Here is a 43,935-nt window from a genome sequence, read left to right as displayed (position 1 = left end):
AGAGCTACGCCGACGTGAAAGACCGAGTCGAATTCAGACTCTGAAACAGATCAAAAGCCCCTCACCCGCTCCTAACCACTCAACAGGATGAGCGTTAGCTCGGCTGCAGCTTTTGATCTGCTGGCCCCTTCGGCAGGCTGAGTGGAGGGATTTATCCGGGGGTGGGAGCGCAGCGACCGTTTGGCGAAGCCAAACACATCGAGAGGAGGTGCAGCGAAGCAAACCGTAGGCGATGCCCCCGGATAGATCCCGGAACGAAGGAACCCCGAGCCCTAGCGAGGGGCCGAACGCCGGGGCCCAGCCTTTTGGTTACTTTTTGGCGTCTGAAAAAGTGACCCGCTGTAAGAGCGGAACCGCCAGCAGCAACACCCGCAACAACGGATATTCACCCAAAACCCCAAGAGCATGGTCGGCCCAAAGGCCGCCAAGTCAATGCGCCGTAACCCGCTGCCGAGAAGCCGAAGCACTAGGCGACAAAGCCAAAGCCAACTGCGTCCGATTATGCATATGCGTCAACCGCAACACCTGCGAAACATAAAGCTTCACCGTGTTCTCGGTAATCCCCAACTCACAGGCAATCTGATAATTGGTCTGCCCCTTGCCCACCAATCGCGCCACATCCAATTGCCGCGGCGACAACTGATTGAAAATCTCTGGCATCTCCTGCGACTCAGCCTCAGCAGGCTCACCACCCAACACATCGCGAACCACCGCCGAAGGACTACGCCGCACCTTGTCCAGGTCCTGATAAAGGTCATCAATCGACTCAGACAGAAACTGCAACTTCTGGTTCAAATGCCCCAATTGCAGATTCTTCTGCCGCTCTTGCAGTGCCGCCTCCTGACGCCGCACCCCGTCGAGCAATTCATCCAGATCAATCGGCTTCTGATAATAATCGGCAATCCCCGCACGCAACGCCTTGATCACATCCTGCTTCTCGGCACGCCCAGTGAGCATGATCGCCTCGAATGCCCGATGCTTGCCCGCCAGCCGCTGCAATGCCTGAATCAACTGAATGCCATCCATGTCCGGCATGTGCAGATCACTCAGCACCAGACCGATTTCCGCGTCCTCACTGAAACGCTCGATCGCCTGCAGACTGGATTCGCACGGCACACAGCGATAACCGTTGCTTTCAAGAAACTCGCACAGCTCCTCCACGATCAACGGCTGATCGTCGACCACGAGGACTTTTACCGCAGACGTAAGCTTGTTCACGTGCTACTCCATGTCCCAGGCCAAAGCTGACCATTCCTGTACTGCCAGCCTTTGGCTGTATAACCAGTTCATTTGAAAGTAGACGTACTTTCGGACTATGTACATAGAACTAGTGGCGTTTAGCGACTAATGAAACCAAAGCATGACGAACACTGCGCCCACCAACACGAACGGTGCAAATGGCAACTTTTTTGACATATCTGGCGCCAGATATCGCAGACGTTCTCTAAGCCCTTGACTCATATGGAGCCAGACTCTTGGCGCAAGCAGCAGCCAGATCACGCTCGCGATTCCCGCTCCAATAAACACGCCGAGAATGAACAGACCGTCCGTCGCAAGCCCCAGAGCTGTCATTAATTTCACATCGCCGGCGCCCATACGGCCGATGAAAAAACCGGGCAATGTCAGCGCCAGCGCGATCAGGCAGGCCCAACCGCCCTGCCCCGCCTCAGCGCCCAGCCAAGTGTTGCCGGTCCACAACAGATAAATCAGCGCCAGTGCCGCCGCACCGAGGGTCAGCCCATTGGCAATGCGTCGCTGGCTGGCGTCTTGCGCCGCGCATAGCCCCAGCCAGATCAGGAGAAGAAAACTGTGCATCCGGTAAAAACCGTCCATTTTTGCGGAATGATTCTATGCTGATACTACGCAGTGACAGTCAGGGTAGACGCACTCATGAAAAACGGCTTTCGCAAGTCGCAAAAAGGTGCGGTGGCGATCGAGTTCGCCTTGGTGTTCATCATCTTTTTTGCCGTGTTTTATGGCCTGGTCAGTTACAGCCTGCCCATGGTGATGATGCAATCGTTCAACCAGGCCACGTCCGAAGCGGTGCGCCGCAGTGTCGCGGTCGATCCCAACACGCCCAACTATTCCACGGTCGTGCTCAATACCGCGAACGCCACGCTGACCCAGCAATTGTCCTGGATTCCGCCGGTCTTCAATCTGGTGATCGGCGTTGATACCAGCACCCAATACAGCGCATCAGGCCTGCTGACGGTGCGAGTGGATTATCCGGTCAGCAAGTTGAATCAGGTCATGCCGTTTCTGGTGCTTCCGGTCGTTGGTACAGTGCCCAATCTGCCTGCCTACCTGACCGCCACGTCGAGCCTGCAATTTTGACGTCGGGAGACAAACTGTTCGGGCGCTTGCTCAAACGCACACCGCCCGCCGCCCATGAGCTGCCCGACCCACTCGGCTCACCCGCAACAGGCCTGCACCTGTATCTGAACGATGCCGGTGGCGTGCTGCAAATGGCCGGGCCGCTGCGGCATCTGCTGGCGCAGTTCAAACCGCAGGGTCAGCCCTTGCCACTCAGCACTTATCTGCTGCCCCACAGCACGCTGGCCATCGAAGGTCGGCCGAGGGAGTGGCAGGGACTTTTGCTTGATCTCGACTTCTTCGGTCTGGGCGAGCAAACCGTACACTTGCGTGGCTGGGTTCAGCCACTGGGCGACGGCTGGCTGATGCAGTTGATCGATATTGCGGACTTGCTGCTCGAACGCCAACAAGCGCGCCAGCGCGATGCCTGCCAATTGCTGGCCGGGCAGATCAGCGAACAGTTGCGCGCGTGCAGCCAGGCGCGTTTGCCGGCGATCGTCAGCGAACAATTGCAAATGATCGCCCAGCGCTGGCACATCCCCTGTGTGGCGCTGGCCTTGCTCGATGATGAGCAACAGGGCTGGCAAATCTATCGCCAGTATCGCGCCCACACTGCGCCGGATTTGTGGCACGACCTACAACGTCTGGGCACACCGCTGGACAGCCTGAACGGGGCCGCGCCGCAGCGTGTCGGCGCGCATCAGGGGCTGGATGAACACTCACGAGTGCAGGTTCTGTTTGGCAGTGCCGAAGGTTTCGCAGTGCCGTATAGCGATGAACGGGGTGTGGTCGCCTGGCTGCTCTGCGGGTTTTATCCCGTGGACAGCGCCGCGCCGTACCTGACCGAGCGTGACTGGATGGCACTGCTCGGCGCGCTGGCCGGGCCACTGCTCGGACGCCTGCGTGAACAGCAGCATCACCTGCAACTGGAACGCATCGAATCGCTGCAAACCCTGCTCGGTAGCGGCTGGTGGGAGATCCTCGCCGGCCACAACGACATTCAACTGGCGCCCGCGCTGGCCGTCGCCCTGAATGTGAGCCCTGGCGAATTAGCGCTGGAAGACTGGCTGAGGCAAATCCACCCCGCCGACCGTGACGAGTTGCGCAGCCGTTTGCAGGCCCTGCAACAACACGGTGAAGCCCTGACGCTGTCGGTGCGTCTGCGCGACGGCAACAGCGAGCAGACGCCCACCTGGTATCGCGTGCAAGGCCAACTGATTGGCAGCGGCGAGCACCGCCGGCTGGTCGGGTTCATGCTCGACATCAGCGACATCCAGAACCAGCAACAACGGGCTGCCGCCGCACATGCACGGCTGGACAACCTGATCGCCAGTTCGCCGGCGGTGATTTACGTCCAGCAGTACCACGAAGGCGCGCTGATCCCGGCGTTCTTCAGTGCCAGCCTGCAACCCTTGCTCGGCTGGAGCCTTGACGATTGTGGCGACGGCGCACTGATCGAGATGATTCACCCTGACGATCGCGACCTGTATTTCGCCCGCAGCCGTCAGCTGTTACGCGAAGGTTCAGTGCGCGCGCGTTATCGGCTGCGCGACCATCACGGCGAATACCACTGGCTGCTTGATGAAGCCAAACTGCTGCGCAATGACCTCGGCCTGCCAGTGGAAGCCGTCGGTTTGTGGCTGGACGTCACCGAGGCGACCCAGGCAGCCGAACAGGTGAAAACGAGTGAAGAGCGCTATCGGATTCTGGTGGAGGACTCGCCGGCAATGATCTGTCGCTATCGCCCGGATCTGATTCTGACCTTTGGCAACCGGCCGCTGGCGAAGTATCTGGAATGCACGCCGGAGGAACTGCCGGGGGTCGATCTGGGCAGCTGGATGTCTGAGGAACAACGTACTGCGTTCGTCCAGCGCCTCGCTGCACTGACCGTGGAGCAACCGGTAAGCACCGCGGAAATCAGCCTGCAACTGCCCGGCAGAGAACATGCCTGGTGGGTGTGGTCCGATCGCGGGGTGTTCGATGAGCACGGCCAGTTGCTCGAAGTGCAAGCGGTGGGCCGCGACAACACTGAGGTGCGCCGCTCGCAGCAGCAACTCACGCAAAGCGCGAAAATGGCCACCCTTGGCGAAATGGCCACCGGCCTCGCCCATGAAATCAATCAGCCGCTGAACGTGATGCGCATGGCCATCGTCAACGTGCTCAAGCGCCTGGACAACGGCGATGTGCAGGTCGATTACCTGACCGACAAGCTCAAGCGCATCGATGCGCAGGTCCAGCGTGCGGCGAAAGTAGTCGATCACATGCGCGTATTCGGCCGCCGTTCGGAGATTGAGCAGCAACTGTTCAACCCCGCCTCGGCCATTGAAGGCACGCTGTCGCTGCTGGCCGAAGGCATGCGCGGCAAAGGCGTGGACTTGCGCATCAGCGAGACCGGGTTCGAGGTGCAAGTGCGTGGCTACGTCGATCAGCTTGAGCAGGTGTTGATCAATCTGATGGTCAACGCGCGGGATGCGTTGCTGAGCAAACGCGAGGCGGACTCGTCCTTCAAGCCGTGGATTGCGATCTATGCCGAACGCGATGAACAGAGCGTGCGGCTGTGGGTCGAGGATAACGGTGGCGGCATCGATCCGCGTTTGCTGGAGCGGATCTTCGAGCCGTTTTTCACCACCAAGCCGATCGGGGTCGGCACCGGGCTGGGGCTGTCCGTGAGCTACGGCATCATCGACAACATGGGCGGCGAGTTGAGCGTGCGCAACTCGCCGCAGGGCGCACGGTTCTGCATTGAGTTGCCGGTTGCCGTGGACGCCTAGATCACCAGATAGGCCTTGCCGGTCTGGCCGCAGGTCATGTTGGCGCCGACGTCGACATCCATCAGGTTGATGCCCAGACCTTTAAGCAGGTTGTTCAGCAGCGGATCGAGCAACGGACTGACCAGGCTGGTCACCACCGGCAGCAATTTGCTGGTGACATCGCTGATCAACGAGGCGACGCCGGTAACGATGGCCCCCAATGGATTGCTGCCCTGCGGTTTGTAGACGATCAGGTTGATCCCCGCGAGGGTGTTCGACAGGCTGCCGACGATGTTGTTGGTCGGCACAGCGGGTAGCACGCTCGGGGGCAATTTGAGGTTGGCCGGGGTGGCGAACGGTGTGCCGCTGGAAAACACCAGATCCTGAGTGTTTTGCGCAACGCTGGTGTCGAGTTTGATCGCAATGCCGCCTGCACCGTATTGCACATGGGTGTCAGGGTCGCAACTGCCGATGCCGAGAATCTTGTGGCAGGTGACGATGCCGAGATCGACCAGCGGCAACGGCGTGACCGTGGGTTCGGCGGAAGAGGAGAATGCGTTGGTCGCGTCGATCTTGCCCAATTTGAGGTCGGCGATGGAGGTGATGGTGTGCGCCGTCAGGCTTTTGCTGCCTGTGCTCCCGGTCGGGCAACTGTAATCGGTGACATAACTCTTGGCGCCACCGGCATCCAGCGCGATGTCGATTTGCGGCGACGGCAGCAGTTTCGGATCAAGCTGCTCGCACCCAGCCCCCAACAAACAGCCAACCGAGTTGAGTGTGTCGACCAGATTCAGACTGAGCAGCGCATTGAGGGTCGGGGTCAATGTACCGACCAGCCCCAGCACGGCATTGGTCAGGCCGGTCACCCCTGACAACACCGGCAGACTCACCGACAACATCGTACGCACCTGCGCCGTACGCACATAAATCCGGTCCGGCCCGGTCGGGTTGATCTTGGCTCGCGCCGGGTCGCCAATGGCAGAAAACTGCGGCGGCTCGATCACTTTCACCCGCACCGTGACATTCGCCAGCCCCAGCACGCTGACTGGCAACGTCGCCGCCACCGCACTTTTGCTGTTGGCCAGTTGCACCACGCCCTGAATCAGTTGCAGCAGTTGCAGATTGGCGTCCAGCCCGGCCGCCGTGGTGCCGGTCTGCAGTTGCAGGATATCGCCGAGTTTGACCGGCGCCGCGTTGATTGCCGCGACCTGCAATTGGCCCAGCGCAGTGATCACCTGGGCGGTCGCACCATTGAGTTGCACCACCGTCGCGGCGGCCTGAATCAGTTGCGTCACCGTGGCCTGGGTATTGAGCAACTGCGTGTAGTTGCCGGCCGCGACGTTGAGATTGATCGCCAGCTGATCAAGGTATTTCAGTAAGTTGATGTCGGTGTTCAGCAGGCCATCCCAGCCTAGCGCAGTGAGATTGACGTTACCGCCGAGCAGCCCGGAAAACAGCGGATTGAGGATGTTCGACTGGGCGGTATCGATGCTCGTCAGCGTGCTGCGAATATTCAGTTGGGCGACCGTTGGCTGCGGTTTGGCGGCAACCGCCGAGGCGTTCAGCGTAGTATTGAGACTGACCGGTGTGCCGCTGAACAAGGCCTGTACACCGCCGGCGAAACTGGTGATCACCGTGCGACTGGCGACAACTTTGACCGCAGCCATTTGCGTGGCATCCACGGCGAATGTGCGCAAACCGCTGGCGGCGGTCACCAGGGTGCCGCACGTGGTGGCGAGAGTGTTGCTGGCGTCGACAACATAGCCGTTACGCACGGCGCTTTGCCCGGCGTAACTGGCGGCGCTCAGGCCCGGCAGGCAATCGCCGCCACGACTGACGGCTTCGAGGGCGGCGTTGTCCACCACCCGCTGCAATTTGCGTTGTTCCATGTACAAGCGGCCGGTGTCGACCACCAACAACAGCATCACCACCGCCAGACTCAGGGTGGCCGCCGCCATCAAGCCAATCGCCCCGCGCTGCCGGGCCGGGCTGTTGAATCGCGAACGAGGCGACATGGCGCACTCCTTTGCCGCAAGCTCCATTGGTGCAAGTGAGTGTAGACGCGCAATCCCCGGCAGGAGCTGCCGCAGGCTGCGATCTTTTGATCTTGGCCTCTAAAAAGCAAAATCAAAAGATCGCAGCCTTCGGCAGCTCCTACAGGGGGGCGTCGCAGGGCAAAAAACGGGAGCTCAAGAGCTCCCGTTTTTCCTGAACAGATTCAGCGCGGTGGATAGTTGGCCAGAATCCGCCCGACCGTCTCGCGAATGGCGTTACTGCGATCCTGCGGATTCGGCCGGCTGGCGAGCATCTGCTCATCGCTGCCGCGCCACACCAGTTTGCCGTCCTTGCCGTCGAGCAGGTCGATCTGGAGGGTCGCGACCTTGTAGGTGATGTTGCGCGTTTCGTTGTACATCGGTGCGCCCCAGTAACCATTCCATGGGCCACCCCAACCACCGCCGTAATTGGTCGTCACTTGTTGCTGACGATCTTCGACAATCAGATAGGTCTGCACACTCAAATCACCCTTGGCCCCCGCCGCTGCCGGGCGCAAACCGCGCTGGTCGAGTTGATCGGCGACGGCCTGGCGGATGCGCTGCTCGGTCAGGTCGCTTTTGATTCGTGGATCATCGGGGCGATATTGCAGGGCGGGGTCTTTCCAGCTCCAGCTGCGATAGGCGGCAAAGTCGCGGCTGGCATCGAAGTCGTGGTTGACCTGGTTGGCGGCGCAGGCGCTGAGCAGCGCGGCCATGGCCAGTAAAGCGAGACGGCGGAACATGGTTTTTCTCCGGTTGAAGACATGAACCTGCGGCAGCTTCCCCGTTGGCAGAAAGCTAACTCGGAGGATACGCCGACATGGCCTTTTCCACAGCTTCGCGGATGGAATCGGTGCGATCGATTTCGCTGCCCTTGTTCGCGGTTTCGGCACTGGCACTCCAGACCGGTTGCCCGCTGCCGGCGTCGAACAGATTGACCTGCACTACCACGACCTGCTCCGAATACGTGCGCACGATCGGCACCGTGTTGTACATGCCGTAACCGCGGCCGTAGCGATCATAGCCGCCGTATCCGCCGCCGTAATAACCGTAGTCGTCCTGGACCTGCCGCAAACGCGTTTCCAGCCGCAGATCGGCGCTGACCAACAGGTCGGCCGGGCGGTTGTCGTGCAACGGTCGCAAACCGCGCTGATCGAGGGCATTGCTCACCGCTTCGGCCACTTGCGCCGAGTCCGCCCACGCCGTACCCGGCGGCAACTGCCCGTTGAGCCAGGCCCAACTGCGATAGCGTCCGTAGTCACGCGGTGGCGCCGGGTAAGCGCTACGGTCGAAGGTGGTGGCGGCTTGCGCTGGCGCCGGCGGCAGGGGCCGCGACTGCGCCACGTAGGGGTTGCTGCCCTGGCAGGCAGCCAACCCCAGACAGATCAGCAATAACCCGGATTGAGCTTTCATGTCGCGCTCCGATCAGATCGGCCGGCAGATCCAGTGCAAGTAGCGCCCAAGCCCGGCGAAGCTTGGGTGACGGCGGTGAGCGAGCTCCATCTCGAGCAAATCCGCAAGTTCGGCGCGTGCCTGGAACTCCACCGGCATGTAGTCGTGGAAAACCCGGATCCCGCTCTGGCTTTCGACCTGCCACAGCCCTTCGAGTTGCGTAGCCAATTCCCGTGGATCGAGGGGCTGTTGCGGGGTCAGGCTCTGCTTTTCCCCGGCCAGGCTGTTCTTGCGCATCTTCTTGAAATGGCCCTTGAGCAGGTTGCGGTAGATCAGCGCGTCGCGGTTGTAGAACGCCAGCGACAACCAGCCGTCGGGCTTGGTGAGTTGATGCAGCACCGGCAGGATCGCGTGGGGTTCGGCGAGCCATTCGAGTACAGCGTGGCAGATCACCAGATCGTACGGTTCAGTGAGTTGGCCGGGCAGTTCCTGCCACGGCGCCTGAATGAACGTTGCCGTTTGCCCGGCGTCGGCGAAGCGCTGGCGCGCGCCGTCGAGCATCGGCGCGGCCGGCTCGGTGAAGGTCACGTCGTGGCCGCGCTCGGCCAGCCACAGCGACATGTGGCCAAGGCCGCCACCGATGTCGAGAACGCGCAACGGACGATCCGGCAGCGCCTCGATAAGGTCGGCCTGCAACACCGCGAGGCGAATCGCGCCTTTGGCACCGCCGTAGATTTTTTCGGCGAAGCGCGTCGCCAACTGATCGAAATGCCGGTCGCTCATCAGCTGAACCGCCGTTCGCTGTCGGCGAGCTTGGCGCGCACCACTTCATTCATGTCCAGCCCCAACTCGCTGCACAGCAGCAACAAGTACAGGACGATATCGCCGACTTCCTGCCCGGCATGGGCGAGCTTCTCCGCCGGCAACTGGCGCGACTGGTCTTCCGTCAGCCACTGGAAGATTTCCACCAGTTCGGACATCTCGACACTGGCCGCCATGGCGAGGTTTTTCGGGCTGTGAAATTGCCGCCAGTCATTGCGGTCGCGAATGGCGTGCAGGCGTTCGGTCAGTTCAACAAGGTTCATCGGGCTCTCCTGAAGGCGTATAGCTTCGGGGGGATACCCACCAAAGGCAAGCGGCGCAGGTGATCTAATGTGGGAGCGAGCCTGCTCGCGAAAGCGGTGTGTCATTCAGCCCATCAGTTATCTGATCCACCGTATTCGCGAGCAGGCTCGCTCCCACACAGAATGGGTGCAAACCTTCTATCATGCAGGGAACTCGGCCACCCGCGTTGTGGCCCAAGGCTCAGCTCTTTCATCAGGATGCACACATGCAGGTAGAAAGCTTTTTCGAATGGCTAGGGCAGGCGCTCGGTTCGGTCATCCGTTTTATCGTCGATGGCCTCAGTGGCTTGTTCAACATTTTGAGCAATGCCGGTGGCAACTTCGTCGACGGGCTGGCCAAAACCCTGGGCATGGACACCTCGATCATCAGCATCATCGCCCTGATTGTCGGGTTGATGCTGTTGTGGTCGGCGATTCGCGCGTTCATGAATGCGTCGATCATTGCCGGGATCATCTGGTTGTTGCTGGGGTTGTGGTTGTTGAGCTGGATTATTCATTGACCGCTTGAAGAGCCCCTCACCCTAGCCCTCTCCCGGAGGGAGAGGGGACTGACCGCGGTGTTTTCTAGAAGTACACCGACTTGCGATACCGCGCCGAACACAGGTTTGAAAACGACAGCGATCAGCTCCCTCTCCCTCCGGGAGAGGGCTGGGCGGGCGGCGTTCCGATGAGGGTAGCTTCTACCGCTACAATACCGCTCCCAAGGAGCCCGCATGTCCACTCTGATCGCCGACTGGCGCGACCGCCCGACGCACCGCAAGGTCTGGTCACTCGCCGCGCCCATGATTCTGTCCAATATATCCGTGCCGCTGGTGGCGCTGGTCGACAGCACCGTCATCGGCCACTTGCCCCACGCCCATCAATTGGGCGCGGTGGCGGTCGGCGCCAGCCTGTACACCTTTCTCGCCTGGGCCATGGGTTTTCTGCGCATGGGCACCACCGGGTTTGCTGCACAGGCGGCCGGCCGCAGCGACGGTGCAGCGCTGCGTCAGATTCTGTTGCAGGGCTTGCTGCTGGCGATGGGGCTCGCCCTCGTTCTCGGCACGTTGGGTGTGCCGTTGAGCGGGATCGCATTGCACTTCATGCAACCGTCGGCGGAGCTGGATCAGCTCACCCGGGACTTCTTCCACACGCGACTGTTCGGCCTGCCAGCGGCGCTGGCCAGTTATGCGCTGGTCGGCTGGTTCCTCGGCACACAAAACGCGCGAGCGCCGCTGGCGATTCTGCTGAGCACCAACCTGATCAACATCGTCCTCAATCTGTGGTTCGTCATTGGCCTGGACTGGGGCGTGGTCGGTTCGGCGCGGGCCTCGGTGATCGCCGAATGGAGCGGCGCTCTGCTCGGTCTGCTGCTGACCCGCAAGGCGTTGCGCGCGTACCCGGGGCACATTGTCTGGGCAGCACTGAGCATCTGGCAGAGTTGGCGTCCGTTGCTGGCGGTCAACCGCGATATCTTCATCCGCAGCCTGGCGCTGCAATCGGTGTTTTTCCTGATCACCGTGCAAGGCGCGCGATTGGGCGATTCGACGGTAGCCGCCAACGCGCTGCTACTCAATGGCTTGCTGCTCACCGCGCATGCGCTGGACGGTCTGGCCCATGCCGTCGAAGCCTTGTGCGGACACGCCATCGGCGCCCGTAATCGTCTGGCCCTGCGTCGTTCGCTGGTGGTCGCGGGCGGCTGGTCACTGATCGCCAGCCTCGGCTTTGCCCTGTTGTTTCTGCTGGCCGGGCACCTGTTCATCGAGATGCAGACCGACATCCAGAGCGTGCGCGACACCGCGTTCGTCTATCTGCCCTACCTCGCCGTGTTGCCGCTGATTGCGGTCTGGAGCTATCTGCTCGACGGTTTGTTCATCGGCGCCACCCGCGCGCGGGAAATGCGCAACGGCATGCTGATCACCGTGGTGCTGTTATTGCCGTTCGCCTGGGCGCTGCAGGGTCTGGGCAATCACGGGTTGTGGATAACTTTTCTGCTGTTCATGGTGGTGCGCAGCCTGACCCTGGGTGCGCAAGCCTGGTGGCTCAAGCGCAACGGTGGCTGGTTCACTGGCGGCGTTCACTGAGTCGGCGTGTGCGCGATAAACCCGACCACTTGGTCGAGCACTGGCGCCAGTTGCCGCAATGGCCGCGACAGTGTGGCAACCAGGGTTATGTGGCTGGGCCGCGCGTAATACAAGTCCTGTGTCGGCACACCGGCCTCACGCAGCTTGCTCGCAAGGCCTCCCGTGTTGCGCGTCGGGTTGACCAGATCATCCCGGCTGGCCGCAATCAACAGCGCAGGCGGTGCGCCGCGACTGACATGGTTGATTGGCTGCGATTGCGGCGGCGAGTCCGGCCAGAAGAACACCGGGCGTACCTCGGGATTCTTGATCGGCAGAAAATCATAGGGGCCGGCCAGACCGATCCAGCCCTGTACATCCGTGGGCGACATGCCCACCGCCGCCAACCATTGGCTGTCCAGCGCGAGCATCGCCGCGTTGTATCCGCCAGAGCTGTGGCCCATCAGATACAAACGCTGCGGGTTGCCGGAAAACGCGTGGATATGCGCTTTGGTCCACGCCACCGCACGCGCGCCGTCTTGCAGGAACAGCGGATAGCGCACCTGTGGATACAAGCGGTAATCCGCCACCACCGTGACAATCCCCTTGGACGCCAGCGCTTCGCCGACAAAACGGTAGTCGACGCGTGAACCGCTGTTCCAGCTGCCGCCATAGAAAAACACCACCACCGGCGCACCGGGCATCGGCTGATGCGGCACATACACGTCGAGCTTCTGCCGAGGGTCGTCGCCATAGGCGATGCCCACGGTCTTGTCGTACGTGCTGTCCGGAGTCAGCGCATTGAGCACCTGCACCGGCGAACAACCGCTCAGCACCAGCAGCAATACGATGCCCGCCCCTTGCCGGAAGAAACCTGCCATACGCGCCGAACCTCGCCTCAGGATTGATCGCCGCGCCACTGGCGCCGCACGTGGTCAAGCCGCTGCTGCTGGGTGAGCCCCACCGGTGGTGGCACCAGAACGGCTCGCGGATGCAGCAAGCGTAGCCATAACCAGCCATCGAGCACGGTGCGGTCGCTGAATCCCAGCGCCAGGCCTTGTTGGACATGGGAGGCCATCGTCGCGTAATCGGTTCCCAGCGATTGGCACCAGCGCCAGATATGCTGCTCCAGCAGGCAGGTTTGCAGGCGTTCGCGCTGGCGCCGCGTCAGGCTTTGTTCAATGCTCAGCGGCTCGACGGCGAGCCCCGGATTGCGCAACTGCTGCCAGCCCAGACTGCCAATGGCCCGGTCGGCCCAAGTGCCACCGAACCAGCGCAACTGACGGATCGGCCCAAGCCAGCGGCTCAGCTCAGCAGCATCGCAGGCATCGAAAAAATAGCTCGCGGTCTGCCGGTTGTAATAGCTGAGCAAAGCCCGATGATTCAATCCGAACGACACCGTCAGCATGCGCTGCAAGTGACTCAGCAGTCGTTGCGCCGAAACCTCACTGCCCAGCAACAGCCCGCGCCAGGTATTCGGATCGCTGTGACACAACGCAGCCAATGCCGGGCAGTCACGCAGCTCGATCAACACCGGGCCGTGCTCGCTGACCGGTTCGAACTCCGTGCCTTCGAACAGGCTGAAGCACTGCACATCGGCAAAAGCCCGGTGCAGGGTCAACAAGGCCTGCGGTGCATCCGGGCCATCGAGCAACAGCCACTGCGCCGTGGGCTCAAGCGCCGCGCCATTCATGTTGCGCCGCTCTGTTCAAGCGCGGTGACCAGTCGACAACTGCACACCGATTGAGCGCAATGGTTGAAACTGCCGCCACCGGGGATCAGGCACAACAGCAGCAACGGTTCACCGCACGTCAGCAGTTGCTGCAAGCCGTCACTGACCAGGCTGTCTGGCAGAGGCAACGGCAGGGCATCATCGGTGTCGGTAACGGCGGATGGCGGCTGCAGCACACCGCTGATCATCGGCTGATCCGGATCCCCCTCGAAGAAACTCACCACCACCTCGACACCCTCACTCAGCGCCGCCATGGACACCTGTGCCAGGGACGGCGCAAGCGGTAGCCAACAATGACTCGGAGCAGCCCCTTCGCCCTGATAGAGCCAGTCGAATTGCACCGCCACCGGGCGCATCCGATCAGGCTGCGGCTCATCGACCGCCACCACCCAGGCCCGTTGCAGGCTGTGCATGCGCAGGCGCGAGGGTGCTGCACACGGCAACTGCAGCGCAGCGAAAAGGCGATTGACGTACGAAGGTTCATGGGAGAGATCGGCACGATGTTCAATGCGTGTCAGCAACCATGGCCGATTGCATGCGGCGAAGGGATGACCGGCCAATCGCAGCCAGTGACCGCTGCGCAACGCGACCAGATCACTCTGGCCTTGAGCCCGTTGCACTCCCGACAAACCGGGTTCAATTGCACTTTGCAATTGCCATTGCCGTAACGCGGGAGAGGCATCTTGCCCGTCCTCCCCGCACTGATAGCGTGCGGCACCGGCCACGGGCAACTGCGCCGGATCATCGGCGAACACCAGGCAGTGCCGGTCGCGGTCGTGTTCGAAGTAATAGTGAATCCGCGCCTGCGCGCACAAGCGCTGGAGCAGTTGCAGATCGGACTCGCGGTATTGCGTGCAGAACGTCCGGGCCGGGTATTCAGCGGACAGATCGAAGCGGCGCTGGGCACCGACAATGCCATGCTCCCTGAGCACTTGCTCAATGATCTGCGGCACCGAACGGCCACTGAAGATGCGCTGGCTGAAGCGCAGCGCGAGGCAATCGAGTTTCGGCCGCAGACGGATCCGGCTCAGTCTCGAACCCTCTACGTGTTCATGCTGGACAAGGCTCTGCAATTGGCCGTGCACGCCCTCCCCCGACGGCCCGAAACAGAGGAACGCCGAACGGTATAGCAGGCCGGCGAGATCCAGGTGCGGATCGTCGATCAGCACATCGATCTCGAACGCAAAGGATTCGCTGAGGGCTTCGCTACCGGTAAAGGCCAGGACTTCGAAGGGGTCGGACAGGCCCGCTACATCGAGACGAAAGGACGACTCGTTGACTGGATCGAACATGGGCGGATCTCTACAGGAGGGGCGGCCGGGGATTCTCGCCGAGAGCCATGGCCGAGTAGAGAGCTGAAGTACAACTTAGGAAATGACCTACGCGAAAAGCAGACCGGATGACTTTGCTGGCCGGGAATGCCAAGCATTTCGCGAAGATTTTGGGAGATATCCCACCGGATCATCCGAATTTTCCGCAACGCTCAGGAAAAATTCAGACAACCCGGCAAGATCGCCACCTGGCCTCAGGAAGACAGGTAGGAGGAGCGGGTCAGGCCCAGACGCAAGGCATCGAGAAATTGCGTGCGCTCGCTGGCACTGATGCGGGCACTGGCGCACTTGTCGCGGTAGTGAGTCATCAGTTCTTCCGGCGACAAGTGCACGTAACGCAGCATGTCTTCGATGGTGTCGTGAGTCTCGATCCCGGCGTGGTACACGCTGCCATCGGCGTTCTGATAGATGTTCACCGAGTCGGTGTCACCGAACAGGTTGTGCATGTCGCCAAGGATTTCCTGATAGGCACCGACCAGGAAAACACCCAGCAGGTAGTCTTCGCCTTCATTCAAAGCGTGGACCGGCAGGCTGGTTTCGATGCTCTGCTCGTCGACGTACTGGTTGATCTTGCCGTCGGAGTCGCAGGTCAGATCCTGCAGCACCGCGCGGCGCAGCGGTTCTTCGTCGAGACGGTGCAGCGGGATGATCGGCAGGACCTGATCGATCGCCCAGGTGTCCGGCAGACTCTGGAATACCGAGAAGTTGCAGATGTACTTGTCGGCCAGCTTGTCGTTGAGTTCGTCGAGCACCTGACGGTGTGAACGCTGACGCGCTTTCAGCGAGTTGTGCAGGCGGCGGCACACGGCGAAGTAGCACTGCTCGGCCAGAGCTTTTTCGGCCAGGGTCAGTTTGCCGTCGGCGTACTGCGCAGCCACGTCGCTCATGTAGTGGGTGGCGCGCCAGTAGGTTTCGGTGACCATTTCGATGTCGGTCGGGCCGAGCAGGTCAACCAGCCACTGCACGGTTTCCGGCAGGTTTTCCTTGTTTTCGATCAGCGGGATTTCGTCGTTGTGCTTCTCGACGTCGGTGACCTGCACCACCAGCATGGCGTGGTGCGCGGTCAGCGAGCGGCCGCTTTCCGAGAAAATGTGCGGATGCGGCAGGCTCTGCGCGTCGCAGAATTCCTTGAGCATGCCGACCACGACACCGGCGTAATCGTCCATGTCGTAGTTGATCGAGCTGGCGTTGCGCGAGTGCGTGCCGTCGTAGTCGACACCCAGACCGCCGCCAACGTCGATGTGATCGACCGGCAGGCCGAGATTGCGCAGCTCGCCGTAGTAACGAATCGCTTCCTTGAAGCCGTGCTGATAGTCAGCGAGGTTGGCGATCTGCGAACCCATATGGAAGTGCAGCAGACGGATGCCCTGATCCAGACCGGCCGCGCGGAAACGCTCGACCACCGACAGCAGTTGCGCCGCCGACAGACCGAATTTGGATTTTTCACCGCCAGTGTCCGCCCACTTCGACGAGGCCAGCGACGACAGGCGCACGCGCAGGCCGACCTGTGGCTTGACCTTCAGCGAGGCGGCTTCCTCGATCACCAGACCGACTTCGGATTCTTTCTCGATGACGATGAAGACATTGTGGCCGAGCTTCTGGCCCATCAGCGCCAGACGAATGAATTCGCGGTCTTTGTAACCGTTGCAGACGATGGTGCCGCCCTTCGGCGCCAGTGCCAGCACGGCCAGCAGCTCAGGCTTGGAGCCGGCTTCCAGACCGATGGAAACGTCCTGGGTGGCGATGATGTTCTCGATCACCGCTTCTTGCTGGTTGACCTTGATCGGGTACAGCGCGGTGTATTTGCTCTGGTATTCCAGGCGTTCGATGTTCGAGTCGAAGGCACCGGTCAGCTGGCGAACACGGTCTTGCAGGATATCGGGGAAGCGAACCAGCAACGGCAAGGACAAACCGCTTTTGCGCAGTTGGTCGACTTGCTCGAACAGGTCGATAGGCGAGCTGCTCGGGCCGTTCGGACGAACTTCGACGCGACCGGCGTCATTGATCGCGAAATACCCGGCCCCCCAATGGCGGATCCCGTAAACACTGCGGCTGTCCGCAACTGTCCATTGGCTGCCATCGTCTTTGCGTGTGCGTCGTACGGACATCGAAGTCCCCTATAAAGAAGTCATAGTGCGTCGCCTGATCTCAGGCCGGCGCAGTCTAAAGAATGAAAATGACGGTTCGTCAGCGCGGCGGTAGACCGCACTGACTGCGTGGAGTTTAGAAACCGGTCATGAACAGGCTCTGTGAAAACCATGGAGACGACGCCGGATCTGAAGTGTTTCAGCGCCGGATCAAGCCGCAGGTGGTTTTCACAGAGGCTGCTAGCCGCCGGACTTCTTCGCCTTGAAACCGTGCTTGATCAGCTCAGCCAAGAGTAGCTCGACATGATCGCCCTGGATTTCGATGATCCCGTCTTTCAACGCCCCGCCAGTGCCGCAACGTTTCTTCAACGTTGTCGCCAACTCCTTGAGCGCGTCTTCGGCCAGCGGCACGCCGGTGATGGTGGTCACCGTCTTGCCACCACGGCCCTTGCTCTCGCGACGCACACGGGCAATGCCGTCACCGGCCGGGATCACGGTTTGTTTGCAGATACAGGCGTCCACCGGCTTACTGCATTCCGGGCAATGACGACCTGCGTCGGTGGAAAATACCAGGCCGCCCAGGGCGGCGAAGGATGCGGCTTTTTTGGCCACCGGCAATCCTCTCGGGAGGACAAAGACTGATCGCAACCTTGGGCAAGGTCAGCGACCGCGAAGCCCCACTCAGGCAGGGGCAGCGCTACTGCACCGATACAGATTCGTACGGAACTGTCGAACTTCACGACTATTCAATGTAGGAGCTGCCGAAGGCTGCGATCTTTTGATTCTGATCTTGATAAAAGCAAGATCAAAAGATCGCAGCCTTCGGCAGCTCCTACAGGCTCACGTCGTGACGGCCAACAGGCCCACATCAAACCGTACCGGTGCAGCTTGAAAAGGTCGCGCAGTGTAACGGCAAAAATCCCGATTGCTAAGTGCCAATCGGCGCCAATTTATATGTTCTTTGCGACGTCGCTTTGCTGCGCCTTCAGATAGCGCTTCAACGCGGCCAGAGAGTCCGGGCAATAAGGCTTCTGCTCGATTTCCAGCAACACCTGTTCCACGGGAATGAAGCGTGCCTCCAGGACTTCTTCCGGCTGCAGTTGCAGAGGGCCGTCCCACACGGCAGAAAACGCCGAACACCACAGGCGATTGCCGGTGTCCTCGAAGTAGAAATGGTCGTGAGCCGTCAGTTCAACGCCACTGACGCCCAATTCTTCTTCCAGTTCACGGGCCGCCGACTCGGCGTAGGTCTCGTCTGCCTGCACCATGCCACCCGCCGCAACGTCCCAGTAGCCGGGATAAATCGCCTTGCTCAAGGTGCGCCGATGCACGCAAAGCTCACCGGCGGAATTGAACAACATGATGTAGGTGCCACGCCCGATCAGCCCGCGCTCGCGCAAATCGGCGCGGACGAGCGCGCCAAGCAGGTTGTCCTGCTCGTCGACCCAGGCGATCTTTTCGGCATCCGAGGCGGCGCGGTGGGCCGCCTCTTTGGCGTTCTGACTCATGAATCAGCCCTGATTGAGCAGTTGACGCAAATCGATCACCGCGGCGTTGGCCCGGGAAATATAGTTGGCCATGACCAGCGAGTGGTTGGCCAGCACGCCGAAGCCACTGCCGTTAAGAATCATAGGACTCCAGACCGGTTCCTGCGAGGCTTCCAGTTCACGAATGATCTGACGCACGCTGACCGTGGCGTTTTTCTTCGCCAGCACATCGGCGAAGTCGACTTCGATGGCGCGCAGCAGGTGCGACAGCGCCCAGGCCTGACCGCGTGCTTCGTAGAACACGTTGTCGATCTGCATCCACGGAGTCTCGACGACTTCCTCGTCAACCTGCGGCACTTCGCCGATGGCTGGCACTTCGGTTTTCAGCGCGGTGTTGAGTTTGACCCGGCCAACGCTGGCCGACAGGCGCTGCGACAGCGAGCCGAGACGGGTACCGACATCGCCGAGCCAGTTGTTCAGGTTGTCGGCACGGGAGTAGAACAGTGCGTTTTTCTGGGTTGGATCGGACAGGCGCGCCTGGTAACGGCTCAGCGAGTTGATACCTTCCTGATATTCCGACTCACTTGATGGCAGGATCCAGCTCTTGTTATCAAAGTTGAAACGCGGCTCGGCCTTGGCCAGATCGGCATCTTCGGCCGACTGCGATTGCGAACGGGCGAAGTCCTTGCGCAAGGCGCGGGTCAGGTCACGTACCTGCACCAGTACGCCGTACTCCCAGCTCGGCGTGTTGTCCATCCACAGGCCCGGCGGGAAACGGTCGTTGGAAATGTAGCCACCCGGTTTGTTGAGCAAGGTGCCGGCAACGGTCTTCAGGGTTTCGACGGTGGTGTAGCCGATCACCATCTGCTTGCCTTCCTTCTCGGCCGCCACTTGAGCGTTTTGCGCGACCGGAAACAGCGCCGGCTCCTGGCTCCAGTACCAGCCGAGGCCAATGGTCACCAGCAGGTAGATGCCGATCAGCGTGGCCAATGCACGGCTGAACAGCAATCCGCCAACATAGCTGCGGGTGGCCGACTTGGGCTCGGCGGCACGTTCAGGCGCGCTGCCCGCGCGGTTTTTCCAGTCCAGCATGGCGATATCCTTTCAATCACTTGGGTTCAACGGTTCGACCACAACCATACAACAACGTGCCAAGGCCGGGCACCCGCACGTAAAGATAAGCCGCAATTCGTATGGGCGAATGACGCTTCGACGATGACTAAGGGAATCCCCGATGCCCGCGCCTCAGCCAAACAGATGCCAGGCCCGTGAAACCCCTTTGCGATCTCACGCACCGCGCGGTTAAAAGCACGCATCTCGCCCCGTGGATTTTCCGCCCAAATGCCCGACTGACGGGGAGTTGACCGACACCGAGGTCAAAAACAAAACCGCCCGGTCAGAAACTGAATGGTGACGCACTGCAGATTATTGACGTACGACACTCGTGTAAGGGAAAAGAGGTGCTAGCATAGAGCCACCAGTCGATCTCAGCATGCAGCCTAACTAGTAGTCAGGATATGACCGAGCCAGAAGACCCCAGCCGTGAGCGTCTCAAGCACCACTTTGCCCAGCGGGTAATTCATCAGGCACGTCAGATTCTTGAGATATGGCAGCGCCTGCAACGCAGTGAGTGGTCCACTGTCGACCTCGCCGAATTGAGCGAGGCCAACCTGCGCCTGCTGCGTTTTGCCGAGCGTTTCGAACAACCCGAACATACCCAGCTTGCGCGCCATATCGGTCAATCGCTGGAAGCGGTGGACGCCAATCGCGGCCGCCTCAGCAGCGGCTTGATTACCGACCTCAATCGCTTGATGCAGCGGCTGTCGCGCACCGGCCTGCGCCATGGCGATCAGCTCGACCAGACCTTTCTGCCGCCACTGCGCAAACCCATCTACGTGATGCTGCAGGATCACGACCGCGCCGAACGCCTGGCCAAACAACTGGAGTTCTTTGGTCTGAGCGCGCAGGCGCTGGACAGTGTTTCGGCCTTTCGCTCATCGATGGTCGAACGTCTGCCAGCAGCGATCGTCATGGACGTGGACTTCAGCGGCGCGGGTGTCGGCCTCAAGCTCGCCGCTGAAGCCCAGGTCGGTCTGGAAGAGCCGCTGCCCTTGCTGTTCTTCAGCCTGCATGAAACCGACACGCCGACCCGTCTCGCCGCCGTGCGCGCCGGCGGCCAGGAATTCCTCACCGGCACCCTCGAAGCCTCGAGCCTGCTGGAAAAAATCGAAGTCCTCACCTGCGTCGCCCAGTACGAACCTTATAAAGTGCTGATCATCGACGACTCACGCGCGCAGGCCTTGCACACCGAGCGCCTGCTCAACAGCGCCGGGATCGTCACCCGCACCTTGATCGAACCGATTCAGGCGATGGCCGAACTGGCCGATTTCCAGCCCGACCTGATCATCCTCGACATGTACATGCCGGCCTGCACCGGCACCGAACTGGCCAAAGTGATTCGCCACAACGATCGCTATGTCAGCGTGCCGATCATCTATCTGTCGGCCGAGGACGATCTGGACAAGCAACTCGACGCGATGAGCGAAGGCGGCGATGACTTCCTGACCAAACCGATCAAACCGCGTCACCTGATCACCACCGTGCGCAACCGCGCCGCCCGCGCGCGCAACCTCAAAGCACGGATGGTCCGCGACAGCCTCACCGGTCTGTACAACCACACGCATATTCTGCAATTGCTCGAAGACTGCTCGTTCCGCGCCCGCCGCGAAAACAAGCCGCTGAGCTTTGCCATGCTCGACATCGACCACTTCAAACGGGTCAACGACAGCCATGGCCACCCGATGGGCGACCGGGTGATCAAGAGCCTCGCGCTGTTTCTCAAGCAGCGCTTGCGCAAGACCGATTTCATTGGCCGATACGGCGGCGAAGAGTTCGCCATCGTCATGCCCGACACCGATATAGAAGCCGCGCACAAAGTGCTCGACGAAATTCGTCAGCGCTTCGCCGAGATCCATTACCCGGCGCAGCCGCAGGATTTGTGGTGCACCTTCAGTGCCGGCGTGGTGGAAATGCACGATGACTGCGACAGCCTGATGATGGCCAGTCAGGCCGACGAAGCGCTGTACCGCGCCAAGGGTGCCGGGCGCAATCGCGTGCAGACCGCGCGGGACTCAAAGCAAAGTGCCACTTTTTCATCGGAATCCACTGATTCGGTCATAACCCTGTAACAGAACCGCAATAAATTCAGGCGCTTACCATTTCTGCCGTTGGTAGCCGTCATGCGCCTGAAGTTGCTCACCAATCTCAATACGCTGCTGCTGGTCGCCGTGTGCCTCGCACTCGGCGCCACGCTGTGGTGGTCGCAAAAAGCCCTTGAGCGCCCGTATCTGTTGATGGAGCGTTATCTTGGGCTGTCGCAACAATTTCAGAACGAAGTGGCACGCAACGTCGAGGACTACCTTGCCAGCGGCGACGCCTTGCGCCTGAGCAGCGCCAGCCAGGCCATCGACGGTTTGCAGAAAGACCTCGGTGAACTGCCGCCGGCGCTGGCCGAAACACTGCGACCGAGCCTGTCGGACCTTGGCGAGTTCAGCAAAACCGACCTGCTCGCCGCCGGCAAACTGGCCGGTGACCCGCAGGCGCTGCTGTTGCAGGCCGAACGCGAAATGAGCGCCAGCCTTGAACAGCTCAGCACCTACGCCAACGGCAATGCGGCTTATCTGACGCCATTGCTCACCGCATCCCAGCACCTGGGCAAACTCTCGCTGGCGCGGGACAAACTGGTCAGCAGCGGGCGCAGTGAACTGGCCGCGGACGTTGACCGCGAAGTCGGCAACATCCGGGCTCAGGCACAGGTGATCGATGCCTTGCCCCTGCTCGGCGTCGTCGCCAAAAACGAATCGGGCAACGACGACTTCGCGGCGATGATGGGCATCGAGAACACCGAAAAAGCCGTCGCTGAAGATGCCGGCGTCGGCCTCAAACGAGAACTCAACAGCCTGCTCGGGCGCTACCCGGCTGAGCTTGAGCGCACCCGTGATCAGATTCAGAAGCGCACGAATTTGAGTGCCGCCACTCACCAGAAAATCACTGCCGTGCAGCAAGCCATCGCTGGCCTGGAACCGGTGGTACGTGCCCAGCACGGTCAGATCCAGGGTGAAGTGCGCTTGATGCAAAGCGTGATGATCGGGTTGATCCTGCTGATTGCCCTGCTGATCGATACCTTGCAACGCCGCCTGGCGCGCACCCTGACCAATCTCGCGCCGGCGCTGTCGACCTGGGCCGAAGGTGACTTCAGTAGCGACATCCATCTGGGCAAGACCAACCGCGAGTTGCACGACATCGAGGCCTCACTGAACCGCTTGCGCGCGTATCTGGTGGACCTGGTCGGCACCATTCGCGGCAATGCCGAACAAGTGGCGGGCAGCAGTCGCACCCTCGCCGAACTGAGCAACGACTTGCACAGCGGCGCCGAACATCAGGCCGGTGATACCGCGCTGATCCGCGATTCCCTCGGCGAGCTGGAGGCGACCATTCAACAGGTGGCCGGCGATGCCCAGCAAGCAGCAGACGCCAGCCGTCACGCCGGATTGGCGGTCGAACATGGCCAGACGGTGATCGGCCAGAGCCTCACCGGCCTGCACGCGCTGGTCGGTGAGGTTCAGGGCAACGCGCAAATGATCGAGCATCTGGCCGAGGAGTCAGCGACCATCGGTGGCGTGCTGACGGTGATTCGCTCGATCGCCGACCAGACCAACCTGCTGGCCCTGAACGCGGCGATTGAAGCGGCGCGCGCTGGGGAAATGGGGCGCGGGTTTGCCGTGGTGGCGGAAGAAGTACGCTCACTGGCACAACGCACAGCTGGCGCAACCGCTGAGATCCAGACGCTGATCGCCGGCCTGCAAACCGCCGCCCGCCAATCGGTCGAAGGCATGCGCGCACAAGTCGAACACGCCGAAGCCACGGCCAATCAGGCGCAAGCGGCGGATGGCGCGCTGGATAAAATCGTCGGCGCGATCCAGACCATCTCCGATACGGCGATCCGCATTGCTGACATCACGGCGCAGCAAAGCGGCGCGGTCAGCGAGATTCGCGATCACAGTGAGCGGATACATCAGTTGGGTGGGGATAATCTGGTGCGTATCGGCCGTGGCCGCGAACAGGGCGAGAACTTGCTGGTATTGGGGGGGCAATTGCATACCGCCGTTCAAGCCTTTCGTGTCTGACGAAAATCCCTGTAGGAGCTGCCGAAGGCTGCGATCTTTTGATCTTGCTCTTGAAAATCAAAAGATCGCAGCCTTCGGCAGCTCCTACAGGGGGTTCACCACAAGTGACCGGATTAGGACACTTGGTCACATATTTCGCGCAAACATCGGCCATCGTGCTGGCTATTGCATAGAACTGGACAGTCACAAAGTCTTTGCGGCATAGTCGCCGGGTTCTGACGACTGCTCATTCATAACAAGGACTACGCAGATGGCGACCCTACTGGTGCTGCACGGCCCCAACCTGAACCTGCTCGGCACCCGCGAACCCGGCACTTACGGTTCAACGACCCTGGCGCAGATCAATCAGGATCTGGAGCGTCGCGCCCGTGAAGCCGGCCATCATCTGCTGTATCTGCAAAGCAATGCCGAGTACGAATTGATCGACCGCATCCACGCCGCGCGCGGCGAAGGTGTCGATTTCATTCTGATCAATCCAGCAGCTTTTACGCACACAAGTGTCGCATTACGTGACGCGTTGCTGGGAGTGAGCATCCCATTCATCGAAGTGCATTTGTCCAACGTGCACAAACGCGAACCTTTCCGCCATCACTCTTACTTCTCCGACGTAGCGGTGGGAGTGATCTGCGGCCTTGGCGCCAGCGGTTACCGACTGGCCCTGGAGGCTGCGCTAGAACAGCTTGAAACACAGGCAACGGCTTGAACTACAAGCGTTAAACGCCCCTGACCGACCCTTGGGAGTTGATGATTCATGGATATCCGTAAAGTTAAGAAACTGATCGAATTGCTGGAAGAGTCCGGCATCGACGAGCTCGAGATCAAGGAAGGCGAAGAGTCCGTACGCATCAGCCGTCACAGCAAGACCCCGGCTCAGCAGTACTACGCGCCGGCTCCGATGCAAGCACCGGCCGCTGCACCTGCCGCCGCTGCTGCTCCGGTTGCTGCCGCAGCCCCGGCTGCCGCTGCTGCGCCAGCGCTGAACGGCACTGTTGCCCGTTCGCCGATGGTCGGCACCTTCTACCGCAAATCTTCGCCAACCTCGCCGTCCTTCGTTGAAGTCGGCCAGACCGTGAAGAAAGGCGACACTCTGTGCATCGTCGAAGCCATGAAGATGATGAACCACATCGAAGCTGAAACCAGCGGTGTGATCGAGTCCATCCTCGTCGAAGACGGCCAGCCGGTTGAGTACGACCAACCGCTGTTCACCATCGTTTGAACTGCGGAGAGCCTTTGATGACTGCGAAGTTGGAAAAAGTTCTGATCGCTAACCGCGGTGAGATCGCCCTGCGGATTCTGCGTGCCTGCAAAGAGATGGGCATCAAGACCGTCGCCGTTTACTCCAAGGCCGACAAAGAGCTGATGCACCTGGGTCTGGCAGACGAATCCGTCTGCATTGGTCCGGCGTCTGCCGCTCAGTCCTACCTGCACATCCCGGCCATCATCGCTGCCGCTGAAGTGACTGGCGCCACCGCCATTCACCCAGGCTACGGCTTCCTCGCGGAAAACGCCGATTTTGCCGAGCAGGTCGAGAACTCCGGCTTCGCCTTCATCGGCCCGAAAGCCGACACCATTCGCCTGATGGGCGACAAGGTCTCGGCCAAGCACGCGATGATCGAAGCAGGCGTGCCAACCGTTCCAGGCTCTGACGGCCCACTGCCGGAAGACGAAGAAACGGCGCTGCGCATTGGTCGTGAAGTCGGCTACCCGGTGATCATCAAAGCCGCTGGCGGCGGCGGTGGTCGCGGCATGCGCGTGGTGCACAAGGAAGAAGACCTGATCGCCTCGGCGAAACTGACCCGCTCCGAAGCAGGTGCGGCGTTCGGTAACCCGATGGTCTATCTGGAAAAATTCCTGACCAACCCGCGCCACGTCGAAGTGCAAGTGCTCTCCGACGGCCAGGGTCACGCCATCCATCTGGGCGACCGCGATTGCTCGCTGCAACGTCGTCACCAGAAGGTTCTCGAAGAAGCGCCGGCACCGGGCATCGACGAGCAGGCGCGCCAGGAAGTACTGGCTCGCTGCGTCAAGGCGTGCATCGACATCGGTTACCGCGGTGCGGGTACTTTCGAGTTCCTGTACGAGAACGGTCGTTTCTACTTCATCGAAATGAACACCCGTGTTCAGGTGGAGCACCCGGTTTCGGAAATGGTCACCGGTATCGACATCGTCAAGGAGATGCTCAGCATCGCCGCTGGCAACAAGCTGTCGTTTACCCAGGATGACGTGGTTATTCGTGGCCACTCGCTGGAATGCCGGATCAACGCTGAAGACCCGAAAACCTTCATGCCGAGCCCGGGTACGGTCAAGCATTTCCACGCTCCAGGCGGCAACGGCGTTCGCGTCGATTCGCACCTGTACAGCGGTTATGCCGTTCCGCCGAACTACGACTCGCTGATCGGCAAGCTGATCACTTACGGCGCGACCCGCGACGAAGCCATGGCACGCATGCGCAATGCCCTGGACGAAATCGTGGTTGACGGGATCAAGACCAACATCCCGCTGCACCGTGATCTGGTTCGTGACGAAGGCTTCTGCAAAGGGGGCGTGAACATTCACTACCTCGAGCACAAGCTGGCTGGCGAGAAGCACTAAGCTTCAGCCCGCACCAGACAAAGCCGCCTTCGGGCGGCTTTGTTGTTTCTGCAGCAAAGTCAAAAGATCGCAGCCTGCGGCAGCTCCTACATTTCGAATGCATTCCCCTGCAGGAGCTGCCGCAGGCTGCGATCTTTTGATCTTCAACCATGGTCGTGTTCTGCCGCGCGCTCGCGTAAACTTGCGCGCTTCTCGCCGGCCGCTAGGCTGCAATCAATATTTTTTCAAAGGTGCCCGCCATGCCTTGGCTGCAAGTACGTCTCGCCATCAGCCCGGAACAAGCCGAAACCTACGAAGACGCTTTCCTTGAGGTCGGCGCCGTGTCGGTGACCTTCATGGACGCCGAAGATCAGCCGATCTTCGAGCCGGAACTCAACACCACCCCGTTGTGGGCGCACACCCACCTGCTCGCGCTGTTCGAGGGCGGCACCGAGCCGGCACCGGTTCTCGCCCATCTGGAACTGCTGACCGGCAGCCCGCTGCCCGAACACCACAGCGAAGTCATTGAAGACCAGGACTGGGAACGCAGCTGGATGGACGGTTTCCAGCCGATGCGTTTCGGCCAGCGCCTGTGGATCGTGCCGAGCTGGCACGCCGCGCCCGAGCCTGACGCCGTCAACCTGCTGCTCGATCCGGGCCTGGCATTCGGCACTGGCACCCACCCGACCACCGCGCTGTGCCTGGAATGGCTGGACGGTCAGGACCTCAAAGACTGTAACGTGCTCGATTTCGGTTGCGGCTCGGGGATTCTGGCGATCGCCGCCCTGCTGCTCGGCGCGAAAGAAGCCGTCGGTACCGACATCGACGTGCAGGCGCTGGAAGCCTCGCGCGACAACGCCGGGCGCAACAACATTGCTGACGAACTGTTCCCGCTGTACCTGCCGGAAGATCTGCCGCAGGTTCAAGCCGATGTGCTGGTCGCCAACATTCTCGCCGGGCCGCTGGTTTCGCTGGCGCCACAACTGTCTGGCCTGGTCAAATCCGGCGGTCGTCTGGCCCTGTCGGGCATCCTCGCTGAACAAGGTGATGAAGTCGCTGCCGCTTATGCACAGGACTTCGATCTCGACCCGATCGCCAATCGCGATGGCTGGGTGCGCATCACCGGCCGTCGGCGCTAATATGTCCGCCTGCATAATCCGGATCGCCGCATGACCGACAGTTTCGTCACCCAGTGCCCGCATTGCCAAACCAGTTTCCGCGTCAGCCATGCTCAATTGAGCGTGGCCCGCGGGGTGGTTCGCTGCGGCTCCTGCCTGCAAGTGTTCAACGCCGCCAAACAGCTGCTGGAACAACACGCGGGCAAGAACGCGGTGACGCCGGTTGCGCCGTCGATCGTCGCGTTGCCCGAGGAAAAACCGCTCGCTGTCGAGCCACCGCCCATCGTCGAGCAACCCGCACCGCGCGCCATCAGCCAAAAGCAATGGAGCGCTTCGGAACTTGATCTCGACAGCCTTGATCTGGACGAGGAACTCGCTCGCCTCGAACAACGGGAAATACAACCAGCCACCGAGCTCGGCCGGGCGCGCGAAGACTCACTGAGCGCCCGTCGCGACAGCCCGGAGCCGGATGACGCGGCATGGCCAGGCAGCCTGTTCAGCGAACCCGCCGATGAGCGGATGCCTGAGCCGGAAGACGAGCCATCGATTGACGAGATTGAGCCGGTCAAATCCGAGCGCACCGAACCCTCGCTGTCGCTGGAACCGGTGGATCTGGATGACGAGCCAGCGATTCCGCATCTGCGCCTGCACGACCCGATCGACCCGAATGCCCGCCGCGAACGCTTGTCGACCAGCGACGAAGTCGATGAGGACGACTTGCCATCGATCGAGCCGCTGCGCAAAAAACGCGAGCGTGCCGAACCCGGTGTACGCGCTGAAGTCCTGCAAGACCTGACCGACGACCCGCTGCAACTGGACTGGCAGAAACGCCGCTCGCCGTGGGGTCGCCGCATGCTCTGGCTACTGTTGGTGCTGCTGGCGGCAGGCGGACTGGCTGCGCAGTACATCGCCTATCATTTCGATGAACTGGCCCGCCAGGATCAATACCGTCCGTGGTTCCAGCAAATCTGCCCGCAGGTCGGCTGCACGGTGCCGTCCAAGGTCGACATCGCCCGGATCAAGAGCAGCAACCTGGTGGTGCGTAGCCACCCGGAGTTCAACGGTGCACTGGTGGTCGACGCGATCATTTATAACCGCGCGACGTTTTCTCAGCCCTTTCCATTACTGGAACTGCGCTTTGCCGACCTCAACGGTCACCTGATCGCCAGTCGTCGCTTCAAACCCGGCGAATACCTTAGAGGGGATCTCGAAGGCCTGGCGGAAATGCCGCCGCAAACGCCGATCCACATTGCGCTGGATATCCTCGATCCAGGCCCGAAAGCGGTGAATTACAGCCTGAGCTTCCACTCCCCCGAGTGATCCCCGCGCCGATTTGCAATTGACGGCGGTTTTCTGACTTTGCCACGCACAACCAAACCCGTGGCGATAACAGAATAACTGTTCAGATTTTGTTCAATTCAGCCTTTATCCAGTCATCGAGAGCGGGTATCATGCCAACCCTTTTTCGAACTCTCATGATCCGGCCCCACCTCAGGGAAGTCCTATGTCGGCGGTACGCATCGGCCCATACACATTGCAGAACGGTTTGATTCTCGCCCCGATGGCGGGGGTCACCGACCAGCCCTTTCGTCAGCTGTGCAAGCGTTTGGGCGCAGGGCTTGTAGTCTCGGAAATGGTCACCAGTGACATGAGCCTGTGGAACACCCGCAAGTCGCGCATGCGCATGATCCACGAAGGCGATCCCGAGCCACGCTCGGTGCAGATCGCCGGTGGTGACGCGCAGATGCTGGCGGACGCGGCACGGGCCAACGTCGAACTGGGCGCACAGATTATTGATATCAACATGGGTTGTCCGGCAAAGAAGGTCTGCAACAAGGCCGCCGGTTCCGCGTTGTTGAAGGACGAAGCACTGGTAACCGAGATCCTGCAGGCCGTTGTGGCTGCGATTGATGTGCCGGTCACCTTGAAGATCCGCACCGGATGGGATCGCGACAACAAGAACGGCCTGACCGTGGCGAAGATCGCCGAACAGGCCGGGATCACCGCGCTGGCCGTGCATGGCCGCACGCGCGCCGATCTGTACACCGGTGAAGCCGAATACGACACGATTGCCGCGATCAAGCAGGCGGTGTCGATGCCGGTGTTTGCCAATGGCGATATCGATTCGCCGGAAAAGGCCCGTTACGTGCTCGACGCGACCGGTGCCGATGGCCTGTTGATAGGCCGCGCCGCCCAAGGGCGGCCATGGATTTTTCGCGAGATCGAACACTTCCTGCGTACCGGCGAGAAATTGCCGGCACCAGAGCTGAACGAAGTGGAACACATTCTGCTGGAGCATCTGGCCGCCCTTCACGCTTTCTATGGGGATGTGATGGGCGTGCGCATTGCGCGCAAGCATGTGGGCTGGTATCTCGCAACCTTGCCGGGCGCCAGGGAGTTTCGCGCCCACTTCAATCGTTTGGATGGTACGGAAACACAATGCGCCAACGTTCGGGAGTTCTTCGCCGAGCGTTACAAGAGCCTGACAGGGGACGAAGAAGGGGTGGCCGCATGACGATGATGACCGAGACTTTAGTGAGTGGAACAGCACCCGTGAGCGACAACGTGAATTTGAAACAGCACCTCAATACCCCGAGCGAAGAAGGTCAGACCCTTCGCGGGAGTGTCGAGAAGGCGCTGCACAATTATTTCGCCCACCTTGAGGGCGCGTCCGTCACGGATGTGTACAACCTGGTGCTCTCCGAAGTCGAGGCTCCCCTGCTCGAAAGCGTGATGAACTACGTCAAGGGCAACCAGACCAAGGCCAGTGAACTGCTGGGACTTAACCGCGGCACGCTGCGCAAGAAACTCAAGCAGTACGATCTGCTGTAAGCATTCAATCAAACCAGAAAGGCGCCCGCGTAAAAAACGGTCGCCTTTTTTGCTGACTTCCTTTGCTTTTGATGGAAATTGAGATGACCGACCAGACTACCCGCCTGCCGATCCGCCGCGCCTTGATCAGCGTTTCCGACAAGACCGGGATCCTCGAATTCGCCAAGGAGCTCGAAGCCCTGGGCGTCGAGATCCTCTCCACCGGCGGGACGTTCAAGCTGCTGCAGGACAACGGTGTTGCCGCAGTGGAAGTCGCGGATTACACCGGTTTCGCCGAGATGATGGACGGTCGGGTGAAAACCCTGCACCCGAAAATCCACGGTGGCATCCTCGGTCGTCGCGGTATCGACGACGCAATCATGAGCGAGCACGGCATCAAGCCGATCGACCTGGTTGCGGTCAACCTGTACCCGTTCGAAGCCACCATCAACAAGCCAGGCTGCGACCTGCCGACCGCCATCGAGAACATCGACATCGGCGGCCCGACCATGGTCCGTTCGGCAGCGAAAAACCATAAAGACGTTGCGATCGTGGTGAATGCCAGCGATTACGCCAGTGTGCTCGAAGGCCTGAAGGCCGGTGGCCTGACTTACGCTCAGCGTTTCGACCTGATGCTCAAGGCCTTTGAACATACCGCAGCCTACGACGGCATGATCGCCAACTATATGGGCACCGTTAACCAGGCCGCTGAAACCCTGAGCACCGAAGGTCGTAGCGAATTCCCGCGCACCTTCAACAGCCAGTTCATCAAGGCCCAGGAAATGCGCTACGGCGAGAACCCGCACCAGAGCGCGGCGTTCTACGTTGAGGCCAAACCTGCCGAAGTCGGTATCGCCACCGCGACCCAACTGCAAGGCAAGGAGCTGTCGTACAACAACGTGGCCGACACCGACGCCGCGCTGGAATGCGTGAAGAGTTTCGTCAAGCCAGCCTGCGTGATCGTCAAGCACGCCAACCCGTGCGGCGTGGCGGTCAGCCCGGACGCCGAAGGCGGCATCCGTCAGGCTTACGAACTGGCTTACGCAACTGACACCGAATCGGCTTTCGGCGGCATCATCGCGTTCAACCGTGAACTGGATGCCGAGACCGCCAAGGCGATCGTCGACCGTCAGTTCGTTGAAGTGATCATCGCCCCAAGCGTCAGCGAAGAAGCCCGCGCCATCGTTGCAGCCAAAGCCAACGTGCGCCTGCTGGCCTGCGGCGAGTGGTCGGCAGACCGCGCAGCCGCGTGGGACTACAAGCGCGTCAACGGTGGCCTGCTGGTACAGAGCCGCGACATCGGCATGATCAGCGCCGATGACCTGAAAGTCGTGACCAAACGCGCTCCGACCGAACAGGAAATCCATGACCTGATCTTCGCCTGGAAAGTCGCCAAGTACGTTAAATCCAACGCCATCGTCTACGCCAAGAACCGTCAGACCATCGGTGTCGGCGCAGGTCAGATGAGCCGCGTAAACTCGGCACGTATCGCTGCAATCAAGGCTGAACACGCCGGTCTGCAAGTAGCGGGTTCGGTGATGGCCTCGGACGCGTTCTTCCCGTTCCGCGACGGTCTGGACAACGCGGCCAAGGTCGGCATCACTGCAGTGATCCAGCCGGGCGGCTCGATGCGTGACGCTGAAGTGATTGCTGCAGCCGATGAGGCTGGCATCGCCATGGTCTTTACGGGCATGCGCCACTTCCGTCACTGATACACCGATTCAAATGTGGGAGCGAGCCTGCTCGCGAATGCAATCTGCCAGCGACGTTGACGTTGACTGACACACCGCTTTCGCGAGCAGGCTCGCTCCCACATAAAGCGCTACAGCAGCGCCTGACAGAATTTTGAGGTTTTTGAAATGAATGTTTTGATCATTGGCAGCGGTGGCCGTGAACACGCCCTGGCCTGGAAAGTGGCTCAGGATCCGCGCGTGCAGAAGGTGTTCGTCGCGCCGGGCAACGCTGGTACGGCAATTGAAGCCAAGTGCGAGAACGTCGCCATCGACGTGCTGGCCCTTGAGCAACTGGCTGACTTCGCCGAGAAAAACGTTTCCCTGACCATCGTCGGCCCGGAAGTGCCGCTGGTTGCTGGCGTCGTTGATCTGTTCCGCTCCCGTGGCCTGGACTGCTTCGGTCCGACCGCCGGTGCCGCGCAGCTGGAAGGTTCGAAAGCCTTCACCAAGGATTTCCTCGCGCGCCACAAGATCCCGACCGCCGACTACCAGAACTTCACCGAGATCGAGCCGGCCCTGGCGTATCTGCGTGAAAAAGGCGCGCCGATCGTGATCAAGGCCGACGGCCTGGCCGCAGGTAAAGGCGTGATCGTTGCCATGACCCTGGCCGAAGCCGAAGACGCCGTGCGCGATATGCTCGCCGGCAATGCGTTCGGCGATGCTGGTTCGCGCGTGGTGATCGAAGAATTCCTCGACGGCGAAGAAGCCTCGTTCATCGTCATGGTCGATGGCAAAAACGTCCTGCCGATGGCCACCAGCCAGGACCACAAACGTGTTGGCGACGGCGACAGCGGCCCGAACACGGGTGGCATGGGTGCCTACTCCCCTGCCCCGGTAGTGACCGCCGACGTGCACAAGCGCGTGATGGATCTGGTGATCTGGCCGACCGTGCGCGGCATGGCTGAAGAAGGCAACGTCTACACCGGTTTCCTCTACGCCGGCCTGATGATCGACAAGGCTGGTAACCCGAAGGTGATCGAGTTCAACTGCCGCTTCGGCGATCCGGAAACCCAACCGGTGATGCTGCGTCTGCAGTCGAGCCTGGTGCTGTTGGTTGAAGCCGCTCTGGCGCAAGCACTGGACAAGGTTGAAGCACAGTGGGATCCACGCCCGAGCGTCGGCATCGTGTTGGCCGCAGGCGGCTACCCGGGCGACTACGCCAAGGGCGCGGCGATCAACGGTCTGGATGCTGCCGCCAGCCTGGAAGGCAAAGTCTTCCACGCCGGTACCGCATTGAAGGATGGCAACGTCGTCACCGCCGGCGGTCGCGTACTGTGCGCCACCGCAATGGGCGCTAGCGTCGGTGAAGCTCAGCAGCAAGCTTACAAGCTGGCGGCGGCCATCGACTGGGAAGGCTGCTTCTACCGCAAGGACATTGGCTACCGCGCCATTGCCCGTGAACGTGGCGAAACCCAGGAATAAGCTGTTCATCAAGTCCGGCGAGGGATACCGTTCCTCGCCGGACTGTTCCGCCGCCGCGCATCGTTATATTCTGGCATCAACCTACGAAGGGATTTCGCCGTGCGCTGGCTCAGGATTGCCATAAGCTTCACCGTCACGTTGCTGACCTTGCTCTGCATGCTCCCGGCTCAGGCCGCGCAAGGCAGTGGCTGGTCGGTATTGCTTGACGATCAGGGCAATCTGCAACTGAGCGATATCCGCTCCGCTCGCTACACCAATCAATTCAGCCCCATCGACCTTGACCGCCTCACCGCGTCAGAACCCGATGGCGCCCTGTGGCTGCGCTTCAAACTGGCGCCGGGCAAGCACGAACAAGTGCTGCGCATCTTTGCCCCCGACCTGTCACAGCTCAATCTCTACGTGCTCGACGGCGACAAGCTGATCGAGCAACGCAACACCGGCACCGACCAGCCGCAGGCCGAACGGCCGTTGCCGAGCAGCGACTTCATGTTGCCGTTGCCGCAGAGCGACAAACCCCTCGATGTCTATCTGCGCCTGGTCTCCGACCACCAGTTGCGCCCGCACGTCACCCTGCAATCGGCGGTGATGAGCGCAGCCAACCACAATCAGACGCTGATCTTCGGCTTGCTGTTCGGCTGTCTTGGCATGCTGCTGCTGCACAACCTTGTGCGCTACGCCTACTCCCGCTCGCGCAGCAGCCTGTGGCTGGCGGTCTGCGAGGGCCTTCTGGGCCTCAGTCTGTTACTGCTGCTCAACCTCGCCGGCCCGTGGCTGCCGAACTGGCATGCCGTGCAGACGCCGGGCGCCTATCTGGCGCTGCTGCTGACGGCCCCGGCCGGGCTGATGTTTGCCTATCGCTTCTTCGCCCCGCTCGGCCCGCACCCGCTGAACAAACTGTTGATTGGCGACATTTTGTTTATCGTGACCTGCAGCCTGTTGTTGCTGTTCGTCAACACCCTGCCGCTGAACATCATCACCTATGCCCTGGTGGCCCTGGCTGGCCTGAGCATGTTGTTTGTTGGGTTCTATCACTGGCAGAAGGGTTACCGCCCGGCACGCCTGTTCGTCGCCGCAATGGTGGTGTTCAACATCGGCACCTTGATCATTCTTCCCGCGTTGCTGGGGCTGACACTGGTGTCGCCGCAAGGTCTGATCATGACCTTGATGGCATTCATCTGCATCAGCGGTCTGCTGATGAGCATCGCCCTCGGTGAGCGGCAGCGCAGCATCACCGAAAGCCGTTTCAGCGTCAGCCGCGATCTCGCCGCGAGCAATGCCGAGATCAACGCCAAAGCCGAGTTCCTCGCCAAGATCAGCCACGAAATCCGCACACCGATGAACGGCGTGCTGGGCATGACCGAGCTGCTGCTGGGCACGCCGTTGTCGGTCAAGCAACGTGATTACGTACAGACCATCCACAGCGCCGGTAACGAACTGCTGACACTGATCAACGAGATTCTCGACATCTCCAAGCTCGAGTCCGGGCAGATCGAACTGGATGATGTGCAGTTCGACCTCAATGCCTTGATCGACGACTGCCTGAGTATCTATCGCGCCAAGGCCGAACAACAGAACGTCGAACTGATCAGCTTCATCCAGCCGCAAGTACCGCGAGTGATCAGCGGTGACCCGACCCGCCTGCGCCAGACGCTGCTGAGCCTGCTGGAAAACGCCCTGAAGAAAACCGATGAAGGGGAAGTGCTGATCGTCGTTGCACTCGACGAACGCAGCAGCAAACCGCGTCTGCGCATTGCCGTGCAGGACAGCGGTGAACCGATGGAGCAGGAAGAGCGCGACGCGCTGATGCACGCCGAGCTGCACAGCAAGCACTTCCTCTCGGCCAACCGGTTGGGCGGTAACCTCGGTCTGGTCATCGCCCGCCAACTGATCCGCTTGATGCACGGCGAATTCGGTATCAAGAGCGGCGCCAATCAGGGCAGCACCTTGTGGTTGACCTTGCCACTGGACCCCGACCGCCTCGAACACCCGACTTCCGATCTCGACAGTCCGCTGCAGGGGGCGCGGGTGCTGGTGGTCGACGATAACGACACCTGTCGTAAAGTGCTGGTCCAGCAGTGCAGTGCGTGGGGGCTGAATGTCAGCGCGGTGCCGTCAGGCAAGGAGGCTCTGGCACTCCTGCGGACCAAGGCACACCTGCGTGATTACTTTGATGTGGTGCTGCTCGATCAGAACATGCCCGGCATGACCGGTATGCAGCTCGCCGCCAAGATCAAGGAAGACCCGAGCCTCAACCACGACATCCTGTTGATCATGCTCACCGGCATCAGCAATGCGCCGAGCAAGATCATTGCGCGTAATTCGGGGATCAAACGCATTCTGGCCAAACCGGTGGCCGGCTACACGCTCAAGACCACCCTGGCGGACGAACTCAACCAGCGCAACAAAGGTCAGGTGGTGTTCCAGCCGCAAGTACTCACCCCGGCCACGGCGGCGAAGGTGCCGAGCGATTTCCGCATCCTCGTCGCCGAAGACAACACGATTTCGACCAAAGTGATTCGCGGCATGCTCGGCAAGCTCAACCTGCAACCGGACACCGCCGCCAACGGCGAAGAAGCCCTGCAAGCGATGAAAGCGCAGCGTTACGACCTGGTGTTGATGGACTGCGAAATGCCGATCCTTGATGGCTTCTCGGCGACCCAGCAATTGCGCGCCTGGGAAGTCAGCAACCAACGCATTCGCACGCCGATCGTCGCGTTGACGGCGCACATTCTCGCCGAACACAAGGAGCGCGCGCGTCAGGCCGGGATGGACGGGCACATGTCCAAACCGGTGGAGCTGTCGCAATTGCGCGAGTTGATCGAACACTGGGTGGCCGAGCGTGATCAGCAGAACCGGACGGCGACGCCGACCTCTTGAGCCGACAGACCCCGTAGCGCCTGATAGACTCCCCCACGACTTCCCTCGCCAGTGAGCTTGCACCATGCTCCATGTGTTGTTCAGCGTTTACCTGAAGATGCTGGTGCTCTACAGCCCCTTCTTCGTGCTGTCCTGCTTTATCAGCCTGACCCGCGGTTATTCGCGCAAGGAGCAACGGCGTCTGGCCTGGAAAGTTGCGGTGGCGACGCTGGTCTCCAGCGTCTTGCTGTATCTGTTCGGGCGGGTGATTTTCGACGTGTTCGGCATCACCGTGGATGCATTCCGCATCGGCGCCGGCAGCGTATTGTTCATTTCGGCGCTGGGCATGGCGCAGGGCAAACCGGCGGTACAGGCCGACAATGTGCAGCAGGACGTCACCATCGTGCCGCTGACCATCCCCCTGACCGTCGGCCCGGGCACCATCGGTGCCTTGCTGGTGATGGGCGTCAGCCAGCCGCACTGGGACGACAAGCTCACCGCGATCATGAGTATTGCCCTGGCCAGTTTTACCGTCGGCGTGGTGCTGTACCTGTCCAATCGTATCGAGCGGATTCTGGGGGATCAGGGGTTGCAGATCGTCAGCCGTCTGATGGGATTGTTTGTCTGTGCCCTGGCGGCGCAGATCATCTTTACCGGGGTCAAAGGCTATCTGGTGCCCTGAGCCAGCGCACCGATGAAGCCGCATACCGCTTTGCCAAGGGCCGTGAATTCATTTTTCACGGCCCTTTTTGCTTCTACATCGGTTTCTGGTTCAAAGCGCAGCCTCGATCAGCTCGTTCAGACTGAACACGGCGTTAGCGCCCTGCACCTGCGCAAAACGCTGCAACCAATCGGCGAGGGTGAACGTGCAGTGGACCCGCTCATCGAGCCTGACCGTTATTTCCATTGGCGCGCTTTCCTCACCGTCCCGGGGTTCGACATTGCGCACAATCAGAGTGCGCGCACTGTCCGGGTCGGCAAACACCAGGTGCCCTTCAACCCGCGACATCAAGAGGTGCGCGCAGTCGGACATGTCGAGGAGCAGCAGGTTGGTGTCCCAATCTTCATCGCTCGCTGCCACCCGCGTATCGACCACGATGCAGTCCAGACGCTGCCAGGTTTCGTCAGTAATCCGATACCCGGTTTCCCGGGAACCGAAGGCCAGAATCAGCGTGTCGATGCCATCGGGTAACAATGCGCTGACATCGGTCACGTCATCGCTCAAGGACAGGGACAACACCGCGCCTTCACGCTGGGCGTGGCAGCCCGGAATCCAGACACGATCAGAATCGCCGGGGCCTGCGCTGAAGACAAGTCCGTCAACCGGGTCGAACAGCAGCGCTGCGGTGTTTTGGCGCGAGCCAAGAAACGCCGGCCACTGTCCCGCGTGGCGGCCGGTGACCTCAAACAAGCGATCCGTCGCCGGCAGGTAATACGTGTAGCGCGTGCCGGTATGTTCGACCGGCAGGACCTGCGCGTGAACCTGCCCCGCGAGCAAAGCCTTCAAGCGCGAACGCCACTGCTCAGCCGTCTGATCCTGCGCGTGCGACCAGCGATTTTCCACGCTGATGATCCGCGCAGGCTGCTGATCGTGCAGCTCGACATTGACCCCGTCGCGGGTTTGCCCGAGCAGTCCTTGCCCATGCGTCAACACGTTGGCAAACGACCACTGCGACCAGACCTTTGCTGCCTTGGGCAGTTGCTCGGGACTCGCACGCTGCGGTCCCGCAGCAAATGCGCCACGCAATGTCTCGATCGCAATAGTCGGCTGGCGATAGAGTCCTCCGGACGAGCCATCCAGCAACCATGCGGCCTGTTTGTCCGGCGTCAGTCCCAACGGCGTCAACTGCACTTCCGGGCCGATGTCAGACACGACGAATTGCTCATCGATGCACCACGCCACAAGAAACGCATGACCTGCGCCATCGCCCAATCCGATGAGCGGAAAAGGTTCGGACTTGTACGTTTTTGCCAGCGCAGGCAAGGCATCCAGCCAGTCAGGATTGAGCTGCAGCCATCGCGGGCCGAGGCCGGCAAATTTCAAAATGCTCGCAGTGGGAATTCCATCCCTCCACTGTTCATCGTTGAGGCGGATGTCGACCTCGAAGAGGCGGCCATCGGTCTTGGTGGCCAAGTAGCGGCCGAGCGATTGGGTGACGTCGACCACATCGCGCTCGATGACCCGGTTGATGAACTGCCCGACCGTCGGCTCGACACCTCGGCTGATGGTCTGCGCTTGCTTGCTATAAAAAAGCAGCGCATCGCCCTCGGGATCGGCCGGCATCAACATGACCATGTCCGCCTCACTGCCCAGCCCCGCCGAAAAATAGCGGCCCGTGCGCTTGTTGATCCAGGCACGCCGGCGCAGCCCTTCAAAGTAGTAGGTGCGTGCGTAAACGAACGGCGCATACGCCCAGGAACTGAGGGCATTGGCCATGCCAGGGGTTTCATCGTTGTACGCGCCGAAGCGCGTGAAGTGATGCAAATCGCCCTGCCCGGGGCGCGCGGTGGGTTCCTCGATAAACGATGACTTGATGCCCGTCAGCACCACGGCCGAATCGCTGACGCGATACTCCAGTGTGGTTTCGGTTTCAGTTATCCGGGCGTCGATCTGCAGGCGTTGCAATATTCGCAGGCTGCCATCGGCGTCCTGGACACAACCCACGATGTGCGACCCGCTCGCGGGATTCATCAAGCGGTAGCGATGCACGACGGTGCCGGTGATCGCGTCGACACGCCAGACCGTCGCCCGTTGCGGATGGTAGAACCAGGCATGGCGGGAACTGGCGCCAGCCAATACCAGCCCCTCGTTCACCGCGCCCGGCAGATTGCGCGCGTACAACAGACGATCGCTGGTCGCGTCATACCAGGCAGTGGTCAGCACCGTCGGCGCGGCCGCCACTCGGAATTTGTACAGCGGCACCGCGTTTGCGACCAGTCGGCCTTCGCGGGCGTGCTGGCGCAGCAGCGCCAGTACTTGCGGCAGGCGGTTTTGATCATCGAGGGTAACGGACTGCAAACGCAGGCAGCGTTCCCACCAGTCGACCCGGAACAGGCCCTCGGCCAGTTCAATCCAGCCGTCGAAAACCGACAGCACCACACCGTCGACCATCAGTTGGCCTTCGTCATCATTTTCTCGATCCGGGGCGACTATTGTGACCTGCTCCAGGCGAGCCCAGGTCGCCTGCACCCGCCACTTGGCAGGGCCATGAAATCTGACCGAGACGATGCCGGGTGCAAGCCTGATCCGGTATTGCCCTTCGGGGGCGCTGATTGCGTAGGAAATCCTGTTGTGCACCAGCGCTTCCAGGGTCGGCACCACCAACTGGCGTACCTGACTGTCCAGCACCACGCTGATGCCTGTCGGTTGATAGACCGGATGCAGCTTGTACAGAATGTGCGGCAGCGACGGATTGGTGGTGAGATAGAAGCGTCGGTTTCCGTGTTGGTCATACTCCAGAGCGTCCGCCATGCGCTCCGTCACTTGCGGGTAGCGGGTTTCAGCGGGGATATCGCCAGCGTCCCCGACCTCGCCGGGAAGGGGTTCGTAGGTGTATCCGCCCAGCCCCTTCATCTGATACTCGTAACCGTAATGGCAGATCGGCGTGCACGGCAGCACCAGCGTCTCCAGCGCCTCGGTTTCGTCGCGTTCAAGATAAACGACCTCGGGCAGCCCAAGTGCCTGGCGGATATCGAGGGACAGGTGAATAGCCTTCGGGTCATCGTTGTACTGCGGCAGTTCCAGTGGCCCGCCCGTCCACGGGTAAAACTTCTGGCTGTCGAAACGCACTTCATTGGTTTGCAGGTTCAGACTGACGATGACCGCCTCTGCGGGAAATTGCAGCACGCCGTCCTTCAAGGTGTAGGCACCGCGCCGGTATGCAAGGCGGATCGCCCGCAAATGATTGCCCACCGCCGTGGCCTTGTCCCTGATCTGCCCCAGGTTGCTGGCAATCGCCGTCACCCCGATGCCGACACCCAGCAGCGGCACCGACAGAACGGCCGCCCCCGCGCCCACCACCCCGCCGGCGGCCAACGCGACCACATCCAGCCCCAATGCCGCAACGTTGAACGCCAGTGAGGTGGAGAAGCGTGAGCGCTGCTCATGGTTCTCGGCCACCGACAGGTTATGCAGGTCGAAGCCGATGTTGGCGAGGGAAAAAACCAAACCGCCGCCCGTGACAGCTCGCCCCAACAGCCGCCCCGGCAACGACGACCGCCTTAGGGCCAAGGCCCGTTCGCTGGCCACCACCTGACGCACCAGCTGAACCGTCTGCGCCGTGTCGCTCAGCACGCCAAAACCCAACTGTGCGTAACTGATATAGACCTGCACTTGCAGGGCTATCGACAAGGTTGGCACTTGCTCGCCGGCAGTCTGATAGTCGCGCTGGCGCATTTCAGTCACCAGCGTCTGGATCGCGAAAGCGAAACTCAGACGACTGCCGCCGTCGGCCTCGACCGCGGCAGTCGGCTTGCCCGCCACCGTGGTGAGCAAACGCTGAAGGTGTTTTTTAAACCGCTCAAACCGTGCATCGACGGTGTTGACCGTCAGCGATCTGGACGGATTCTGCGCATCCACCAGCGTCAGCGAATAACCCGTGTCCGGGTTTGCCTTGAGTGTCTCCAGCAGCGGCAGATAGTTGTGCCCCAGCGTCTGCTCAGCACGGAGTTGTCGGGTTGCCTGAGCAAATTCCTGCGCCCAGTAACGCGCGTCCAACTGCGCAAGGCTCGCCCCCAGGCGCGCGTTTTCACTGAGTGAGCGTGTGCGTGCCACGGCTTGCTTTGCCCACACTGAAGCCGCCTGATGCTCGGCGATGCCTGCAGTTTGCAAAAAGCTCTCGACGCGCAACCCGGAAGACAATGTCCGCTCGGCGAGCGCAACGGTGTCCAGCTCGATCACATCGAACTGCGCGGTGTCGATATCGGTCAGGCCATACAACCTCGCCAGCGTGTTGCCGTCGTCACTTAAATAACGCGCCACGCCCTGCTTCATTTCTGCGCTTGCGGCAAATCCATAAATCGCAAAATTGGGATCATAAAAGCGATAGACCGTTTGCTCATCCACCTGCACTTTGGCAACCAGCAAAGCGTGATTGCCCGTATCGAGCAACAGGACGCCGGGGGTGGTTTTCGCCTCCAGGGTCTGTATCACGCTGTCGAGGCTGTGCTGGCCGCGAGTTTGTCCGATGGCACGCGCGGGCACCTCGCGCAGCTCATCCAGCGCGCTGAGCAATGCCCGCGAATCAACGTCTCCGGGACTCAGGCTGGCATTGGCCACACGTCCGATCAGTGCACGCTCGGCCGACGCGCCGGACGCCACAGCAGCGCCGATCAACAACGCCAACGGATAGCAACGGCGTCCCGGGTCGCCTGTGCTGCGCCTCAACAAATCCTGCGGCAGCTGCCTGACGGACACGGCGCCGGACTGCAGGAACACCTCCCGCACCTGGCCACCACGCTTGAAAATCTGCCTGTGGTATTCACGCTGCGCCGTGTGATTGATCTGGCCGATGCGCGCGCCCCACTGTTTCAGCGTCAGCGGTTCGCTCATCGCCAACGCCTTGAGCTCGCGCGAAGTGTGCGTACCCTGGATGCTCGCGCCGGCCAGCCCGGCCTCGAAGGTCGCCGATGCCTGCTGAATCAGGGCCTTTTCAAGCGCGTGGTAACGGGCGAACAAGCCGCCCTCAGCGGTTTCCCGGGCGATGTCCATAACGCTCTGCCAGACCGGGGCAAACCCGGCGGCATCGAGACTGTTTGCCCCCAACATTCCGCCGAGAATGACGCGTTGCAGCGGGCTGAGCTGCTCAACGACCAGCGAGCCATGGGCGACGCGGGAGAACAGCTCATTGAGATTGCGGGTGGACTCCGCGCCATGGGAAAGCGGAATTTCACTGACGGTCTGCGCGCGTATCTGCTCACGGCTATCGAAGCCGATGAAAATCGCTGAATTGAAGGTAATGTCGCCGCTCAACTTCTCCTGCATCGCACGCCGGAACGGCTCGCCCAGATCGTCCAGCAGTTGCTGCAACACCGCGGTCAGCAAAACCGGCTTGCCTTCAATAACCGGCCAGCCCTGCTTGAACGTCAGCGTGTGCGCTTTCAGCAGGTCCGTCATCTGACCGGCGTAGCGCGATTTGAGCTTGCCGGTTCGCCACTTCTCCCGCTCTTCCAGCAACCATTGCTCGGCCTTGCCGTCGACGGTCCAGCCGGAGATCAGCTCTTCCTCGGTGTGGGTGTTGTAGCCCTCAAGCAACTTCAAGCGTTCACGGATCTGCACATGCCGATCGGGTTGCAAGTGCTGCTCTATGTATTTGAGCAGCGCGGCAGCCGCAGCCCCCGGACCGGTCAAGGTGATGGTGCCGCGCGCTTCGAGGCGAATGCCATCGCGGTAATAGGTAAAAATCGCGTCGATCAGTTTGGAGCGGAACACATCGCCCTGCGCTTCAGGCAGTTTGCCCTGCGCCTGAGCTTCATTGACCACATTCTCGATCACATCGAACATCCGCGCCTGATCCGTCGCGTCGATGCCGGCGACTGCCGCACGCTGCTCCACTTCCAGCAGGCAGTCATAATTGAGGCGGATCATCTGCATGTACGCCAGGGTCATGGCACTGCCGGGATGGGCCAGAATGTGCGCATTCATTTCCGTCCAGTCCGGCAGGCCATAGGCCGTGCCCAAGCGCATCGCGTCCTGCGGCACCGCGTGATCTTGCGGTGCGACAAAGATCTCACTGAGCGGGTGTCGCTCGCGGGCAAACGCCGTCAATGCCTCGAGGTGTTGCGCAGGGATCTTGTCAGTGCGGTCGAGATAACGCTGGCGATCGCGCCCCGGCATCAACGCTTCATTGTGGTTCAGCAGCAATTGCAAAACGCCGATGCGGCCTTCTCCTCCGACGCTGAGCATATCGACGCCGGCCAGCGTGTCGGCCAGTGGCGGCAAGTAATCCATATCGCTGTAACGGCCACCTTCCAGGTATTCGGCCTGCAAGCGCACGACATCGCTTGCCGCCGCAAAGTTGCCGCGCATGGCCACCTCGCGCTGATAGACATCCTGCAAAAAGTGCCCGGCAAATTCGTGGCTGACATCGCGCAGTTGCAGGTCCGTTGCGACCATCGCCTGATGCGTCTGCAGGCAGCGTTGGCGAAAGGCTTCGAGCGTTGCCCGATCCTTGCCGTAGGCACGCACCATCAAGTCGATACGCGCTTCGTCGGCTCGCCCCCGCCACTGCGCTTGCTGCAGATGGGCAAACATCTGCTGCTTCAACACCCGCGCACGGTCTTCGATCATCTGCGACAACTGGAAAGCCTTGCTGACCTTGTCACCACCCGACTCCAGAGCATCCACCCTGGCGCTGTCGAGGATCACCCGGTTCATTTCAAAGGCGAGCAATGCATCGCTGTCATACCAGAGGTTGAAGCGGTAACCCTGCGGCTCCAGCACCTGGCGCCAGATGTTCATATAGTCGCGCTGATTGGCCCCGACTTCACTGCCGCCCACCCAGACGAAATGCATGATTTTCGCCACGGGTCTGGCCACGCCATGGAGCATGGCGTGCGTGTCCTCCAGCCTGGCGACTGATTTGGCCAGATTCGAGCGGATCTGGCTGATGGCTTCGGAAACGGGCTGAGCCTTGCGTTGGAGCAACGACTCCAGCGCCTCCTGCAACAGCTTGGTCGACAGCAGACGTTGCGGGTCGTCAATTACTTGCCCGGCAAGTTCATAGTGCGATAGCAACGCCTTGTATTCAGCGCTGTCGGCAAACTCGCTCAGCGCCCGCTCAAGTTGCGAGAAGTCTTTGGCGGAAAGGATTTCATACTGCTTATTGGTTTTCATCGTGGCACTTCTTCAATAGCGGCTTCATTCGCCACGAAACTATTGAGCCGAAGCAGCACACTCAAATCCGAACAAACTCAAACAATGTCCAGTGAAACACCCCATAACACTCGGGG

The 43,935-nt window shown here is 60.9% G+C and carries 32 protein-coding genes; 17 read left to right on the top strand and 15 right to left on the bottom strand.

Annotated elements, in window-relative coordinates; genetic code table 11:
* Positions 1-429: 429 nt before the first annotated feature.
* On the bottom strand, positions 430-1,218 hold the full coding sequence (locus tag QZR14_RS07275; RefSeq protein ID WP_250603017.1) for a response regulator: 789 nt from the start codon (positions 1,216-1,218) through the stop codon (positions 430-432).
* Between the two features lie 126 nt (positions 1,219-1,344).
* On the bottom strand, positions 1,345-1,815 hold the full coding sequence (locus QZR14_RS07270; protein WP_250603016.1) for a prepilin peptidase: 471 nt from the start codon (positions 1,813-1,815) through the stop codon (positions 1,345-1,347).
* A 75-nt stretch (positions 1,816-1,890) separates the two neighbouring features.
* Here QZR14_RS07270 and QZR14_RS07265 point away from each other — a divergent pair, with 75 nt between their 5' ends.
* Both QZR14_RS07265 and QZR14_RS07260 read left to right on the top strand, forming a co-directional pair.
* Positions 1,891-2,334 carry a TadE/TadG family type IV pilus assembly protein gene (locus QZR14_RS07265; RefSeq protein WP_311996233.1) on the top strand — a complete coding sequence of 148 codons (444 nt, stop codon included), beginning with the start codon at positions 1,891-1,893 and terminating at the stop codon, positions 2,332-2,334.
* Entirely contained in the window at positions 2,331-5,084 is a 2,754-nt protein-coding gene (locus tag QZR14_RS07260; RefSeq protein WP_311996232.1) for a PAS domain-containing sensor histidine kinase, read from the top strand. The genes QZR14_RS07265 and QZR14_RS07260 overlap by 4 nt, the downstream gene beginning before the upstream one ends.
* Here the strand turns inward: QZR14_RS07260 and QZR14_RS07255 are convergent.
* The 5 genes from QZR14_RS07255 to QZR14_RS07235 all read right to left on the bottom strand — a co-directional run bounded on the left by QZR14_RS07255 (position 5,081) and on the right by QZR14_RS07235 (position 9,573).
* Positions 5,081-7,078: a pilus assembly protein TadG-related protein gene (locus QZR14_RS07255; RefSeq protein ID WP_311996231.1), complete on the bottom strand. Its 1,998-nt coding sequence runs from the start codon at positions 7,076-7,078 to the stop codon at positions 5,081-5,083. The two genes, QZR14_RS07260 and QZR14_RS07255, sit on opposite strands and share 4 nt — an antisense overlap.
* Positions 7,079-7,281: 203 nt before the next feature.
* Entirely contained in the window at positions 7,282-7,839 is a 558-nt protein-coding gene (locus QZR14_RS07250; protein WP_311996230.1) for a DUF4136 domain-containing protein, read from the bottom strand.
* Between the two features lie 55 nt (positions 7,840-7,894).
* Positions 7,895-8,509, bottom strand: coding sequence for a DUF4136 domain-containing protein (locus QZR14_RS07245; RefSeq protein ID WP_095047366.1), 615 nt, complete (start codon positions 8,507-8,509; stop codon positions 7,895-7,897).
* Positions 8,510-8,521: 12 nt separating this feature from the next.
* Positions 8,522-9,271 (bottom strand): methyltransferase domain-containing protein, encoded by a 750-nt coding sequence (locus QZR14_RS07240; protein ID WP_250603011.1) that lies wholly within the window; start codon positions 9,269-9,271, stop codon positions 8,522-8,524.
* Positions 9,271-9,573, bottom strand: a complete 303-nt coding sequence (locus tag QZR14_RS07235; protein WP_150706235.1) for a MazG-like family protein — start codon at positions 9,571-9,573, stop codon at positions 9,271-9,273. The genes QZR14_RS07240 and QZR14_RS07235 overlap by 1 nt, the downstream gene beginning before the upstream one ends.
* 245 nt (positions 9,574-9,818) lie before the next feature.
* Here QZR14_RS07235 and QZR14_RS07230 point away from each other — a divergent pair, with 245 nt between their 5' ends.
* On the top strand, positions 9,819-10,112 hold the full coding sequence (locus tag QZR14_RS07230; protein WP_007914623.1) for a hypothetical protein: 294 nt from the start codon (positions 9,819-9,821) through the stop codon (positions 10,110-10,112).
* Positions 10,113-10,325: 213 nt separating this feature from the next.
* Positions 10,326-11,675 carry an MATE family efflux transporter gene (locus QZR14_RS07225; protein ID WP_311996229.1) on the top strand — a complete coding sequence of 450 codons (1,350 nt, stop codon included), beginning with the start codon at positions 10,326-10,328 and terminating at the stop codon, positions 11,673-11,675.
* Here the strand turns inward: QZR14_RS07225 and QZR14_RS07220 are convergent.
* The 7 genes from QZR14_RS07220 to QZR14_RS07190 form a co-directional block, all read right to left on the bottom strand.
* Positions 11,669-12,532 (bottom strand): alpha/beta hydrolase, encoded by an 864-nt coding sequence (locus QZR14_RS07220; RefSeq protein ID WP_311996228.1) that lies wholly within the window; start codon positions 12,530-12,532, stop codon positions 11,669-11,671. The genes QZR14_RS07225 and QZR14_RS07220 overlap by 7 nt on opposite strands.
* Before the next feature lie 17 nt (positions 12,533-12,549).
* Positions 12,550-13,344 carry a DUF4123 domain-containing protein gene (locus QZR14_RS07215; RefSeq protein WP_250603008.1) on the bottom strand — a complete coding sequence of 265 codons (795 nt, stop codon included), beginning with the start codon at positions 13,342-13,344 and terminating at the stop codon, positions 12,550-12,552.
* Positions 13,341-14,675, bottom strand: a complete 1,335-nt coding sequence (locus tag QZR14_RS07210) for a type VI secretion system Vgr family protein (RefSeq protein WP_311996227.1) — start codon at positions 14,673-14,675, stop codon at positions 13,341-13,343. The genes QZR14_RS07215 and QZR14_RS07210 overlap by 4 nt, the downstream gene beginning before the upstream one ends.
* A gap of 233 nt (positions 14,676-14,908) precedes the next feature.
* Positions 14,909-16,822 carry an arginine decarboxylase gene (gene speA / locus QZR14_RS07205; RefSeq protein ID WP_250603006.1) on the bottom strand — a complete coding sequence of 638 codons (1,914 nt, stop codon included), beginning with the start codon at positions 16,820-16,822 and terminating at the stop codon, positions 14,909-14,911.
* A 219-nt stretch (positions 16,823-17,041) separates the two neighbouring features.
* Complete coding sequence (locus QZR14_RS07200; RefSeq protein ID WP_007914613.1) at positions 17,042-17,413, bottom strand: translation initiation factor Sui1; 372 nt, start codon at positions 17,411-17,413, stop codon at positions 17,042-17,044.
* Between the two features lie 338 nt (positions 17,414-17,751).
* Positions 17,752-18,309 carry an NUDIX hydrolase gene (locus tag QZR14_RS07195; protein WP_311996226.1) on the bottom strand — a complete coding sequence of 186 codons (558 nt, stop codon included), beginning with the start codon at positions 18,307-18,309 and terminating at the stop codon, positions 17,752-17,754.
* A 3-nt stretch (positions 18,310-18,312) separates the two neighbouring features.
* Positions 18,313-19,380: a DUF2333 family protein gene (locus QZR14_RS07190; RefSeq protein WP_250603004.1), complete on the bottom strand. Its 1,068-nt coding sequence runs from the start codon at positions 19,378-19,380 to the stop codon at positions 18,313-18,315.
* 425 nt (positions 19,381-19,805) lie between these two features.
* Between QZR14_RS07190 and gcbA the strand changes: the two genes are divergently transcribed.
* From gcbA to QZR14_RS07125, 13 genes are all read left to right on the top strand, one after another.
* On the top strand, positions 19,806-21,476 hold the full coding sequence (gcbA, locus tag QZR14_RS07185; RefSeq protein WP_250603003.1) for a diguanylate cyclase GcbA: 1,671 nt from the start codon (positions 19,806-19,808) through the stop codon (positions 21,474-21,476).
* Positions 21,477-21,527: 51 nt separating this feature from the next.
* Entirely contained in the window at positions 21,528-23,474 is a 1,947-nt protein-coding gene (locus QZR14_RS07180) for a methyl-accepting chemotaxis protein (RefSeq protein WP_250603002.1), read from the top strand.
* Between the two features lie 250 nt (positions 23,475-23,724).
* On the top strand, positions 23,725-24,177 hold the full coding sequence (aroQ, locus tag QZR14_RS07175; RefSeq protein ID WP_093430249.1) for a type II 3-dehydroquinate dehydratase: 453 nt from the start codon (positions 23,725-23,727) through the stop codon (positions 24,175-24,177).
* Between the two features lie 48 nt (positions 24,178-24,225).
* On the top strand, positions 24,226-24,690 hold the full coding sequence (accB, locus tag QZR14_RS07170) for an acetyl-CoA carboxylase biotin carboxyl carrier protein (RefSeq protein ID WP_103306135.1): 465 nt from the start codon (positions 24,226-24,228) through the stop codon (positions 24,688-24,690).
* A gap of 17 nt (positions 24,691-24,707) precedes the next feature.
* Complete coding sequence (gene accC, locus QZR14_RS07165; RefSeq protein ID WP_100846379.1) at positions 24,708-26,066, top strand: acetyl-CoA carboxylase biotin carboxylase subunit; 1,359 nt, start codon at positions 24,708-24,710, stop codon at positions 26,064-26,066.
* Between the two features lie 239 nt (positions 26,067-26,305).
* Complete coding sequence (prmA, locus tag QZR14_RS07160; protein ID WP_016984923.1) at positions 26,306-27,184, top strand: 50S ribosomal protein L11 methyltransferase; 879 nt, start codon at positions 26,306-26,308, stop codon at positions 27,182-27,184.
* Positions 27,185-27,214: 30 nt separating this feature from the next.
* Positions 27,215-28,483, top strand: coding sequence for a DUF3426 domain-containing protein (locus QZR14_RS07155; protein WP_311996225.1), 1,269 nt, complete (start codon positions 27,215-27,217; stop codon positions 28,481-28,483).
* 184 nt (positions 28,484-28,667) lie between these two features.
* Positions 28,668-29,678 carry a tRNA dihydrouridine synthase DusB gene (gene dusB / locus QZR14_RS07150; protein ID WP_311996224.1) on the top strand — a complete coding sequence of 337 codons (1,011 nt, stop codon included), beginning with the start codon at positions 28,668-28,670 and terminating at the stop codon, positions 29,676-29,678.
* Positions 29,675-29,995, top strand: a complete 321-nt coding sequence (gene fis / locus QZR14_RS07145; protein WP_003221275.1) for a DNA-binding transcriptional regulator Fis — start codon at positions 29,675-29,677, stop codon at positions 29,993-29,995. The genes dusB and fis overlap by 4 nt, the downstream gene beginning before the upstream one ends.
* Positions 29,996-30,078: 83 nt before the next feature.
* Positions 30,079-31,686: a bifunctional phosphoribosylaminoimidazolecarboxamide formyltransferase/IMP cyclohydrolase gene (gene purH, locus QZR14_RS07140; RefSeq protein WP_250602999.1), complete on the top strand. Its 1,608-nt coding sequence runs from the start codon at positions 30,079-30,081 to the stop codon at positions 31,684-31,686.
* Positions 31,687-31,833: 147 nt separating this feature from the next.
* Complete coding sequence (gene purD, locus QZR14_RS07135; RefSeq protein ID WP_122599660.1) at positions 31,834-33,129, top strand: phosphoribosylamine--glycine ligase; 1,296 nt, start codon at positions 31,834-31,836, stop codon at positions 33,127-33,129.
* A 99-nt stretch (positions 33,130-33,228) separates the two neighbouring features.
* Positions 33,229-36,006 carry a hybrid sensor histidine kinase/response regulator gene (locus tag QZR14_RS07130; protein ID WP_250602998.1) on the top strand — a complete coding sequence of 926 codons (2,778 nt, stop codon included), beginning with the start codon at positions 33,229-33,231 and terminating at the stop codon, positions 36,004-36,006.
* 64 nt (positions 36,007-36,070) lie between these two features.
* Complete coding sequence (locus QZR14_RS07125) at positions 36,071-36,667, top strand: MarC family protein (protein WP_025111770.1); 597 nt, start codon at positions 36,071-36,073, stop codon at positions 36,665-36,667.
* Between the two features lie 90 nt (positions 36,668-36,757).
* On the opposite strand, the gene QZR14_RS07120 is transcribed toward QZR14_RS07125, so the two are convergent.
* Positions 36,758-43,819, bottom strand: coding sequence for a TcdA/TcdB pore-forming domain-containing protein (locus QZR14_RS07120; RefSeq protein WP_311996223.1), 7,062 nt, complete (start codon positions 43,817-43,819; stop codon positions 36,758-36,760).
* Positions 43,820-43,935 lie beyond the last annotated feature (116 nt).

The organism is Pseudomonas sp. rhizo66 (assembly GCF_031931925.1).
GTDB lineage: Bacteria > Pseudomonadota > Gammaproteobacteria > Pseudomonadales > Pseudomonadaceae > Aquipseudomonas.
This window is presented reverse-complemented; position numbering and strand designations above follow the sequence as displayed.

Coding starts and splice junctions, on each gene's coding strand:
- QZR14_RS07270 (WP_250603016.1), bottom strand. CDS start 1,815: ATGCACAGTTTTCTTCTCCTGATCTGGCTGGGGCTATGCGCGGCGCAA.
- QZR14_RS07265 (WP_311996233.1), top strand. CDS start 1,891: ATGAAAAACGGCTTTCGCAAGTCGCAAAAAGGTGCGGTGGCGATCGAG.
- QZR14_RS07255 (WP_311996231.1), bottom strand. CDS start 7,078: ATGTCGCCTCGTTCGCGATTCAACAGCCCGGCCCGGCAGCGCGGGGCG.
- QZR14_RS07250 (WP_311996230.1), bottom strand. CDS start 7,839: ATGTTCCGCCGTCTCGCTTTACTGGCCATGGCCGCGCTGCTCAGCGCC.
- QZR14_RS07245 (WP_095047366.1), bottom strand. CDS start 8,509: ATGAAAGCTCAATCCGGGTTATTGCTGATCTGTCTGGGGTTGGCTGCC.
- QZR14_RS07240 (WP_250603011.1), bottom strand. CDS start 9,271: ATGAGCGACCGGCATTTCGATCAGTTGGCGACGCGCTTCGCCGAAAAA.
- QZR14_RS07235 (WP_150706235.1), bottom strand. CDS start 9,573: ATGAACCTTGTTGAACTGACCGAACGCCTGCACGCCATTCGCGACCGC.
- QZR14_RS07230 (WP_007914623.1), top strand. CDS start 9,819: ATGCAGGTAGAAAGCTTTTTCGAATGGCTAGGGCAGGCGCTCGGTTCG.
- QZR14_RS07225 (WP_311996229.1), top strand. CDS start 10,326: ATGTCCACTCTGATCGCCGACTGGCGCGACCGCCCGACGCACCGCAAG.
- QZR14_RS07220 (WP_311996228.1), bottom strand. CDS start 12,532: ATGGCAGGTTTCTTCCGGCAAGGGGCGGGCATCGTATTGCTGCTGGTG.
- QZR14_RS07215 (WP_250603008.1), bottom strand. CDS start 13,344: ATGAATGGCGCGGCGCTTGAGCCCACGGCGCAGTGGCTGTTGCTCGAT.
- QZR14_RS07210 (WP_311996227.1), bottom strand. CDS start 14,675: ATGTTCGATCCAGTCAACGAGTCGTCCTTTCGTCTCGATGTAGCGGGC.
- speA (WP_250603006.1), bottom strand. CDS start 16,822: ATGTCCGTACGACGCACACGCAAAGACGATGGCAGCCAATGGACAGTT.
- QZR14_RS07195 (WP_311996226.1), bottom strand. CDS start 18,309: ATGAGTCAGAACGCCAAAGAGGCGGCCCACCGCGCCGCCTCGGATGCC.
- QZR14_RS07190 (WP_250603004.1), bottom strand. CDS start 19,380: ATGCTGGACTGGAAAAACCGCGCGGGCAGCGCGCCTGAACGTGCCGCC.
- gcbA (WP_250603003.1), top strand. CDS start 19,806: ATGACCGAGCCAGAAGACCCCAGCCGTGAGCGTCTCAAGCACCACTTT.
- QZR14_RS07180 (WP_250603002.1), top strand. CDS start 21,528: ATGCGCCTGAAGTTGCTCACCAATCTCAATACGCTGCTGCTGGTCGCC.
- aroQ (WP_093430249.1), top strand. CDS start 23,725: ATGGCGACCCTACTGGTGCTGCACGGCCCCAACCTGAACCTGCTCGGC.
- accB (WP_103306135.1), top strand. CDS start 24,226: ATGGATATCCGTAAAGTTAAGAAACTGATCGAATTGCTGGAAGAGTCC.
- accC (WP_100846379.1), top strand. CDS start 24,708: ATGACTGCGAAGTTGGAAAAAGTTCTGATCGCTAACCGCGGTGAGATC.
- prmA (WP_016984923.1), top strand. CDS start 26,306: ATGCCTTGGCTGCAAGTACGTCTCGCCATCAGCCCGGAACAAGCCGAA.
- QZR14_RS07155 (WP_311996225.1), top strand. CDS start 27,215: ATGACCGACAGTTTCGTCACCCAGTGCCCGCATTGCCAAACCAGTTTC.
- dusB (WP_311996224.1), top strand. CDS start 28,668: ATGTCGGCGGTACGCATCGGCCCATACACATTGCAGAACGGTTTGATT.
- fis (WP_003221275.1), top strand. CDS start 29,675: ATGACGATGATGACCGAGACTTTAGTGAGTGGAACAGCACCCGTGAGC.
- purH (WP_250602999.1), top strand. CDS start 30,079: ATGACCGACCAGACTACCCGCCTGCCGATCCGCCGCGCCTTGATCAGC.
- purD (WP_122599660.1), top strand. CDS start 31,834: ATGAATGTTTTGATCATTGGCAGCGGTGGCCGTGAACACGCCCTGGCC.
- QZR14_RS07125 (WP_025111770.1), top strand. CDS start 36,071: ATGCTCCATGTGTTGTTCAGCGTTTACCTGAAGATGCTGGTGCTCTAC.
- QZR14_RS07120 (WP_311996223.1), bottom strand. CDS start 43,819: ATGAAAACCAATAAGCAGTATGAAATCCTTTCCGCCAAAGACTTCTCG.